This window comes from Sphingopyxis sp., assembly GCF_050725655.1.
Lineage (GTDB): Bacteria > Pseudomonadota > Alphaproteobacteria > Sphingomonadales > Sphingomonadaceae > Sphingopyxis.
In genome coordinates this window covers 55682-113352 of sequence record NZ_JBOHHT010000119.1, presented here as the reverse complement: position 1 = coordinate 113352, position 57671 = coordinate 55682, and the positions used below count along the sequence as shown (strand labels likewise).

Below are 57671 nucleotides of genomic sequence, written 5' to 3'. Positions count from 1 at the left end.
TCTGCCAGAAGGTCGAAGTGACCGGCAGCACGGTGCCGAAACGCGTGTGCCGCACGGTTGTCGAACCCGCCAAGCCGGCCGCCGAAGCGGTGCGCGCCGACGCCGCGCAGCCCGCGGGCGGCAGCACCAACTAAGCCCGGCGGTCAGCTATCGGCGCGCAGGCGATCCCACTGGGTCGCCTCATAGGCGATCGATTGTTCGACCAACTCGTTCCACACGGCCCGCAAGCGATCGGGCTGGAGCCCGGCGGCGTCGGCTTCGCGTGCAACATTGTCGAGCACCTGGGCCTTGCGGGCTTCGTCGCGGACGGTGCCGCGGTCGGTCTTGATGCGCGCCGCGGCGTCCATATAACCGAACCGGCGAACGAGCAGCGCGACCAGTTCGCGGTCGACCTGATCGACCCCGGCGCGGACATCGATCATGGTTTCGCAGTCTTCAGGAAGTTTGGGTTCGGGAAGTTTGGCGGACGTCATGCGCGCTGCCTTTAGCGGCTTTTTTCGCGCTGTCGAGGCATGCCGTCAACTTGCGCCGCAACGCTTGACTTTACGCCCCTCGCCGTCTAACCGCGCGCCTTCGCAATGGACCCCGCACCCCGGTGAAGCGGCGGTCGCATATGGTATCGAGCCTGTCGAGATACCCATATGGTGCGACCCGGGAACCGCCGAAATCCTTCGGCACACAGCAAGTTGGAGACGACATATGTCGAAGCGCCATAGCGCCAAGTATAAACTCGACCGCCGGATGGGTGAAAACATCTGGGGTCGCCCGAAGAGCCCGGTCAACCGCCGCGAATATGGCCCCGGCCAGCATGGTCAGCGCCGCAAGAGCAAGGTGTCGGATTTCGGCATCCAGCTGCGCGCGAAGCAGAAGCTGAAGGGCTATTACGGCGACATCACCGAGAAACAGTTCAAGAAGAACTATTTCGAAGCGTCGCGCATGAAGGGCGACACCGGCCAGAACCTGATCGGCCTGCTCGAGCGCCGCCTCGACGCCGTCGTCTACCGCTCGAAGTTCACCCCGACGATCTTCTCGGCGCGCCAGCTCGTCAGCCATGGTCACGTCTATGTGAACGGCGTGAAGTGCAACGTCGCGAGCCGCCTCGTGAAGCCGGGCGACGAAGTCACCCTCGGCAAGAAGGCGCAGGAAATGGCGCTGGTCGCCGAAGCGCAGAGCCTGCCCGAGCGCGACCTGCCCGAATATCTGTCGGTTGACGGCACCAAGGCGACCTACGTCCGCGTTCCGACGCTCGACGAAGTGCCTTATCCGGTGAAGATGGAACCGAACCTGGTCGTCGAATTCTATTCGCGCTGATCGGGCGATTCACTCGCACGAAATCAAGGGGCGGTCCGGCAACGGGCCGCCCCTTTTTTACGCAGCACTATTTCGGCAAAAACGCGGCAACCCGGTTCAGCATATCGCTGCGCACGTCGCTGTCGTTCAGGCTGTGCGCAAGACCCGGATATTCAATCAGTTCGGCTGTTTTGCCCGCATCTTCGATCGCGCGTTTCATCAATCTCGACTGTTCTATATCGACATTCTGGTCGAGCGTGCCGTGAAACATCAATACCGGCGCCTTGATCGCGGCGGCATTTTTCGCGGGCGAACCTTCCCGGACGTGAGGCCCGCTGCCGATAAAATCGCGGACCAATGCGCCCGACGTATATTTTTCAGCCTCCTGCTTCATTTTGGCAAGATCGGACACAGGCGCTATCGCGACGATCTTTTTGAACAGGTCGGGGGCCAGCGCCCCCGATTGCAACGCCGCATAACCGCCATAGGACCAGCCGACGATGGAGAGCCTGGCCGGGTCGGCGCCTTCGTTCGCCAGCCAGCGCCCGGCATCGGTCACGTCGCCAATCGCGGTACGCCATGATTTGAAGCCATTGTTTTGATACCATTGGTCGCCATAACCCGAAGATCCGCGAAAATTCGGCTGGACAATGGCATAGCCCTTTTGCGCGAAAAATTGCGCGATCCAGTCAAAACCCCATTCGTCGCGCGCCGAAGGACCGCCGTGCGGCATCACAATAGCGGGCAACCCTTTCGCATCGGTACGTCCGGGCGGCAGGGTCAGATAGCCTGGAATCTTCGTCCCGTCGGCGGCGGCATAGCTGATCGGCTTAACCGGCGACAGCACCCGCCCGGTCAAAAGGGGCCGATCATCGAGCAGCGGGCGAAGCTTCTTTTCCGCCGGGGTGAAGCGATAATAGCGACCGGGATCGATGTCAGATCCCGTCCATACCAACCACTGACTCTCATCCGCCGACGCATCGACGAAATAGACATCTTTCCCGCCCAGGGCACGTGACAGCGCCTTTGCCATCGCTTCCACCTTGGGGTCGGTCGTCACCATGTGCCGTCGTTCGGTGACATAGGTCGCGCCCACCACCCGCTTGTCGCGGCCTACGCGCACCAGACGGTCGACGTCGACCTCGGGATGCTGAAACAATATCGACCCCTTGCCAGTGCCGTCGAGTTGCACCGCGCTGACGGCATAGCGACCGCTCACCTTGGCAAAACCGATGGCGCGGTCGGTCGCGGCATCAACCGTCACCGGATCGAAACCCTCCTCGGTCGACATATCGACAGCCGACAGGGGTTGCCATGCACCGCCCGCGCGCGGGCGGAAGAAATAACGCCGGGTGTTGCCAAGATACCCGGTCTGGCCGGCCGCGGCATGAACGCCCATCACCCGCACCGCACCTTTGCCGTCGGTGATATATTCGGTCGCATCGCGCCGCGGTTTTTCAACGACCCTCGTCGCGCCCGTGGTGGCATCGACCAGGTCGACGCCCATCCCGTCGGTGTCTTTGGTTATCAACGAGGGGCCGCGGCGGTTGGCCTCGGGAACATAGCTGCGCATCATCAGGACGCTGCCCGGCGTTCCCGACTGCCAATCGATGACATCGCCGCCGCGAAAGTCATAACCGAGGGCATTCGACCCACGCCGCTTGCTCAGCACTTTGGTATTGCCACCCGCGGCATCGACGCCGACCAATGTGGTGTAGCCATATATTTGCCCGCCATATTCCTCTCGCCCGCCAACCTGACAGATCAGTCGCGCATCGCTGGCCCAGCTGCACCAAAGCAATATCTCGGGATCGCCGCTCGCGCGCAAAATACGAAGCGGCGCCGCGTCCTCGCCGATATTGACCACGAACAGGTCGTTCGCCTGGCCCTTGCCCGGCGCGAGAAATGCCAATTTCTGGCCATCGGGCGACAGGCTGGCCTGACTGACGCCAGGCAGCGTCCCGAACATGCGCGCCGCATCACCCTCCTGCGCCTGCGCGGTGCCGATGCCGAGCAAGAACCCCGACAAACAAAGAAAGCGCCCTCGCATCCGATATCCCCCTGTTATTCTGTCCCGTTCTTTTTTCGCTAGAGCGTCCGCCGCCAGTTTCCAAGCAGGATTAGTTGCGGGATGGCGGCGATGCTTGCACCCGCGGCATCCGGCTGGCACAAGCCCGCTCGTCGCAAATGAAACTTTCCGAGGAATTTCCATGCTTCGTTTCCCCCGAACCACCGCAGCCGTTGCGGTTCTCTTGACCGTTGCCGCGTGCAACACGTCCGAAAAGGCCGCGACTTCGGCCACCGCCATTCCCGACGTCCAGATCCCCGAACTGTCGCTCGCGACCTTGCAGGAAGTGACGAAGGAACTGTCGTCGGACGCCTATGAAGGCCGCGCGCCCGGCACGCCGGGCGAGGAAAAGACCGTCGCCTATATCATCAAGAAATATGAGGAAGCGGGGCTGAAGCCCGGCAACAACGGCAAGTGGACGCAGGACGTGCCGCTGGTCGAGATCACCGCGAACAATGCGACGCCGCTGAGCTTCACCGGCGGCAAGGCGCCGGTCACCGCGCAATATGCGAAGGATTATGTCGCGTTCAGCTATCGCGTGCAGCCGAAGACCGCGATCAAGGACAGCGACGTCGTCTTTGTCGGTTACGGCATCAACGCCCCCGAAAAGGGTTGGAACGACTATGCCGGGCTCGACGTGAAGGGGAAGACCGTCGTCGTCCTCGTCAACGATCCCGACTGGCAGACCAAGGAAGCCAAGGGCGAATTCAACGGCCGCGCGATGACCTATTACGGCCGCTGGTCGTATAAATATGAAGAAGCCGCACGCCAGGGCGCCGCGGCGGTGCTGATCGTCCACGACACCGAGCCCGCCGCTTACGGCTGGAACGTCGTCGAATCGAGCAACACCGGCACCAATTACCTTGCCGAAACCAAGGACGGCGGGGCGAAGGAAACGCTCGCCAACGGCTGGATCCAGCTTCCGAAAGCGAAGGAACTCTTCGCGAGCGCCGGGCAGGATTTCGACAAGCTGCGTGCGGACGCGGGCAAGAAGGGCTTCAAGCCCGTCGCGCTGACCGGCGTGAAGGCGTCGTTCGGCTTTGACAACGAAATTTCGAAGAAGATGTCGCGCAACGTCATCGGCGTGCTGCCGGGCGCGAAGCGTCCCGACGAATATGTGCTTTACACCGGCCACTGGGATCACCTCGGCCGCTGCACCCCCGTTGCCGGCGACGACATCTGCAACGGCGCGGTCGACAATGCGAGCGGCATCGCGGGCCTTGTGACGCTGGCGCAGGCGTTCCACAAGGCGGGCGCGCCCGACCGCAGCATCGTCTTCCTGTCGGTCACCGCCGAGGAATCGGGCCTGCTCGGTTCGAAGTTCTACGCCGAAAACCCTGTCTTCCCGCTCGCGCAGACCGTCGGCGGCGTGAACATGGACGCATTGAACGCGATCGGCCCGGCGAAGGACATCGTCGTCGTCGGCCGCGGCAAGTCCGAACTCGACGCCTATGTCGCGAAGCTCGCCGAGATGGAAAAGCGCGTGATCAAGGACGAGCCGACCCCCGAGAAGGGGTTCTACTATCGTTCGGATCACTTCAGCTTCGCCAAGCTCGGCGTGCCGATGTTCAACTTCGGCAGCGGCGACGACCTGGTCGAGGGCGGCGTCGAAGCCGGCAAGAAGGCGGCCGAGGACTATGAAAAGAACCGCTACCACGCACCCGGCGACGAATATGAGGCGATCACCAACTGGGGCGGCATGATGTCCGACCTGCGCCTCTATTACGCCGCCGGCCGCATGCTCGCGATGACCGACGCATGGCCGAACTGGAACGAGGGCGACGAATTCCGCGCCGCCCGCGACAAGTCGCGTTCGGCGAAATAGTTAGCTTCGTCATTGCGAGCGAAGCGAAGCAATCCAGAGTGGTGTAAGCCCACTCTGGATTGCCGCGTCCCCCGGATCAAGTCCGGGGTCCTCGCAATGACGTCGGTTGAGTAAAAGGCCAAGGACTGCATGACTCTCAAAATGCCCGCCGAATGGGCGCCGCACGAGGCGGTGTGGATTGGTTTTCCTCACCTTGCCGAAGAATGGGCCGGGCAGATCGATGCCGCCCGGCGCGACGTCGCCGCCTTCGCCAACGCCGTCCATGACGGCGGCCGCGGCGAAGAGGTGCGACTGGTCGTCAACGACGCGCGGCAGGCGGACATCGCCGCCGCGCTCGTCGATCCGGGCGTGCGCATCCTGATCCAGAACTTGGGCGACATCTGGCTGCGCGATACCGGCCCGATCATCGCCGGAACGGGCGCGGCACGGCGCGCGCGCAACTTCGAATTCAACTGGTGGGGCGAGAAGTTCGTCATGCCGGGCGATCAGGAAGTCGGCGCCGCGCTGGCCGCCGGATCGGGCCTGCCGGTCGACGATCAGGACTGGGTGCTCGAGGGCGGCGCGATCGACGTCGACGGCACCGGCCTCTGCGTCACCACCGAGGAATGCCTGCTCAACACCAACCGAAATCCGACGCTCACGCGTGAAGACATCGCAGTGCGGCTCCACCAGTCGCTCGGGATCGACCGGCTGTTGTGGCTCGGCAACGGGCTCGCTGGCGATCACACCGACGGCCATGTCGATAATCTCGCGCGCTTCGTTGGCGAAGGCCGGCTCGCGCTGCCCGTCGCGGCGGGCAAGGACGACCCCAACGCGCATATCTACGCCGACGCGCGCGCGCGCGCAGCAGCTTTCGGCGGGGTCGAGATCGTCGACCTGCCCTCACCCGGCCGGGTGGAGATCGACGGCGAAATCGCCGCGGCGAGCTATATGAACTTCTATATCGGCAACAGCGTCGTGGTCGTCCCGACCTATGGCGTCGCAAACGATATCGCAGCAGTCGACACGCTGGCGGCGCTCTTCCCGGATCGCCGCGCGGTCGGCGTTTCCGCGCGCGGCATCATCGTCGGCGGGGGCAGCTTCCATTGCTCGAGCCAGCAGCTTCCGGCCTAGCATCGGGCGCGAAGCCCCCTATATTCCGGCTCGATTCTGAGCTCATCACGGACCCGCCCATGACCCGCACCATCACCGTCGCCGCGTTGCAGCTTCCCCTGCCCGGCCCTGTCGAGCCCAATATCGACGCCGTCACCGCGCTCGTCGAGGAAGCGGCCGCGAAAGGCGCGCAGGTCATCATGCCGCCCGAACTCTTCGAAGGCCCCTATTTCTGCCAGGTCGAGGATGAAGAATTGTTCGCCTCCGCCCGCCCGACCGCCGAGCATCCGAGCGTCCTCGCAATGCAGACGCTCGCCGCGAAGCTGAAGGTCGCGATCCCGACGAGCTATTTCGAAAAGGATGGGCCGCACTATTATAATACGCTCGCGATGATCGGCCCGGATGGCAACGTCATGGGGACGTACCGCAAGAGCCACATTCCCGACGGCCCGGGATATGAAGAGAAATATTATTTCCGTCCCGGCAACACCGGATTCAAGGTGTGGGACGTCTTCGGGACGCGCATCGGCGTCGGCGTCTGCTGGGACCAATGGTATCCCGAATGCGCGCGCGCGATGGCGCTGATGGGCGCCGAACTGCTCTTTTATCCGACCGCGATCGGCAGCGAGCCCTATGACGCCGACCTCGACACCAGCCGCATGTGGCGCCGCGCAATGCAGGGGCATGCGGTGTCGAACTGCATGCCGGTGATCGCGTCGAACCGCATCGGGACCGAAGGCAACGCCAATTTCTATGGTCACAGCTTCATCAGCGACGAATGGGGCGACTTGACGCAGGAATATGGCGCCATCGAAACGGGCGTGCTGATCGAGACGATCGACCTCGACCGCGCGGCGAAACATCGCGCCGGCATGGGCTTCTTCCGCGACCGCCGGCCGCAGCTCTATGGGCGGTTGGTCGAGGATACCTGACAAAAAAATGGGGCGAAGCATGGAATTACCCGACGACATTTTCACCGAGCCTGAGGACGTCGATCCCGAGACGCTCGCCAACCTCGGCCCGCTCCGCCGCCTCGCGGGCGTCTGGGAAGGCCAGCGTGGCGTCGACATCAACCCCAAGGCCGACGGCCCCGAGACGCGCCAATATTATGAGCGGATCGAGATGCAGCCGATCGACCCGCAGGCGAATGGCCCGCAGCTTTTCTATGGCCTGCGCTATCATTTGCACGTCAACACGCGCGAAGAGGACATCGCCTTTCATGACCAGGTCGGTTACTGGCTCTATGAAGCCGCTACCGGCCTGATCCTTCAAACGCTGGCGATCCCGCGCGGGCAGATCGCGATTGCGTCGGGCCATGCCGAGCCCAATGCCAAACGATTGGTTGTGAAAGCCGCACGCGGCGAAACCGAATATGGAATCTGCTCGACGAGCTTCCTCGATCTCGCCTTTCGGACCGACGCTTATCAGCTGACGGTCGACTTTCACGACGACGGGTCGTGGAGCTATGTGTCCGACACGACGCTGATGGTGAAAGGTCGCGACGAACCCTTCCTCCATCGCGACCGCAACACGCTGGTGAAGATCGCCGAACCCGACCTCAACCCTTGGGCGAAAATCGCCCGCGGCGCCTGAGGTCAGCTTTCGAAGCGGCGGATGCTTTCGAGGTCGGCGCGGTCGAGCGGCTGCGTCAGCCACAGGCCGCCGCGCCCGGCGCGCGACCAGCGGACGATCGCGCGGCGCTTTACCCCGCCCGCGAGCACAAGGTCGAATTCCTTGCCGACCTCCAGATGGCCGTCGTGGATGAAACCGGCACCATTCTGCGACAAATCGACCAGTTCGATGCTCGTCGTGCTTTCGTCGGTGACCGCCTGCGCCTGTGTGCTCACGGGCAGGCGCGGCTGCCGATAGCCGGTAGCGCGCTGTTCGGCCGCCAATTGCTTGAGCACATCGGCGACATCGACTTCCTTGTCGAACGACACGCCGCACCGTCCGTCGTCGGACCAGACGACTTCGCCGCGGATCACAACGGTATCCGAAAGCGCGATCTCCAGCTTTTCGCCGACCCCGATCGGAACGTCGGCCGCCAGCATCATGCCCTTGTCGGAAATATTACGCACCCGCCACAAACCCGCATCGCCATTGCGCATCACCTTGGCGATCCGCCAGACCGTGCGATAGCGGTCGCCACCACGACGATCTGTGTCGGCCGTTTTTCCTTGCTCCTCTACCGGATCGGAGAGGCGACGTTGGTTCATGTCATCTACCTTATCGAAACAGCATCGAACGGAAGCACAACTTCCTGCCAATACTGCAAAATACTCAAAACCACTTTGCCGCAATAGTGGAATTAGGGTTAAAATTCAATCATATTGCGGATCATAGTTAACGTCACGTCCGTCAGAAAATTCGAAAGCGCGGCCGGGCGGGTCGTCGATAGCGGCGTTTTCGCATTTTACACAATTTACGGTGCGAGCACGCCCGGATTAAGTACCAAAATGACAGGTTCGGCAAGCCATTCGCGCCAACGCGCCGGGCCGGTCGAACCGAGCGATGCTTTGCGGCATGAAAGCGAAACTACGCTTGACGCCGCCAACTCTACCGATCAAGTTGAGTTTCTGGCTTGATCCCGACCGGCTGAGGCGTTTTTCCCGGGATCCGCGGCTTTTGACCGGGAAGCAGCTTGCTCCGCGTTACCAACAGCTAAAGCGCGCGATGCTCAGGCGACAGCGCCAGGTATCGTGTTCCCCTCTGCAAGGCATGAGGCGATACGATGCACATCCTCCGAATGAACCCCAGACGTGCCCGAAGGCACCGCACCGAGCCGCCTGCCGCCCGCATAGGCGGCTGAACCCTTCCCCTTCGCCGGCGCCATTGTCGCCGCGCCCGTTCGTGTGCTGTTACCGCGGCTGCACACCCTTTCCTGCGCCGTTTCGGCCGCCATCCAAGGATTAGCCAGATGACCCTCCAGACCCTCGACCGCTCCACGGAAACCAAGCTGTTTGATGTAACCCCGCTGCAACCGAGCCTCGGCGCGCTGATCAGCAGCATCGACCTCGCGCAGCCCCTCGACCGGCCGACCTATGACGCGTTGCGCGCCGCGCTGCTCCAGTACAAGGTGCTCTTTTTCCGCGACCAGAATCTGACCCGCGAGCAGCATATCGCGCTCGGCGCGGCGTTCGGCGATCTCGAGGAGCATCCGGTCTTTTCGCTGCCCGACTATCCGCAGATTCTGCCGCTGATCTCGCAGGAGCTGAAAGGCAAATATCGCCAGTCGACCGACAGCAATTGGCACGCCGACACGACCTTCCGTACCGAGCCGTCGGCCGCGTCGATCCTGATCCAGCGCGTATCGCCCTCGCTGGGCGGCGACACCGTGTTCGCCAACGCCGTCGCAGCCTATGAAACGCTTGACGAAGAGACGAAGGCGCGGATCGACGGCCTCACCGCGATCCACGACCCGAGCGTCTTCATCCAGTTCCTCGACACCGAGGAAAAGAAGGACGCGCTGCGCGCCAGCTTCCCGCCGGTCGAGTATCCCGTCGTGCGCATCCATCCGGAGACGGGCGAGAAGGTGCTCTACGTCAATTCGGTGTTCACGCGGTACATCGTCGGGCTGCCCGAGGAGGAGAGCAAGGCGCTCCTCGCGCGCCTCTTCGACCAAGTGAAGCGCCCCGAATTCCAGGTGCGGTGGAGCTGGCAGCCCGGTTCGATCGCCTTCTGGGACAATCGCGCGACGCAGCATTATGCCGTCCCAGACTATAGCGAGGCGCGCCACATGGAGCGCGTGACAATCGTCGGCGACCGCCCCGTCGGCCCGAACGCCGCCTGACCTGAACCAGCAGATGAAACTCTCCCTCACGCCCCTTCGCACGCTCGTCGCCGGCGCCTTCCTGTCGCTCGCGGCGTGCGGCGGCGCGGCCGACAGCGACACGACGCTCAAGGTCGGCGACCAACTGCACGCGCTCAAATCCTCGCTCGACGTATCGGGCGAAGGCCAGCCCACCGACTACAAGATCGAATGGGCCAATTTCGTCGGCGGGCCGCCGATCATCGCGGCACAGACGGGCGGGTCGCTCGATGTCGGCTGGATGGCCGAAACCCCGCTGATCTTCGCGCAGGCTGCGGGCAGCCCGGTGAAGGTGGTCGCGGTCAGCAAGACAGTCGACGGCGGCGGATCGCCCTATGCGCTTGTCGTCAAACCCGGCTCCCCGATTCGCAGCGTCGCCGACCTCAAGGGCAAATCGGTGTCGTTCATGAAGGGCACGATGCTGCACTATTTCGTCGCGCGGCTGCTCGACAAGCAGGGGCTGTCGCTGAAGGACATCGAGCCAGTGCAGGCAACCGGCTTTGGCACCGGGCTGCTCGACAAGGGAGCGGCCGACGCGATCACGATCGGCGAGCCTTATCTGACGCAGGCGCTCGACGCGGGAAAGGTGCGCGTGCTCGCCAGCGGCGCGCCGCCGAACACGCCGGGCTTCTTCTATCTGGTGGCATCCGACGCGGCCCTCGCCGATCCGGCGAAAGCGAAGGCGATCGGCGACCTTGTCGCCCGCGCGGCGCGCGCGACACGCTGGCAGCGCGAAAACCCCGCCAAGGCTGCACCCGCGCTGGCCAAACGCTATAATGTCGACGCGGCGATCGCCGAAAAGATCATCACGCGCGCACCCGCCAGCTATGCGCCGATCGATGACGCCATCATCGCAGCGCATCAGGATGAGGCCGATCTGTTCTTCAAAGAAGGGCTGATCCGCAAGAAGCTAGACGCGGCGCAAATCTTCGACAAGCGTTACGACGGTATCGTTGCGGCGCAGGAGGTCGCGAAGTGAACGCGCTCACGCCAATTACCGCCTCGGGCGACCCCGGCCGGCTCGTCCAGCCGGTCGTCCGCCAGACCGGAAACCGGTCGGAGCGCTTCTCCTTCGCGCGCCGCGCGACGGGCCCGCTGATCATCGTCGCGCTCTGGGCGATCTCGACGAGCGCGGGGTGGATCGATCCGTCGATCCTCCCCTCGCCCGCCGGGCTCGTTGCGGGGTGGCAGCAATTGTGGACCGAGCAGGCACTCGCCTCGCAGATCGCCATCTCGCTCACGCGCGCGCTCGTCGGAGGCGCGATCGGCATCGTCTTCGGGCTGATCCTCGGCACGATCGCGGGGCTGTCCAAACTCGGCGAGGAACTGTTCGACGCCTTGCTCCAGATGCTGCGCACCATCCCCTTCCTCGCGCTCGTCCCGCTGTTCATCGTCTGGTTCGGGATCGGTGAGGCGCCGAAGCTGCTGCTCATCGCGCTCGCGACGATGTTCCCGATGTATCTCAACACCTATGCGGGGGTGCGCAACGTCGACCGCAAGGTGATCGAGGCGATGCGCAGCTTCGGGCTCGGCGGCCGCCGCCTGATCCTCGAGGTCGTGTTGCCGCTCGCGCTGCCGCAGATCTTTACCGGGCTGCGCTTTGCCCTCGGCGTATCGGTGCTCGTGCTGATCGCCGCCGAGCAGATCAACGCCTCGGCGGGGCTCGGTTACCTGCTGGGCAGCGCGCAAATGTACCAGCAGGTGGACGTCATCCTGATCTGCATCGCCATCTACGCCGTGCTCGGCCTCGGCGCCGACCTGATCGTCCGCTCGCTCGAACGGCTGTTCATGCCGTGGCGCGCGGGCGTCGCTATCCGATAGGAGACATTCGATGACCGCCGTCCTTTCGATCGACTTCGCCGCCGCCGAGCGCGTCGCCGCTCCCGATTTTTCGCACCAACCGGTCGCGGTCGAAGTCAGCAACGTCAGCCGCAATTTCACCGGCACAAATGTCCTCGACAGCCTGAACCTCACGATCCACAGCGGCGAATTCGTCGCGCTGCTCGGCGCCTCGGGCAGCGGCAAGACGACCCTGCTGCGCATTCTCGCCGGGCTCGACGCCCCCGACGGCGGCGAAGCCTGGGTTCCCGAAGCACGCACCGTGGTGTTTCAGGAACCCCGCCTCGTCCAGTCGAAGAGCGTGTGGAAGAATGTCGTGATCGGCTTGCCCAGCAAAGACGCGTCGCGCGAACACGCCGAGGCGGCGCTCGCCGAGGTCGGGCTGGGTCATCGCACCGACGCCTGGCCCGCAACGCTGTCGGGCGGCGAAGCCCAGCGTGCAGCGCTCGCCCGCGCACTCGTGCGCGAACCGCGCCTGCTGCTCCTCGACGAGCCCTTCGCCGCGCTCGACGCGCTGACGCGGCTCAAGATGCAGCGGCTGATCGGCGAGCTCTGCCAGGCGCACGGCCCGGCGACCCTGCTCGTCACGCACGATGTCGAGGAGGCGATCCTGCTCGCCGATCGCATCCTCGTGCTCAAGGAGGGGCAGATCGGTTTCGACACGCGCGTCCGCCTGCCGCACCCGCGCCGCGCCGGCGGCGAGGAATTCGACGCACTGCGCGATACGCTGCTCGCCGAACTGGGCGTGCCGCAGGCGCACTAGCGCACCCGTTGGCCAACCACAGCAAAGGCTTTGACCACCCCGGCATGCATCGGCCATGCTCGGCGTCAGGGGGATTTCGACTCATGGTGATTTCGCGCGCACGGGCATGGGCCACGCGCATGCCCGGATCGGGCTGGATGATCGTCGCGCTTATCGTGGGCTTCGCCATCGGCACCTTCGTCGCGGCATCTTCACCCGTGGTCGAGGCGGCGCAGCTGGTCGGCGGCATCTGGCTCGACGGGCTGCGCATGACGATCGTGCCGCTGATCTTCGCGCTCGTCGCGACGGGCGTCGCCAGCCTCGGCATGGGCGATCATCACGAGGCCGCGCGGCTCGGCCGGCGATTGCCGCTCATACTGATCGGCCTGCTGGTCGTCTCGGCGGTGATCGGCGCCCTGCTCGTCCCGCCGATGCTCGGCGCGGTCACGATCGCGCCCGCCGATATAGCCGCGCTGCGCACCCTCTTTCCCGCGCCGCCAGCCCCAGCGGTTCCCGGTGCGGCCGAAACGCTGCGCGCGATGATCCCGACCAATGTCGTCGCATCGGCCGCCGAAGGCGCGGTGCTGCCATTGGTCATCTTCGCGCTGGTGCTTGGCCTTGCCGTCAGCAAGATCGACCGCGCCCGTGCCGAGGCGGTGCTCCAGCCGCTGCGCGGGCTTGCCGACGCGATGATCGTCGTCGTCGGCTGGGTGCTGCGCGTCGCGCCCGTCGGCATCTTCGCACTCGCACTGGCGATCGGCGCCACCGTCGGGACGGCGGTGCTCGCGATCCTCGCCCAGTATCTCGCGATCTCGATCGCCGTGACCTTGGTGCTGATCGTCCTTGGCTATGCCATTGCGCGCTTCGCGGGAGGCGTCCCGCTCGGGCGATTTGCGCGCGCGATGGCTCCGGCGCAGGCGATTGCAGCGAGCACCCAATCGTCGATCGCGACGTTGCCCGCGATGATGGTGAGCGCCGAGCGCATCGGTATCGAGGAACGCAATGCCGCGGCCATCCTGCCGATGGCGGTCGCGACCTTCAAGATCACCGCGCCGTCGAACACGGTGATGATGGCGCTGGCGCTCGCGTGGATGGCGGGGGTCGAAGTCTCGCCGCTGCAGCTCGCGGTCGCCTTGCCGCTCGCGGTGCTGTCCTCGCTGGCGATCCTCGGGATGCCGGGGCAGATCAGCTTTTATGCGTCGGTCGCGCCGACCGCGATCGCCATTGGCGCGCCGATCGAACTCTTACCGATCTTGCTCGCGATCGACGTCATTCCCGACATGTTCCGCACGGTCGCCAATGTGACGCATGATGTCGCGGCGGCGGCAGCGATTGCGCCGCCCGCCGCGGTCGATCAATAGCGGCCGGAAAGAAGCGCCCCGGCGCCCGGAACCTCGGTCGACAGCCCCAGGCGCGTGAGCATCTGATGCGCGGTGCAGATCGCCGCCGACACCACCGGAAGCCCGATAGCATCCTCGATCTTCTGCACCGACGGCAGCGACGGCATCTGGACGCACGCCGACAGGACGAGCGCGTCGATGCCGGTCAGGTCGAGCCTTTTGTAATGCTCGAGCAGGTTGGCCGGATCCTGCGCCGCAACCTCCAGATTGTCGGGAATTTCGAGTGCAAGCCAATCGCTTATCTCGATACCTTCATTCTGAATGTAAGAGACGACCATCTGCGTCAGCGGTTTCATATAGGGCGCGACGAGCGCGATGCGCCTTGCCTGAATGGTCTCCAGCCCCGCGATCAGCGCGCCCGCGCTGGTAACGACGGGGGCCGCATGGCGGTTCTCTACTGTCCTCTGGTGGAGGCGCGCTTCCGATACGCGATGATAGCCCTCGCCCATGCTCATGATCGCGACGAGACAAGCATAGCCGAGCACGTCGACTGCGGCGTCGGACAGTTCGAGCGCGCAGCGATCAGAGTCGGCGTCCATCGCCGCAAGTTCCTCCTTCGTCACCTTCTTCATCCGCATCCGCGACGAGTGGAAGGTGAAGCGTTCGGGCGCGATCGCCTCGCGGGCGCGGAGCAGCGCCGGAATCTCGGTTTCCATCGTGACGTTCGAGCTGGGCACGATCTGCCCGATGCGGATGGGGCGTGTCATCTTGAGCGCCTCAAACCGCGATGATCGGGTTGCGCAACGTGCCGATGCCCTCGACGGTGCATTCGACGACGTCGCCCGGCCACATGAACTCCTGCGGGTCACGCCCCGCGCCGACTCCCGCAGGCGTTCCGGTCGCGATGATGTCGCCGGGTTCGAGCGTCATCACGCTGGAGATGTCGGCGATGAGTTGGGGAATTTTGAACAACATGAAGCGCGTGTTGCTGTTCTGTTTTTCGACGCCGTTCACATGGGTCAGGATATTGAGATTGTGCGGATCGCCGATTTCGTCGGCGGTGACGATGCACGGCCCCATCGGCGCGAAGCTGTCCTGCCCCTTCGACACGATCCACTGCCCCGCGCGGCGACAGTCGCGCGCCGACACATCGTTGATGACGGTATAACCGAACACATGGTCCAGCGCGTCGGCCTCGGCGACGCGGCGCGCGGTGCTGCCGATGATCACCGCAAGCTCGGTTTCCCAGTCGAGTTGCTGCGTCACCTTCGCATTGTGGCGGATCGGGTCGTTCCACGCGACGACCGCGGTCGGCGGTTTCGAGAAGATCACCGGCTGCTGCGGCAGTTCATGTGAAGTATCGAGCGAACGCGCAGATTCAGCGACATGCTCGGTATAGTTAAGACCGATGCCGAAGATGTTCTTGCGCGGCCGCGGGATTGGCGCGAGCAAGGTGGCATTGCCCTGGGGAAGCGAGGTGCCGATCAGGTCGGCGGTGGTCGCCGCCGCCACGGCTTCCTGGAGGAAACGGAGCGCAATTGGCCCGAGATCGATAAAATCGAGCATCGTCGAGGGCAGGTCGTGGCCGATCGCGTCGCCGAAATATTCGACATCGATCACAAGGCCGTCGTGAAGAAGGCCAAGCCGCGGTTCGGTCTCGACCGTGCGATATGTCACGAAGCGCATTTATCTGTCCTGTCTGCTTAGACGGGCTGGTAGCCGCCATTTTCGGAATAAGGTTCCTCGATCCGGACGCCGAGCGCCTCCATCACGGGGAAATCGTTGAACGAGAAAAGGAACGCCTCTTCGGACGCGTCGAGATTGACATGCTCGTGCCAGGTCCATGCCGGCACGCAGAAAATGTCGTGCGTGCCCCAGTCGAACCGCTCGCCGCCGATGATCGAACAACCGCGGCCGCTCGCGACATTATAGACGACGTTACCGGTGTGACGGTGCGCCTTCCCGCGGAAACCGGGCTTCAGCATCTGCATATGCGCGCCCATCGTCTGGAGCGCCCAGCCGCCCGTCAGCGGGTTCGAGTAACGCACCATATGGCCGTCGAACGGCGACCCGTCGGACACTTTGGCGAGGTTCCACAGCGCGTCGCGCGTCGCGTCCCAACGATAGACCATCACCGGCGAATAAGGTTTCTCCCACGCCGGCAGGCCCTCGGGCCGCAACCCCGCGCCGCCATAGCTCAACGGCAAATCGTCGGCGGGGAACGCCGCCGTCTGCGCGGGCTGGTCGTAAACCGCGTAGAAATTCGTCTCGAGGCTGTTCATCAGCGGGATGTCGAGGCCATCCTGCCAGATCGACACCTCGCCCTCGGCGACGACGCCGTGGTCGTGCCAGGCGCCGTTCGGGGTCAACACATAATCGTTGGCACCCAGGGTGATGTGGTGCCCGTCGACGACGGTGTACGCGCCCTTCCCCTCCATGATGAAGCGGTGCGCCGAGGCGGTGTGGCGGTGCGCGGGGGTAATCTCGCCGGGGCGCATCGCCTGCATCCCGCTGAACAGCCAGCCGCAGACCGCGACATTTTCGCGCCCTGCGTCGCTGTCGTTGAGCAGGGTCACGACGCGGCGCCCGGCTTCTTCGGGCTTCACGAGGTCGAGCGCGCGCAGGCACATTGCGCGCATGTCGGCGTAGCGCCAGAGCGTCGGGCGATAGCGCGTTTCGGGCTCCCACGGCTCGATCGCATTGGCGCGCTTCCAGAAGGCACCTGCGTTGCGGCCCGCAAGTTCCTGATAAAAGGCTTCAAGTTCGGGGGTGTCGGTAACGCGCGCGCGCCCAAGCACATCGTCGCGGGGGTCGATGATCATATTATTGCCTGCCATCATGGCGTCTCCTCGTCGGGCTCGGCGGCCTGCGGCTCGTCGATGAAAGCAGCCGACGCGCGGGGAGTCCGGTCGACCGTCAAGTTGAAGATGTCGAAGCGGTTATAGCCGCCGATGATGTCGTGCATCAGCTTGGGGCGGATGCAATCGCCAAGGTCGATGTCGGCATAGACGATGCCTTCGTCGTCGATCAGCGCCTCGCCCACCAGATTGCCGTGCGGATCTATCACACCGGAAAAGGCGCTGTTCGGCCGCGAGAGCAGCTCGCGGTTTTGGGGCCGGTCGGCAGACATCGCCGCGATCATTTCCTCGCTCACCGCCGAGCAGGCGACGATGGTGAAAACCTTGCCCTCGAAGCTGTGCGCAATCGCGCGAATCTTGATCGCGTCGGCCATATTGTAGGACGCGGGCGCGACGGGCAGCGCGATATAGTTGGCGACGTGGACCAGTTCGCCCTGCGACAGCAAGGCGAAGCGCGCGAGCGTGTTGGTGTTCTCGCCGCACGCGAGCGTACCGAGCGGCCCGACCGGGGTGTCGTAGACGCGGATCGAACTGCCGTCGCCGCCTGCCCAAGTGAGCTTCTCAGCCCAGGTCGGGACGAGCTTGCGGTGGCGCCCGAGCAAGGTGCCGTCGGCGCCGATGATGAGGTTGGTGTTATAAAGCGTTCCGACGCTCACCGGGTCGCGCTCGTTGATTCCGATCACGACGGTACAGCCATGATCGCGCGCCGCGGCGCAGAGTGCGGCGACTTCGGGGCCGTCGATCGATACCGACGCCCGGTAAAGGCGCTCGTGCCATTCCGCGCCTTCGATCGGCGTCATCAGCCAGTTCCAATAGGGATAGGCGGAGACGTACACCTCGGGGAATGCCACGAGCTGTGCGCCATTGCCCGCCGCCTCGGCGATCAGCGCGCACGCCTTGTCGACGGTGCGCGCGGTATCGAGAAAGACCGGAGCGGCCTGCACCGCGGCAACGCGCGACTTGGGCAGGAAGGGTGGCGAAACCTCGCTCATGTCACCGCCGCCCGCTCATGATATTGCGGCTTGTCCCACGCTCGCGTCGCGCAGACTGCTTCCAGCCGCTCGACGGTTTCGACGATGTCCTGATAACGCAGGTAAAGCGGCGTCAGCCCGAAGCGCAATATGTCGGGCGCGCGGAAATCGGCGATGACGTCATATTCCTTCAGAGCCTGCACGATCTGATAGCCCTGCGGGTGCGCATAGGCGACCTGGCTCCCGCGCTCCGCATGGTCCTGCGTGCTCACCAGTTCGAAACCATAAGCGTCGCAAAGCGGCTGCATATGCTCGATGAACAGGTCACCGAGCGCGAGCGACTTGCGGCGCACCTCGGCCATGTCGGCTTCGAGCATCAGGTCGACGCCGACTTCGAGCGCCGCGAGCCCGAGCACCGGCGGCGTCCCGCACTGGAAGCGTTCGATCCCGACGGCGGGATCATAATCCTCTTCGAAGGCGAAGGGCCGCGCGTGCCCGAACCAGCCCGACAGCACCGGCGTTGCCGCATGGTGCCGCGCCGCCGCGAACAGATAGGCCGGCGCGCCGGGCCCGCCATTGAGGAACTTGTATCCGCAGCCGATTGCGAAATCGGCGTTCGCGCCATCGAGGTCGACCGGGATCGCGCCGGCACTGTGGCTCAAATCCCAGACGACGAGCGCGCCGGCTTCGTGCGCGCGCTTTGTGATCGCCGCCATGTCGCGGACGCGGCCCGACTTGTAGTGGACCTGCGTCAACAGCAGCACCGCGACGTCCTCGTTCAGCGCGTCGACGACATCATCGGGCGCCACGGTGACCGCCTTGACGCGTCCGCCCGAAAAAGCCTCGATGCCCTGCATCATATAGACATCGGTCGGGAAGTTCGTCGCCTCCGACAGAATCACCGTTCGCTCACGTCGCAACGAAAGGGCGGCCGTCAACGCCTTGAAGATATTCACCGAAGTCGAATCGGTCGCGACGATCTCGCCCGGGTTCGCGCCGATCAGTCGTCCGATCTTGTCGCCGATGCGCCGCGGTGCGGTCGACCATTCGGCGCCGAGCCAAGAGGTAATCAGCCCCTCGCCCCATTCGCTGCCGACAACCTCGGCGAGCCGGTTGCCCGTCGCCTTCGGCAGCGCGCCGAGCGAATTGCCGTCGAGATAGATGAGCCCGTCGCGCAGGTGAAAGCGCTCGCGGAAAGGCGCCAACGGATCGGCGGCGTCGAGCGCCGACACATCGGTGACAAACATCGTGTCGGTCATGTGATTTCCCTCAAGATGGCGCGCACCGGGCTGGCGTCGGCGCCGACGATAGGGAGCGGCAGCGCGACGAGCTCGTACCGCCCGGGCGGCACATCATCGAGCACGAGACCTTCCAATATCCGCATGTCGGCTGCCTTGACCGCGTGATGCGCGTCGAGCGTTTTCGACTGTTCGGGATCGAGCGAGGCGGCGTCGGTGCCGATCAGCCGCACGCCCATCGAACCTAGCCGCGCAACCACGTCGCTGGCGATGGCGGTGAAATCGCTATCCCATTGCTCGTGCGGGAATTGCTCATAGGTGCGCAGAAGCACGCGCTCGGCGCCTTCGATCGCATCCCAATCAATGTCGGCGATCTCGACGCGGCCGCGGGCATGACGCATGTCGAGCAGCACGCACGGCCCGATATAGGCATCGAGATCGCAGTCGGCCGACGAAGCACCGTCATTGGCGTAGTGCAACGGCGCGTCGCCATGCGTCCCGGCGTGCAATGGCGTGAACATGCCGCCGACATTGACCGGGCAGCCGTCGCCGATCACCGCATGGCTGTGGAGCGCGAAGGCCGGCTCGCCCGGCCACACCGGCACCGCGGCGTGCAGCGGCTGCGAAATGTCCCAGATCCGGCTCATGCGCCCTTCCCCTCGGCATAATCGCCGCCCCCATAATCACCACCTTGCCGCGGTGCCGCCATCCGCGTGCGCATCGACCAGAGTTCGGGAAAGAAGCTGAGGTCCAGCGCCTTCACCAGATAATTGACCCCCGACGAGCCGCCGGTCCCCGGCTTGTGCCCGATCACGCGCGCGACGGTTTTCATGTGCTTGAAGCGCCATTCCTGGAAATAATATTCGAGCGCGGTGATCTTCTCGGCCAGCGTGTAGAGATCCCAATGCGCATCGACGTCGGTGTAGATTTTCAGCCACGCGTCCTCGACCGCCTCCGACGCCGCATAAGGCTTCGTCCAATCGCGATCGAGATGATCGGCGGGAATATCGAAACCGCGCCGCGCGAGCAGCCGCAGCAGTTCGTCGTAAAGCGACGGCGCCTCGAACGCCGCGCGCAGCCGCGCCGTCCCCGCCACGTCATCCTTATGGACGATCATCATATCCTCGCGCTTGTTGCCGAGCAGATATTCGAGCTCGCGATATTGCTGCGACTGGAACCCCGATGCGCGGCGCAGGAAACCGCGGAAAGTCAGGAAATCGTGCGGGGTCAGCGTCGCGAGCACTTCCCAGCTGTGGATCATGTGCCGCTGGATCGTCGCGATCCGGTCGAGCCCCTTGCCCGCGATCTCGAGCCGGTCGGCCTTGATTGCATCAAGGACCAGCCGCCCCTCGTGCAGCACCAGCTTGATCCACAGCTCCATCGTCTGGTGCATGATGATGAACAGCATCTCGTCGGGCTTGTCCGACACCGGCACCTGCGCCGACAGCAATTGGGCGGTCTGCAAATGCCGCGCATAGGTCAGGCCATTGTCCCACTGGATCGTCTCGCCGTCGATCTCGGTCTCGAAGATATCGGTGCCGCCTTCGCTCGTCTTCCTGATCATCTGGACGCCTCTCCGTTTGCCGGAACGGCCGGCCGGCGTCCTTCATAAGCCAAGTCGCCCCGATAGGCATCTCCGGGTTCGAGCGCCGGTTCGCCCGCGATTTTCCCGTAGACGCTCGCGAAATCGGTTTCCTCGGTCGCGCGCAGCAAGTCCCCGAATCCCGCGACGACGAAATAGGTCTGCTGCAATTGGTCGAAATGATATTTGGTCCGCATCACGCGCTCGATATCGAGCCAGATGCGCTTCGGTTCGGGCGCGGTCAGCGCCGACAGCGTTTCGGCGAAGCTCGACATCAGCCCGCCGCCAAAGGCGCGGAGTTCGCCATCCTCGACCACCAGCCCGAATTCGACCGTATAGAGCCAGAGCCGCCCGAGAAAGTCCGACGCCCCGAGCTTTTCGGCGCGCAGCCCTGCTTTGCCATAAGCGACAAGAAAGTCCGAAAAGGCCGGATCGGTCAGCATCGGGATATGGCCGAATATGTCATGAAACATATCGGGCTCTTCGCTGTACGCGATCTGCTCGGGCGGGCGGACGAAATTGGCGGCGGGAAAGCGCTTGTTGGCGAGATGCTCGAAAAAGGGCTGGTTCGGAATCCAGCCGGGCACCGCAACGACCTCCCAGCCCGACGCCGGCTTCAGCAACGCATTGAGTTCGGCGAAATCGGGGACGCCGGGTTTCAGCTGTCGAAGAATGTCGAGGCCATCGAGGAACGACCGGCAGGCATAGCCGCCCAGCGCCGCCGACTGCCGATCGAACAAGGTCCGCCACGTCGCGTGTTGCTCGGCGGTGAAGGCCGCCCAGTTCTGCGGCATCGTCCAATTGGCCGCGACACCTTCGGGTGGTGCGTCGAATATATGTGTCGCGGCCATTGGTCTCTCTCCAAACCTTCGGCGCAAGTGATAGCGCGGGGCCGCGCGAACATTGTGCGGATTTCGCGTCAACTGGCTACAGAAAATCGCTGATCGTTCTGCATTCTGTCATATTTGCAGGAATTTGTTCTTACGTTTAGAATAAGGCGGCTACATTCTCGCATAAACCCGATTCAGGACGGAACGCATGGACAAGTTCGACTGGAAAATCGTTGCCGCGCTTGAACGCGATGGCCGGCAATCCTATGCCGAACTCGGAGAGCAGGTCGGCCTGTCCAAATCGCCCTGCTGGTCGCGGGTGAAAAACCTGGAGGAAAGTGGCGTGATCGAGGGCTATGCGGCGCGGGTCGACCCGATCGCGATCGGCCTCGCGGTGCAGAGTTTCGTCGAGGTCCAGATCCGCTTCGATGCGCACACCGATTTCGAGGCCGCGGTGCTCGCGCACCCCGCCGTCGTCGAATGCCACACCACCGCGGGCGAAAGCGACTATCTGCTCAAGATCTTCGCGCGGTCGGCCGATCACCTCGACGAGCTGCTCCGCCACAATCTGTCGAAACTGCCCGGTGTCCAGCGGCTCAAGACCGTCGTGTGCCTCAAGACAATCAAGCGCCACGGCGACCTCGCCGAATGGGCGCGGACGACCGAGGGGCGTGCGTCTCCGCTCGCCTGACGCGGTTGCCGTCCCTGCCCTCTGGTCGTAGCTTCACGCCATGACCGACATCCTCCTCCACGGCTTCTGGCGATCGAGCGCCGCGTACCGCGTCCGCATCGCGCTCGCGCTCAAGGGGCTTGCCTATCGCCAGCAGCCGCACGATCTGATCGTCGGCGAACAGCACAGCGATGCCTATGCGGGGATCGCGCCGCACCACCTTGTCCCCGCTCTCGAATATGACGGGCGGGTCCTGATCGAAAGCCCCGCGATCCTCGAATGGATCGACGCCAAATGGCCCGAACCGCCCTTGCTCCCGGCTGATATAGATGAAGCCGCGATCGTTCGCGGCATGGCGGCGCTGATCGCCTGCGACATTCACCCGCTCAACAATCTCCGCGTGCTCAATGCGATCCGCGGCGACTTCGACGCGACCAACCCGCAGGTGAAAGTGTGGATCGCGCGCTGGATCACGCAGGGCTTCGCCGCGCTCGAGATACTCGTCGCGCGCCATGGCGGACGCTTCGCCTATGGCGACGCGCCGACGCTCGCCGACTGCTATCTCGTCCCGCAACTCGACAGCGCCGAACGGTACAAGGTCGATCTGACGCCCTTCCCGCGGATTTGTGCGGTCGGCGAAACCGCGCGGGCGTTGCCCGAAGTCGCCGCCGCGCGGCCCGAATTGCAGGATGGCGCTCCCGACCTGCCTGCCTGACCCGCGGCGTCAGTGCTTCAGATACTGGCTCGGGGGCACACCAAAGGCGCGGCGGAACATCGCGGCGAAGCCGCTGGGGCTGTCGTAACCGACGTCATAGGTGACCTGTGTGATCGACGCGCCCGCGGCGAGCATCGAAAGCGCCTCCATCAACCGGACCTGCTGCCGCCAGACGGCGAGCCCCATTCCCGTTTCCTGCTTGAAACTGCGCGTGAAGGTGCGCCGCCCCATCGCCGCGAGCGCCGCCCAGTCATCGATGTCGCGCGGGTCCGACGGATCGGCGATGATCGCGTTGCAGACGCGGAGCAGGCGCGGGTTCGATGGCATCGATACCTGATAGGGCGCGTTGGGCATGCGTCCGATCTCGTCGAGCAGCAGCGTGATGATCCGCCCCTCGCGCCCGTCGACGTCGTAAAGCGCGGGGAAATCGACGACTTCGAGGATCAGCGATTTGACGAGGTTCGACACTTCGAAAACGCGGCACTCGTGCCCGGTCTCGCCGCTGCATGGCAGGTAGAGCGTGCGGAGCGACACCGGGCCCCGGCACGCAACCTCATGCCGTGTCCCCGCGGGCAACCATACGGCGCGTTGCGGCGGGATCACGAAGCTGGTCTCGGGCGTGCGGACCGACATGACCCCCGACGAGGCGTAGAGGATCTGGATATGGTCGTGACTGTGCATCGGATCGATGAAGCCGGCAGGATATTCATCCTGCAGCGCAATGACCGGGCGGTCGTTCGTCAGAACATCGGCACTATGCTTCATGGCCCAATTCTCGCAAATTTTAGACAAATACACAATATAGGCCGCGCGTGCCGCTGGCCAGCGATGATGCACCCACTGGCCTGTCCGCTGCGGTGATTGGCCCAAATGGGCGATAGATGCAGGCGCGCAAAAGCTATCAGGCGATCAAGGATCGTTTCGAGAAGGATAAGCGAAATATGTCAAAGGGCTTAAGCGTCATGCAGAACGACATGGCCGACCCCGATATCCGGCGCTTTGTCGACGCGATCAACACCGCTTATGCGCTGCATGGCGCGCCGGCGGGGGCGAGCATGGCGACGCGCCGCGCCGTCGCCGAACGCGTTCGGGGGCCGTGGCGCGAGGGTGGCCCGATAATGGCGGAGAGCCACGAAATGGACATGGGCGGCATCCGCCTGCGGCTCCACCGCCCGGTCGCCGACGCGAAGCTGCCGGTCATGCTCTATATCCATGGCGGCGGCTGGACGCTCTTCAGTATCGACACGCACGACCGGCTGATGCGCGAATATGCCGCGCGTGCGGGCATCGCGGTGCTCGGCATCGATTACAGCCTGTCGCCCGAAAGCAAGTTCCCGGTCGCGCTGGAAGAGTGCGCGGCGGCGCTCGACTGGATCGCAGCTCAGGCGGACGCGCTGAACCTCGATGCCGACCGCGTGCTGATCGGCGGCGATTCCGCGGGGGCCAACCTGTCAGTCGCGGCGTGCCTGTTGCAGCGTCAGCGCGGCCGTCCGCTGCCAGCCGCGATGCTGCTCAATTACGGCGCCTTCGCGCCCGAACGGACGCCAAGCTATGCCCGCTTCGGCGCCGGCGACTATTCGCTCGAAGCCGACGAGATGGACGCCTTCTGGGCATCCTATGTCGATGGCCCCGAGCAGCTTGCCGACCCGTTGGTCGCGCCGCTGAATGCGGACCTGACCGGCCTGCCGCCCGCTTTCCTCGCCATTGCCGAGTGCGATATATTGGCCGATTGCAACGACAGCTTTGCAAGCAAGCTCGACGAGGCCGGCGTACCGACGCGCGCGGTCACCTATCGGGGGGCGACACACAGTTTTCTGGAGGCGGTATCGATCGCTCCGCTCGCCGGCCGCGCGCTCGACGAGCAGGCGGCGTGGATCCGCGGCATCGTGCAGGCATGAGCTCACGGTTCGAGCCGCGCGGCGCCGCCGAGATCGCGCAGTTGATCGCCGACTATCCGCTCGCCTGGCTGGTGTCGCGCGCGTTCCACGCCAGCCCGCTGCCGCTGCTCGCCGAAACCGACGAGTGCGGCGCGGTCGTCGCGCTGTTCGGCCATTGCGCGCTGCGCAATGCGCTGGTCGCCGATTTCCGGGCGGACCCGCACGGCCTGATCCTGTTCAACGGACCCGCGGGCTATGTCCCGACGGCGCTGCTGTCGCGGCCCGACTGGGCGCCGACGTGGAACTACGCGGTGCTGCGTTTCACCGTCGAGGTCGAGTTTATCGGCGACGAAACGCGCGATGCGATCGAACAGCTCGTCGCGAAGATGGAAGGCGGCACCTGGTCGACAGCGAGCCTCGGCCCGCGCTATGAAAAGATGCTCGATCAGATCATCGCCTTTCGCGCCCACGTCCGCTCGGCCGAACATAGCTTCAAGCTCGGGCAGGATGAGAGCGCAGAGGGCTTTGCCGAGATCGTCGCGGGCCACAGCGACCGGACGCTCGCGAAATGGATGGAAGGACAGAGGTGAAGCTTTTCTTCGACAATCGCCAGACCGCCCACGCCCCCTTGCGCGAACTGCATAATGGCGACTGGGTGCCTTATGCCGAGAATATCGAGCGGCCGCGTTCGATCGTCGAACAATTCAGCGATTGGCAGCCCGTGCGCGACTTTGGCATGGCACCGCTGCTTGGCGTCCATGACGCCGACTATCTGACCTTCCTCGAACGCGCGCACCGCGACTGGGTGGCGGCAGGGCGCAGCGGCGATGCGATCGGCTACACCTTCCCGGTCAGGCGCCGCCGGCCACTCAGCTTTGGCCGCATCGACGCCGATCTCGGTGCGTACAGCTATGACGCCGGAACGCCGGTCGCGGCGGGCACCTGGGAATCGGCCTATTGGTCGGCGCAGGGCGCGCTGACCGCGGTCGACCATTTGGCGACGAGCGGCGAGGCGCATGCCTTCGCGCTGTGCCGCCCGCCGGGTCATCATGCCGGGCGCGACTATATGGGCGGCTATTGCTACCTCAACAACGCCGCGATCGCGGCGCGCGAGGCGCATGACCGCCGCCTCGGGCCGGTCGCAGTGCTCGACATCGACTATCATCACGGCAACGGGACGCAGGACATCTTTTACGAAGATCCCGACATCTTCTTCGCCTCGATCCACGCCGACCCGCGCACCGATTATCCCTTTTACTGGGGGCATGCCGATGAGACCGGCGAAGGCGCAGGCGAAGGCAGCACGCTCAACCTCCCCCTGCCGCGCGGCACCGACGGGCAAAGCTATGCCCCCGCACTCGACATCGCGCTGGCGGCCATTTCGGATTGGGGCGCGAAGTTCCTCGTCGTCTCGTTCGGCGCCGATACGCACAGCAGCGACCCGATTTCGAGCTTTGCGCTCGAGCGCGAGGATTATGTCGTGCTGGCGGGTCGCATAGCCGCGCTCGGCGTCCCGACGCTGATCGTGATGGAGGGCGGCTATGCCGTCGGCGATCTCGGCAAGAATGTCGCCGCGTTTCTCTCGGGCTTCTGAAACAAAAAAAAGGCCGCCCCGCTCAACGAGCAGGGCGGCCCCTTTCTCTTTGTCAGTTCAGGCTGAAACGGACGCTCGCGCCCAGCGTGCGCGGCCGCGCGACCGAACCCGCAAAAGCGAAGGGCGCGTTCAAAATGCCATATTGGTTGAACAGATTCTTCGCGAAGAGGCTAAGCTCGATCCGGTCGCTCACCGTCACCGACGCGTTGAGATCGACGAGGTGGAAGTCGCCCTTGTCGAGCGCTCCCGCAAAATCGACGGGTGCGCTCGACAGATAGCGGTGCGCGATCCCGAAGCGCGGTTTTAGCGACATATCGGGGAAGCTCAGGTCGAGCGAGTTCGACAGCGTCCATTCGGACGCGCCCGGCAGGCGAGTTCCCTTGGCATAGCCGCCCCCCGGCGCGAAGCTGTCGGGCAATAGCGACGACAGCCGCGCATCGTTATACGCGATGTTCGAGGTGAAGCTGAGATTGCGCGTCGGGCGCAGGTTGAGGCTGATTTCGATGCCGTCGATGTCGGCGCCGCCGCCATTCACAGTATAGGCGCGGAAATCGCCGGGCGTGAACAGGCGGGCCTGAATATTGCCCCAATCGATGTGATAGGCGGTGAGGTCGACGCTCAGCGTCCGGTCGATCAGGTCGAAGCGCGTCCCGATTTCATAATTCTTCGTCGTGTCGCTTTCGAAAGTCAGCGGCAGCCCCGCCGTCGCGAGCGAATAGACGTTGAGGCCGCCGATGCGGAACCCTTCGGAATAGAGCCCATAGATCATGAAGTCCTTCGACGGCTTCCACGTCAGCGACGCCTTCGGGATGAAATCCGAATCCTTGCTCGTCTCCGGCGCATAGTCGAAGGGCGGGATCAGGTCGGCGTTCGGCAGATATTGCAGCCGCGGCGCCGTGCGATATTCGAACAATCGCCCGCCGAGCGTCAACGTCAGCGTATCGACGATGTCGAACGATGCTTCGCCGAAAACCGCTTTCTCGGTGACGCGGTTGCTGCTGACCGTCCGCGATGCCAAATCGTCGGGAGCAAGTTCGCTCCCCGGCCGTCCGCCGAACTCGCCCGGATTGGCGTCGATATAGTCGGAGATGCCCTCGATAAAGGTGCCGTCGGTGTTGTTCGAACGCAGCCGCGTATAGTTGACGCCGAGCAGCCAGCGGAGGCGCCCGCCGTCGGGCGACGCGAGCCTGAGCTCGCCATATTCGGTCTTCGATTTGCCGTTACCGCTCGCGAGTTCGGGGGTATCGGTCCGCGGATCGTTTCCGCCAAAGATCGAATTGTCGAACGCCAGGTCGGCCTTTTTCTCGGTATAGCTGCCGACCGCGGTCAGCGTCGCAAACCCCAGGTCCTGCTCGATCCGCAGGCTGTGCATCATGAACTGCGTGTCCTGATATTCGGCAACATTGGTCGCGCGTTCGAAGGTCTTGGGCGGACCGAAGATCACATAGGTCTGATCGTCGAGATCATATTCCTGGTACATGCTGAGCGCCGAGACGCGCGTCGTTTCGGTCGGAGTGAAGACGATCGAACCGCGCAGGCCGCGGACGCGCAGGTCGTTGCTGCCCTTCTTGCCGAGCAGCGTGTTGTCGAGATAGCCGGCATCATAGCGCTGGAGCGCGACGAGACGGACGGCGAGCTTGTCGGTCGCGATCGGCACATTGACCATCGCCTTGACCGCATAGCTCGCTTCCCCCGCACGCTTGGTGGTCGCAAGGCTGCCTTCGAAACCCGCGTCGAAACGCGCGGGATCCGCCTCGTTCACGACATAGTTGATCGCGCCGCCGAGCGACGAGGAGCCGAAGAGGGTGCCCTGCGGTCCGCGCAGCACCTCGACCCGGCTGACGTCGAAACTGTCGACATCGGGGATCACGAGCGGAAAGCCAGGTTCGATCAGCGGCACTTCGTTGAGATAATAGCCCGTCGTCGCCTGGTTCGCCTCATGATAGGTCGACGAGGCGACGCCGCGGATCACGACTTCGGAGACGCCCGGCTGATAGTCGTTGAAGATGACGCCGGGGACGCGCGTGATGTAATCGGAGAGGCTCTGGGCATTGAGCTTTTGCAGCGTCGCCTCGCTGACCGCCGACACCGAGCCGCTGACATCGCGAACCGACTGTTCGCGCTTGGCGGCGGTAACGACGATTTCATTGTCGTCGACCGCCTGTGCCAGCGCGCCCGATGCCTGTCCCAGCGCCAGGATCGAGATGCCACATGCGGCGATCCGCCTGATCGATGCAAAGCCCATTTTTGCCTCCCTTATTGATATTGCCCATTGGTAAGAAAATCCGATGCTCAAGCTATCATGCGAAATTGGCGTGTCGGCGATGGTCGGGCCAGTTTCCAGCGGGATCGGGCCAGCGCGTTTGCTGAGGAAAGCGCGGCTTCATGAGGGCTTGCGGCCAATTTGCCCGATCGATGGATTGGGCGGCCTGATCGGTGCAGTAAGCCAATCCGGGCGACATACACTGGACGCGACATCCCCACCGGGCGAGAGAGGGTCGCATGCAGAACATCGAGAACAAGGGTCGGCGCGCGTTTATGAGCAGCGCTGCGATGGCAGCGCTTCTGCTGGGAAATCGCGCGGCGTGGGCGCTCGACCAGGGCGGCACCGGGCGGTGGCCCAAAATCGCGCCGCCGCAATCGCCGCGTATCTCGCATGTGATCAATCAATTGGGCCGCCAGCGCGACGATGCCTATAGCTGGATGAAGTTCATCCCGGCGACGGGCGAGCGCACGCGGGGCAACCTGCCCGAAGCCGTCGGCGCGATGCTGAAGGCCGAGAACGACTACGCCGACGCGATCCTTGCGCCGCTCGCGGGCGAACGCGCGAAGCTGCTCGACGCGATGCTCGCGCGGGCGTCCGGCGACGTGGCGGCGCCCGCGCTCGAAAAGGACGGCTGGGACTATGGATCGGCGCGGCCCGCCGGCGCCGCACATGCGATCTACACACGGAGCAAGAAGGGCGAAAAGCCCGAACAGCTCGTCGACGAGGCGGCGCGCGCCAAGGGCCAGCCCTATTTCCGCAGCACCGGGCACCAGCCGAGCCCCGACCACCGCTATTTCGCCTGGGCCGAGGATGTCATCGGCAACGACCGCCACCGCATCTGCATTCGCGACAATCAGAGCGGCGACATTCGCACGATCGTCGACAAGGATGCCTATGGCTATGGCGGGCTCGTCTTCGCGCCGTCGTCGCGCTGGCTGTTCTGGATCTGGCGCGACGCGCGCAACCGGCCGACACGGCTCTATCGCACCTCGGTCGACGGCAAGGTCACCGACCTCGTCTATGAGGAAATGGACCCGGCGATCTTCATGCAGGTGAAGCGCACGGCCGCCAACGGCTTCATCGCGCTCACGCTCGCCGGCCCGGAGACCGCCGAAGTGCGGCTGGTATCCGCGGCCGACGAAACCGCCGCCCCCGCCATCGTCTGGCCGCGCAAGGTCGGGGTGCTCTATGAAATCGACGAATGGAACGGCAGCCTGATCGCGCTCACCGATGCCGACGATGCGTTCGACATGGCGGTGCTGCGCCTCGACCCCAGGAGCTTTCGCACCCTCGGAACGCTCGTCCCGCACCGCGCGGGCACGCCGATCCTCCAGGTCCTGCCCTTCGCAGCCGCGCTGGTGCGGCTCGAACGCGTCGACGGCCTCCACCGGCTCGTTATTCTGCGCCCCGACGGGTCGGAGCGGACGGTAGCCTTCGACGATCCCGCCTATGCGATCGAACTGCCGGCCGAGCAAAGCTATGGCGCTTCATCGGTGATGATCGTCCACCAGTCGCCCAAATCGCCACGCCGCTGGATCCGCATCGATCTGGTCAGCGGCCAGCAGAGCATCGTCCAGCAACAGGCGGTCGCCAACTTCGACCCCGACGATTATGAGGTCGAACGCCTGCTCGCCCCCGCCCCCGACGGCGAGATGGTGCCGATCACCCTGCTCTCACGCCGCAGGGCGCCGCAGGACGGCAAGGCGCCGCTGCTCCAATATGGCTATGGCTCCTACGGCGTGCCGAGCGATCCCGAATTTTCGATACCCGCGCTCGCGCTGGTCGATCGCGGCTGGCGCTACGCGATCGCGCATGTGCGCGGCGGGTCGGAGAAGGGGCGCCGCTGGTTCCTTGGCGGGCGTAAATTCACCAAGCGCAACAGCTTCACCGATTTCATCGCCTGCGCCGAACATCTCGCTGCCGAAGATTATACCGCGAAGGGCAAGGTCGTCGCTTATGGTCTGTCGGCGGGCGGGCTGCTTGTGGGCGCCAGCATGAATATCGCCCCGACCCTGTGGGGCGGCGTGATCGCGCAGGTGCCGTTCGTCGACATGCTCAATACGATGAGCGACGGCGCGCACCCGCTGGTGCCGCTGTTTCGCCCCGACTGGGGCGACCCGCTCGCCGATCCGAAAGCCTATGACTATATCGCCTCGATCTCACCCTATGAGAATGTCCGGGCGGCCGCCTATCCGCCCCTGCTTTGCACGGCGGGGCTCAAGGACGACCGCGTGGCCTATTGGGAGCCCGCCAAGCTGGTCGCCGAAGTGCGGCGCCGCTCGACGAGCGGCAACCCCGCGCTTCTTCACACCGATATGGACAGCGGCCACCAAGGCAGCGCCGATCCGACAAGCGAGTATCGGCAGAAGGCGCTATTCTGGGCCTTTGCGATGCGCTGCGTCTAGAAGCCGCGGAACGACGGCACCGGCGCGAACATCAGCGCGATGAAGCCGTAAGCGCTCGCGACCAGCAGCAGCACGCCCGCTGCACCGACCAGCCAGTCGGCGCGCAGGCGGCGGACCAGATACGCCCCGATCGGCGCGGCGATCACGCCGCCGATAAGCAGGCCGATCGCCGCGGTGCTGAAGCTTTGCCAGCCCATCGCGCCGATGAACCCGGCCGCGATCGTCACGGTGACGAAGAATTCGGACGCGTTCACCGTGCCGATCACGGTCCGCGGTTCGGCGCCCTGCGCGAGCAGATTGGCGCTGACGATCGGCCCCCACCCGCCGCCGCCCGATCCGTCGGCGATCCCGCCGATCAGCCCGAGCGGCCCGACGAACTTGATGCTGCGATAGGTTTGCGGGCGCCGCGCGCCGCGCCACAGCAGATAGATGCCAACCGCGCCAAGATAGGCGAGCACGACCGGCCGCGCGATGCTGTTGTCGATATTGGTCAATATCCACACGCCGATCAGCCCGCCGACGATGCCCGGAACGACGAGGCGGCGGAACAGCCGCCAGTCGACGTTGCGCTGCATCGCATGCGCCAGTCCCGACACGCCGCCGGTAAAGCTTTCGGCGACATGCACCGCCGCCGATGCCGATACCGGCGGCAATCCCAGCACGAGCAGCAGCGCGGTGCCAATGACGCCGAACGCCATGCCAAGCGCGCTGTCGATCAACTGCGCCGCAAATCCGACGACGATGAAGGGCAGCAGCGCCCAAAGCGTCAGCCCGTCGAATATCGTCATCGGGCAGCGGGCCGGGAGCGTCTGGTTTTCGGGGTCCGGCGCGTGAAGAGGAACACCGCGGGGAAGCAGAGCGCAATCAACGACAGCGCACCCGCGAAGATCGGCTCGCCGCCCGCGAGCCACGGCAGCACCGCGGCCCAGATCGACACGCCGAGCACGGTCAGAAAAATCTGTTCCTGATCGATATCGGTGGCCACCGCGAGCGGCACGCCGCGCGCATCGGCGCGGAGCGCTTCGAGGCGGCGCGCGACCGGACTGTGCGGCGCCGCGCGCGGTCCCGGGGTCAGTGAAGACAGCACCGACCCCAGCCCCGCGCCGACCAGCCGGACACCGACCGCGCGGGCAAAGGCGCGCGGTTCTTCGAGCCGGTCGCCGATCGCGCGCAGGCTGAGCCGGCCGCCGAACACCAGGTCGATCAGCGCCTCGCCGGTCACCGCCTTGATCGGCCGATCCTGCACCTCATGGCTTGCCTCGATCCAGTCGAAGATCGCGCCCGGCACATCGATGCTGCACGCGCGCTCCAGCCCTTGGAACCCCGGGGCGCTATTCGCCTCGCAGATCCGGTAGCCCTCATTGTCGAACAAGATGTCGATCCCGGCGACTTCCAGTCCCAGCGTATCGGCGGCGCGCGCGGCAAGGTCGGCCATTTCGCCCGTGGGCGTATAAGCGATGCCGACGCCGCCGAGCGAAACATTGGATTTGAAATGGCCTGCGGGCGAGCGCCGCTCCATCGCGGCGATCACCCGGCCACCGATCACGAGCACGCGCACGTCGCGTCCATGGCTCGACCGCACATAATGCTGAAACAGGAAATCGGCCTTGGCATCGGCGCTTTCGAGCAAGCCGGCGAGATCCTCGAACTGGCTGCGATCCTCGCATTTGAGGACGCCGGTGCCGCGCGTCCCGCGCAGCGTCTTGACGATCAGCGGAAAGCCCAGCTCTTCCTCGACGATGTCGACCCCGATCGGGAATTTGCCGAGGATCGTCGCCGGGATCGGCAATCCGGCGCGCGCGAGCCGCTGCATCGTGTGGAGCTTGTCGGCGACAAGGTCGATGGCTTCGGGGCCGTTGATAAGGCGGACGCCGCGGCGCTCGAAATGGCGGAGCACCGCGAGCGTGAAATAGTCGGTCTCGGCGCCGGTCCGGCACAGGATGAAGTCGGGGCGGGCCAGCGAATGGCCCTCATAATGCACCGACCAGCCATCGACCGGCGCCGCGACGATGTCGAAATTATGCGGTTTCAGGACGTGCAGTTCGATCCCGCGCGCCGCCGCGGTCTCCTGAAACCGCAGGATTTCGGGAACCTCCGGCAGGGCCGGATCGAGATCGCGTTGGAAGAATATCCAGCCCAGCACCGATCGGCTCCTTCACCATCTGGTCGAACGCATAGGCTCAGTGCCAGAAAACGGCCCGCCTGCGCAATCGTTCAAGCGGCAAGTCGGCCTAAGTTCCTGTTTTACCGTTTCGATTGCGACGATCACTCCGATCTGGACCAGACAGGATCGAAAATTACCGCTCTCCGGCGCGAATCCGGCTTAAACCTGCCCTGCGCGACACGTTAAATGTCGCATGACCACCAAAGCGACACAATCGAACGAGCCGGTAGGACGGTTCCTGGGTTGGCTGGGGCTTCGCCAATCGCGCGGCGCCCCCCCCGAAGACGGGCATGCGCCGCCCGACGAAGGCGGGACGCGCAACCTTGCACGGCAGGCGCGATACGAACTCGCCGCCTCGATCACCTCCTTCCTCGTCGACAATGACCTCGAAGTCTCGCCCGCCAATCTGCTGCTCGCGCATGGCGCCTTCTCGGGCCGCAATCCCCGGCTCGCGCGGCAGATCGTCGCGCAGGCGCAATCGGCGGCCGGCATCAGTCAGAATTGGCTCGACGGGCTCGGCGAACAGGATAGCGGCCAGCCCGATCGCGCCGACCTCGACCGCCTGATGACCCGGCTCGAAACCAATCTCGAATCCTTCCACGCGAACACCAAAGAAGCCCGCACCGTCACCAGCGACTACGGCAGCGAACTCGAACAGCATGTCATCGACCTCGAGCAATTGCAGAAAACCGGGCGTATCGTCTCGAACCTCGCCGACCTCGCCAAGGTCATGCTCGACCGCACGCGCAAGGCCGAGGACGACATGCGCAAGAGCGAGGACGAGGCGAAGGCGCTTCGCCGCAGCCTCGAGCGCGCCAAACGCGACGCCGAGGTCGACTATCTGACCGGCCTGCCCAACCGCCGCGCGTTCGAAGTGCTGCTCGACCGGCATCATAAGGAAGCGCGCGCGGCGTGCGAACCGCTCAGCGTCGCCTTTTGCGACATCGACGAATTCAAGAAGGTCAACGACATCCACGGCCATGACGCGGGCGACCGCGTCATCAAGGCGATTGCCGACACGCTGGCGCGGATTTCGAACGATCATTGCCATGTCGCGCGCCACGGCGGCGAAGAGTTCGTCATGCTGTTCCGCGGCCTGACCCCGACGCAGGCGGCCGAAAAGCTCGACGACGCGCGCGAGGCGTTGGCCGACCGGCGATTGATCAATCGCAAGACCGACGAACCCTTTGGCCAGATCACCTTTTCGGGCGGGGTGGCGGACGTCTTTGGCTATGGCGACACGCGCGCCGCGCTCAAGGCGGCCGACGCCGCACTCTACAAGGCCAAGGCCGGCGGACGAAACCGGATCGAAATCGCCGATCCGGCCTGAATTACGTAGATTCCCGCGAGGGGGCGGGGGGCCGCGGGCGATTGCGCACCAGAGTGCGATCGCCCGCGGTTTTATTCGTCACACGGCGGGTAGCGCCGACGCGATTGCAAGCTTGCCACTACTCGACCGTTATGCCGTCGCGGGACGCGCCGCCCACAGCCCGAAACTCGCGATGATCGCATAGCAGATCAGCGGCACCGCCAGCGCCAGCCGGATGTCGCCGCTCAGATCGGCCACCGTTCCGAACAGGAACGGGACGATCGCCCCGCCGATGATCGCGGTGCACATGATGCCCGACCCCTGCGGCGTCCGTTCGCCGAGCCCCTCGGTTGCGAGGCTGAAGATCGTCGGGAACATCAGCGAATTGCAGAAGCCGACCAGGATCAGCGCCCAACCCGACAGCGCGCCCGTCGTTACCGCCGACAGGATGATCAGCGAAATCGCGCCCGCTGCAAAGGTCGCGAGCACGCGTCCGGGCTTGGCCAGTCGCAGGATGAAGCCGCCTAGTAACCGGCCGACCAGTGCGCCCAGCCAGTACATCGCAACCAGCTTGCCTGCCGCCTGGAGCCCCAGCCCCATCACGCTCGGTTCGGCAAGATAGGCCATCAGGTTCGAACCGATCGCCACTTCGGCGCCGACATAGACGAAGATGCACAGCGCGCCGAACTGGACGCGGCGGTTGTGGGTCAGCAGGCCCCAGGTGCCCGCGAGCTTTACATCGTCGGCTTTGGCGTGATCGATCGCCGACCGATACATCCAGAACACCGCCGCGATCACCAGCATCAGCACCCCGAGCCACATATAGGCGGTGCCGATCGACGCGCCCTCGGCGACGCGATATGCCTGAATTTGCGCCTCGCTCGCGGTCTCGGCGTCGATCGGCTGCGCATCGCCGAGCAGGAAGGCCGCGCCGCCATAGACCATCAGGAACACGCCGATCGAATTGAACGCCTGTGCAAAGGTCAGCCGGCTGTGCGAGGTTTCGACCGGTCCCAGCGTGGTGATCACCGGATTCATGGCGACCTGCAGAACCGTGATCCCCGCACCGATGCAAAAGAGCGCGGCGAGGAATCCGGGGTAGGATGCCGCAGCCGACGCCGGGATGAAGAGGAAAGCGGCGGCCGCCACGATGATGAAACCGAGCACGAAAGTGCGGATATAACCGAGCTTCGACATGATGATCCCGGCAGGGATCGAAAAGGCACCATAGGCGATGAAGAACGCCATCTGCACCAGGTTCGCCTGCGCATGCGTCAGGTGAAACATCGGCTTGAACTTGCCAACCAGCAGGTCGTTGATGTTGGTCACCCCGCCCAGCAGGAAAAACACCGCAAAGGCGAGGATCAGTATCACTCGCGTACTGTGACCGCCCTTGCCTGGCTGTTCGACCGCGTTCGTCGCGACGTTCGGCGCTAATGCCATTATCTCTCTCCCCTTGCCTTGTCTCAGGCTAACCCGGATACCGGTCTTGTCATTTTACCGCCGGCGGGCAAGGCAGATTCTCCCCGACCGCCTCGACATTCGTATTCAGCAGCGTCGCGGCGAAGCCCTTGTCGCTCTGGATCGAGACGGCATAGTCGACCTGCCGCAGATTGGCGCCCGCATCGGCGAAACAGCGGAGCGGCACCTTGATGGTCGACACCTGACCCTTTGGCGCCGCCTTGACCGCAGCCGAGATGTCGAACGCCTTGCCGCCGAGCGCGAGAGTGACCGGGGCGCTGTCGATCGCATCGACCCGCCAGTCGATGCGGAGCGCGAAGCTGTTGTTGAGCTGGCGCGACAGGTCGGCATAGGGGCCGCTGAGGTGCAGCGCGGCAGGCCCCGTCCAGACGAACGACTTGCCATCCTCCTGCGCGCGAACGTCGACCGAGCGCGCGGCGATCAGGCCACCGGGGCTCGATACCGGGGCGGACTCGACCGGACGCGCACCACCCGCGTCGGTGATCGTCAGCACCCACGGCGCGCGCGCGCGGCCGCCCGAGAAGAAATTCTCGACGTTCAGCGCCGCGGTGATGTCGACGCCCAATTCTTCCGACAGCTGCGGCACGGTGGTCGTCGCACCATATTTCAGACCATAGCCGACAGCGAACTGCGGCTTTTCGACGGGTGATCGCGCGTCGGCGGGCCAGGCGAAAGGCAGCGTGCCGGTGAAGGCGCGCGGGGTCTTGCCGTCCTTGCCCGCGACGAGCACATCGGCGACGCCAGCCCCTTGCGAGCCCGGCAGCCAGCCCGCGACGAACGCATCGGCGGCGTTGATTTCGGGATTGGTGAACATCGGCCGCCCCGACAGGAACAGCGCGACCACGGGAATACCCGCGGCTTTCAGCTTCTTGAGCGTCGCGAGATCGGTCGCCTCCGAAGGCTGATAGTCGAGCGTCGCGACGTCGCCCTGGAATTCGGCATAGGGCGCCTCGCCGAACACGACGATCGCGACGTCGGGCTTCTCCTTGAAGGCACCGCCATCGGACAGCGTCGCGACGCCGCCCGCATCGCGCACAGATTTGTTCAGCGCCTCCCATATCGTCTGGCCGTTCGGGAAGTCGGACCGCACGACATCGGTCCCCTGCCAGCTGATCGTCCAGCCGCCCGACTGGATCGCCATGCTGTCGGCCGCGGGACCGGTGACGAGCACGCGCGCGCCGGACTTGATCGGCAGCACACCGTCGTTGTTTTTCAGCAGAACCAGCGACTTGGCGACCGCTTCGCGCGCAACCGCCAGATGCTCCGGCGTGCCGACTGGCTTCACCGCGCTGCGGTCGACATGGCCTTCGGGGAACAGCCCGAGCTTGTATTTGACACGCAAGATACGCCGCACCGCATCGTCGAGCCGCGCCGCCGGGATCGTGCCATCCTTCGCATGCTTCAGCGTGCTGTCGTAAAGCCCCTTCCAGCTATCGGGCGCCATGAACATGTCGAGCCCGGCGTTGATCGACTGCGCGCAATCGGTCACGCTGCATCCCGCAACCTGCCCTTGCCCGTTCCAGTCGCCGACGACGAAGCCCGCAAAGCCCATCTTGTCCTTGAGCGCGTCGGTCAGCAGCCCCTTGTTGCCGTGGTGCTTGATCCCCTGCCAGCTCGAGAAGCTGGCCATCACGGTCAGCGCCCCGGCGTCGATCGCGGCGGGATAGCCCTGCGCGTGCTTGGCGATCAGTTCCTTTTCATCGACCTTGGCATCGCCCTGGTCCTTGCCCTCGAACGTGCCGCCATCGGCGAGGAAATGCTTCGCGGTCGCAGCGACATGCTGCGCGTCGACCGTCTTGCCAGCGACCAGCGGCCCCTGCAGCCCTAGCACCATCGCCTTGGCATATTCGGCGATCAGCCTGGTATCGGAGGTATAGCCTTCATAGCTCCGCCCCCAGCGCAGATCCTGCGGCACCGCCAGCGTCGGCGCAAAGGTCCACTCGATCCCGCTTCCCGCGATTTCGGCGGCGGTGACCGCGCCGATACGCTGGATCAGTTCGGGATCGCGCGCGGCGCCGAGCCCGATATTGTGCGGGAACAGCGTCGCGCCGGGTATATTGTTATGGCCATGGACAGCATCGACGCCGAAGATGATCGGGATCGCCACGCCGTTCGCCTGCGGGCGCAGGGAAACCGCGCGGAAATCGCCGACCAGCTTCGCCCAGTCACCTGCGGTCGAGCGTTCATTGCCGTTCGGGCCGCTGTTACCCCCCGCGAGGATCGAGCCGAGCGGATAGGTTTCGAGATCCTTGGGCGTGATCGTGCTGATGTCGGCCTGGACCAGCTGGCCGACCTTTTGCTCGATCGTCATTTTCCTGATCAGCGCATCGATCCGCGCTTCGGTTTTGGGGTCGGAGATCGCGGCGGGGCTTTTAGCAGCCGGCCATAGTTCGGAATGGACCGCCGCGGCGTCCGCCCCGGTCGTTTCGGATGCCGCCATAGCGGTTCCTGCCAAAAGCAGCGCGGTCGCCATGACCATTGCCTGTCGGCGCATCGTCTCTCCCATCCCTCTAATGTGAACGTTATCAAAATTCCATGTCGCATAGTGACCGGACGAAATCAAGGGCCCTGTTTTCGGCTTGGATCAGCGCAGACGCGGCATCGTCGCGAGTAGCAACACCGCGATCGCAGAGAGCGCCGCGAGCAGCAGGAAAAGCGCATCGAAACCGAAACCCGGGACGAGCGAGATCGTCAGCCACGGCATGATCAGCGACGGCACGGTATTGGTCAGGTTGAAGATGCCAAGGTCGCGCCCGCGCCGGTCCGACCGCGGCAGGATACGCAGCGTCTGGCTGGAATGGAGCGACAGGAACACCGTCGAGGCGATGCCGAAGACGAGATAGCTCGCCTTCGCCGCGTCGAGCCCGGTCGCCAGCGCCATGCCGACCATTCCGAGGCTCGACACCGCCGCCGCGGCGACAAGCGGCACGAAGGGCCGGTTGGTGCGGTCGGCCCAGCGGCCGCTTGCCAATGCGATCGGAATCGCGATCGTCAGCGCCATGCCGAACAATCGCGCCTTTTCATTGTCGTGCATGCCGGGATCGATCGAGCGGAACCAGAAATAGAGATAGGCGAACAGCGCCGCCTCGGCGATCTGGACGAGCAGGCGCGCAAGCCACATCCGCACCGCCGGGCCGGTCGGCCGCCGTGGCCGCTCGCCAATCGCGCGCGCAGGCGGCGGCGCGGTGAGATCCGGGAACGCGCGCGGACGGCCGAGCAGCAGCACCGGCAGGACGGCGCTGGCCACCAGCAGCGCAATGACCACGAGCCGCTGCTCCGCCGACACCAGCCCCGGCCAGGTGACGAGCCATCCTGACCAGCCGCCGAGCGCGGGCGAAAAGGCGAGCAGCCCGCCGAGCAGCCCCTTTTGCTCGTCGGGAACGCAGTCGCCCGCCCATGCCGCGAGCGGCCCGAGCATCATGTTGAGTGTGAGCTGCCAGGCGACGATGATCGCAACCAGCGACCAGATATTGTGCGCCAGCGGAACGACCAGCAGCAAGGCGATCGTCAGGATCAGCCCCGTCAATATCCAGCCGCGCCGGTTGTGCGTCAGATCGCTGAGCCAGCCGAAACCGATACCGCCGGCGCTCGCCGCGATCGCACCGAAAAAGGTGACATATCCCAGCGTCTGCACATCGGCGGCCCCGGCCAGCTGGGTCATGCGCCCGGGCAGCCAGATGGTCAGGAAGGGAACATAGGCTATCGCCCCTCCCGCCGACGCGAGCGCATAAAGCAGAAGGAAAGGGAGAGACTGGCGGCGCGGAACGTCAGCGTCAGCCATGGACGGCGACAGGCGGCGCTGCGGTCGATCCGCGCTGGACGAGGCCCCCCTGCACGCGCGTCGGTTCAGTTGGACGCGGCGCCCCGCGCTGCGCCGCGATGATCAGTTCGACCGCGCGCGACGCGGTTTCGGCCACCGGCTGGTCGACCGCGGTCAGCGCCGGCTGGGTGAAGCGGACGACCGGGGTGTTGTCGAAACTGACGATCGACAATTGTCCAGGCACATCGATACCCAGGTCGCGCGCGACCTCCAGCGTCGCGAGCGCCATCTGGTCGCTGCTCGCGATGATCGCCGTGGGCGGATTGGCGCCGCCCAGCAAGTGCCGCGCCGCGGCGGCGCCCGACGCATAAGTGAAATCGCCCTCGGCAAGCAGCCCGTCGGTGGCAAAGCCGGCCACCGCCATTTCGCCTTCCCAGCCATCGACGCGCCAGCGGCTGAGGCTATATTCGGGCGAGCCCGGAATGAAGCCGATGCGCCGGTGGCCAAGGTCGATCAGGTGCCGCGTCGCGCGCCGTGCCGACCCTTCGTCGTCCATCGTGAGCGCAATGCCCGCCGCGCCGCCGCGCGATCCGATGCGCGCGAACGGAATCTTCTGCTGGTCGAGCAGGCCGACGATCAGCGGATTGTCCGAATGCGGCGGGGTCAGGATCACCCCGTCGGGCTGCAGCGCCGCGATCGCCGCGCGCAGTTCGCGTTCGACATGATCATTATGCGTGTCGACGAGCTCGAAGATCATGCGGTAGCCATATTCGGCGCATTTCAGCATCCCGCCGAGCAGCATCTGGTCGACCCAGTCGACCCCCTGCCGCCCGCGCCAGTCGGCGATCGTGCGCTCGCGGTCGTTGATCGCGAGGATCAGATACGACCGCGACCCGCTCATCCGCTGCGCCGCGATCGAGGGGACGTAGCCGAGCTTGTCGATCGACGCCTGGACGCGCTCCTTCATCTCGGGGCGGACGTTGGGCTCGTTGTTGATGACGCGGCTCACCGTCTGCAGCGACACGCCCGCGTCGGCCGCAACATGCTTGATCGTAACCGACTGCCGCCGACGCCCCATTACCGTTCTTGATCCCCCGTACTGCCGCATGCGCTAACGCCATCGTCCCCGCATTGCCATACGCGAACCCAATCTATTTCCATAATTTTCGGGTAGCCGCTTTCATCCACTCCCTTTAACCCCCGGTCTTCAGCAAGCCCGCCGCCGACCGCAAGGTTCAGGATCAGGTGAAAGGGACGGTCGAACGGCGCCGCGGGATCGGTCGACCCGCTCGTCGACCACTCGCTCGCGACACGCGTTGCATAGGGCTTGCCGTCGACCGTCCAGACGATCTTGCCCTTTTGCCAGACGATGCCGAAGACGTGGAAACCATCGAGCGGCGCCGGGAGCGCAGTCTCGTCGCCCTTATGCTTGTTGTCGGGCCACTGACCGCCGAAATGCAGCGTGCCGAGAATGCGGTTCTCGATACCGCCCGCACAGGTTTCGCAGCGCACGCCGAGGTTCACCGCCTCCAATATGTCGATCTCGCCCGAAGCGGCCCAGGTGCCATAGCGGCTGTCTTCGGGCAGCATCCAGATCGCGGGCCATGTCCCCTGCCCCTGCGGCAGCCGCGCGCGCACTTCGATCTTGCCATAGGTCCACGCCGCCCTGCCGCGCGTGACGAGGCGGGCCGATGAGAATTCGCGGCTTGCCTGCGCCTCCGCCTTGCCCGCTTCGCCGCGCTGCGCGAGCGGGAAGGCCGGCCCGGTCGCTTTCTCCTTGCGCGCCGTGATGACCAGCTTGCCGCCCTCGGTCGCCGCATTGCGGCGCCTGTCGGTGTAGCATTGCCGCTCGTTGTTGCCACCGCCCCAGCAATCGACGTCGAAGTCCCATTTGCCGCGGTCGATCGCGGGGCCGTCGAACTCATCCGACCATATGAGCCGCCAGCCGCCATCGGCAGGCTCGTGCGCCGCCGCGCCACCGCCGAACGCGCCCGCCAGCATCAGGATCGCCGCAATACGGATCATGCGGGCTGCGGCACGTCCGCCCCGCAATAACGCGCGACATAGGCATGATGCTCGGGCAGCGTCGCGACCGTCTGGGCAATATTGTCGCGGATCGACTGGAACAGCCGTTCGACCTCATCGTCGCGCAGCTTTTCGGCGATCGGGTGGTAGCTTTGCGGCTCGATCCCCTGCCCCATCATCACCTGCACCCAGCTATTCTCGGCAAACAATTCCTCATATTTGCGGAACACGCGCCCGGTTTCGCGGAACAGTTCGATCTTTTGCTGCAGCGAGTCCGGGACCGGCATGTTGGCGACGTGGCGCCAGAACGGGCTGTCGCGGCGGTTCGTCGCCTTGTAGTGCAGCACCACAAAGTCGCGGATCTGCTCGATGTCGACGCGCTGCTGGTCGTTGAATTCGGCGGCGTCGCGCTCGCTGACGCGCCCGTTCGGCATCATGCGGATGAAACGCAGCACCGCGCGCTGGATCAGGTGGACCGTCGTCGCCTCGAGCGGTTCGACAAAACCGCCCGCGAGCCCGACGGCGACGCAGTTGCGGAACCATTGTTTCCGCCGCACGCCGCCCTTGAACTTGATGTCGAAGGGTTCGATCAGCGGCTCGCCGACGCTGCTCATCAGGCGGTCATAAGCTTCGTCGCGCGACAGATAGCCGCTCGAATAAACGATGCCGGCGCCCATGCGATGTTGCAGCGGGATGCGCCATTGCCAGCCGGCGTCGTGCGCGATCGCCTGTGTGTAGGGTTGCGGCGGCCCTAGGTGCTTCGACTGCACCGCGATCGCGCTGTCGTTCGGCAGCCAGTGGCTCCAGTCCTCGAACCCTGCATGCAACGCGCCGTCGATCAGCAGCCCGCGAAAGCCAGTACAGTCGACGAACATGTCGCCCTCGATCCTCCGGTCGCCGTCGAGATGCAGCGCCGTGATGTCACCGCTTTCGCTGTCGAGTTCGACGCGCGCGATCTTGCCCTCGACGCGCTTGCAGCCATCGGCCTCGGCCAGCTTGCGCAGGAAGCGTCCGTAAAGCGTCGCATCGACATGATAGGCATAGTTCATCCGCTCTTCGGGCAGATGCGCGAACTTGCCCTCCATTCCGGCAACAAGTTCGAGGCAATAATCGCTGTACGGCTGTTCGTGCCCGCGTTCGCGCGCGTTGAGCCAGAAATGCTGGAACCCCGCCGACCAATGATCCTTTCCCGACAGGCCGAAGCTGTGGAAATAGCTGTCGCCGTCGTGCTTCCAATTGTCGAACAATATGCCGAGTTTGAAGGTCGCCTGCGTCGCGCGCATGAATTCGGGCTCGGGAATGCCGAGGATGCGGTTGAAATTGACGAGCGGCGGGATGGTCGACTCGCCGACGCCGATCGTCCCGATCTGTTCGGATTCGACGAGCGTCAGGTCGACGGTCTTTCCCATCGTGCGTGCAATCGCCGCCGCCATCATCCAGCCGGCGGTGCCGCCCCCCGCGATAACGACGCGCTGGACAGGTTTCTTGTCGCTCATTTACTCAAAGCCCTCAGCAAGAAGGCACGCAGTCGGCCCGCCGTCTCGGATGTGAGCGGGGCGAGGATGCTGCGCGCGGTTTCGGGAATATGGTCAGTGACGCGGTCGTCGAAGACATAATGGTCGAATTGCTCGCGCCAGATCGCCTTGTCCTCGGGCGGCAGGTCGCGGATCGCGAGGATTGCATGGTTCAGTGCCGCCTGCGGCTGGCCGAGCCAGGCCGGGGTGCGGCGCCACCAGTAATTGACCAATATGTTGAAATCCGAGAGCCCTTCGACATGGTGCCACCACATCGACGGGATGAAGATCGCGTCACCGGGTTCCAGCTCGGCCGTCTGCGCCTCGGCCATCGCATCGACGAAGCGCGGATGGGCGGAAAGGTCGGGCGCGTCGAAATCGACCATGCTGACCACGCGGCCCGCCGGCGTGTTGTCGATCGGCCCCAGATAGAGGTTGCGGAACTGGTGCGGCGGGAACAGCGTGAAGCGGCGGCGGCCTACGGCGCAGCAGGCGAGATTATCGGGAAAATCATTATGCGCGGCGATCTTGGTCCGCGTGCCGATCCAGATGCTCTTGAGCGGATCGCGCGTGCCAAGATCGACCGAATTCGCTTCGTCCAGCCCGTCGAAATGCGACGGAATATCGATCGACGCGAGATAGACGGTGCGGCTTTCACCCCGTTCCTCGGCCGTATCGATGCCGCCGAAGATGTCGGCGAGCTTGCCCGTCCCGATGCGGAAATTCATTTCCATCCCGGCGTCGTAGAACAGCCGGCCATCGTGTCCAGGCGCGCCGATCGACACCTTGAACGGACGGTCGCGCGTGCGATCGAGCAGGTAGCGCCGCGCATCGCGCGCCGACCTTTTGCCCGCCTCGACCAGCGGCCAGTCGGCGACGAACCCGCGAAGGACAAAGGGCTCGCGCGCGCCTTCCAGCAACGCGTCGAGCCCTGCCCCCTTATCCCATTCGCGCTCGGGCACCGGCGCGAGGCGATCGTATATGGCGCGGTCGCGCTCAGTCACCGGCCAGCCTGCGGTTCTTGCGCGCGACGAGCACCGACAGTTGCGACAACGAGGCGAGCGCCATGAACATCGGCATCAGGTGCCCCGCTGCGTGGAGCGCGCCGAGCGCCTCGCCATCGAGCGCGCGCAGTTTGGCTTCGTCGATGATGTGGAATCCGACCAGCGAATGAATCGATCCGTCATCGAGCGTGACTTCGAGACTGAAAGGTTCGAGCAGGTCATAGGCAAGCAGCGCGTCATAGAAAGCCGCGCTCTCGCGATAACCCTCGTCGAGATCGCCGAGCCGCTCGGCGATCTCGTCAAGATAGGGCGTCGCCATGCCGTCGGCATCGAACAGCCGGATACCCTCGCCGGTCGCGGCGATGCGCGGGTGGTCCATATCGATGTGAATTTGCCCCGGACCGTCACCACCCGCTGGCCGCCCGATCAGAAACGGCTGGATCGCGGCCGACAGCGGGCGATAGCGCGCATCCCAGCGGTCACCGTCGAGGAACAGATTCTCGCCATTCTCGAAACCGAACATCGCCAGCGCGGTAAACGCCTCGCGCCCGGTTTCGCGGCGGAAGAGGATCGGGAAATGCGCCTGCACGCGCCGGAATTCGCTCGGCACCGTCAGCGTCGCCATGATGTCGTCGCCCCGCTCAGCCCCCGCGTCGGTCATTATGCGCAGGTCGCGGTGGGTCTTGTTGTCGAGGACGGCGTGACGGGTCATCAAATTCCTTTCCTATCGCGCGGCGGCGCTATGGGCACCGGGCGCGAGGGCGTCGAGATAGTCGCGATTGGCGGGCAGCGCCGCGGCGAGCGCGCGGGCGCGCTGCCGGTTCTCGGCGAGCAAGGCGGCCGCCCGCTCGCTCGATGGCAGATCGGCGGGCACCGGATAGCCCATGCCATAGAGAATATATTGGTGGCTTTCGGCCGGGAATATCTCGTCGACGCGCGGAAAGTCCCACGCCGACGGCGGCTGGTCGCGCCACAGCCGCAGCATCCCGGCAAGGCGCGGCGGCATATGCGCGGGGTCGCGCTGCGCGAGCCAATAGGGCTCTTCGCGCCGGCTGAGCGCATAATGGAGCTTGAGGAACTCGACGATGCGATCCCAGCGATAGCGGAACAGGTCGTTGAAGCGGTCGGCGTGGATCGGCATGACGCTGCGGCATGCCGGGAAATTGTCGATGAGCGCCTTCAGCGACAATTCGATCATCACGATCGCCGACGCCTCCAGCGGTTCGATGAACCCTGCCGACAGGCCGACGGCAATGCAATTGCCCTCCCAGAACCGTGCCCGATGCCCGGTCGGGAAGGTCAGGCGGCGAACCGGGACCTCGGGTGCATCGGGCAGCGCGCGGACGATATAGGCGCGCAGCGTCGCCTCGGCCGCATCGTCGTCCATGAAGCGGCTGGCATAGACGCAGCCGATACCGCGGCGTCCCGGCAGGCCGATGTCCCAGATCCAGCCGGCGGCATGCGCGGTCGACACCGTCTGCGACGCGATCGGGCTGCCGGGCGCAACGGGGACCTGCGCCGCGAGCGCGCGATCGTTGAACAAGGTATCGCCGCGATCGATCCACTCGACACCGAGTTCGCTGCCGATCAGCAGCGACGCATGCCCGCTGCAGTCGATGAACAGGTCGCCCGCAATATCGCCGTTCTGGCGCGTCGCGACCGATGCGATGCCGCCCTCATCGTCGCGCGCCACATCGACGACATGGTCCGATATATGGCGCACCCCGAGCCGCTGGACCGCATGCATCGCGAGCAGCGCCGCAAACTTTCCGGCATCGAGGTGATAGGCGTAATTCGCCGCCCCCTGATAGTCGGGCATCGCGCGTTGGCGCGGCGCAAGGTCGGACGCGCAGACATGCGCCTGCGCGGTCATCGCCGCCGCGAACGGCAGGTCGGGCGCGCCCGCCTGCCAAGCCGCGAGCAACTCGGCGGTCGGTGCGGCGGGAGGCGGCGTAAACGGGTGCAGATAGCGGTCGCCCTTGGCGCCGGTCACCCAGCCGTCGAACCGCGATCCCTGTTTGAACGATCCGTCGCACGCGGCGAGAAACTCCGCCTCGCCGATCCCGATCGCCGACAGCGTCGCGCGCATCGTCGGCCAGGTTCCCTCGCCGACGCCGATCGTCGGGATGTCGGGCGCCTCGATCAGCGTGACGTCGAGCTTTGCGGCGCGGCGCGCGCTGGCAAGGAGGCAAGCCGCGAGCCAGCCGGCGGTCCCGCCGCCCACGATGACAACCCTCTCGATCGCGCTATTCATTGCTGTCGATCCTAAGCCAGCTTGCTGCCATCGTCACGCAAAAGAGCCGCGCCCGAAAAAAGGCGCGACCCTCTTGCCTGCGACCCGGCGGACGTGGCCCACCCGCCTTAGAAGCTGAACCTGACCCCTGCCGAGTATCGCGCAAAACCGGGCTGGACGAAGGTGACATTGTTCTTGTGACGAAGGTGCCCGCGCCGACCTTCGCCGGTCAGGTTGATCGCCTCGACAAATCCGGTGAGGCCCGGGATGAACTCGTAACTCGCGCTGGCGTCGATCTGCCAATATGCCTCGGTATAGGAGGGATTGGGCCCCGTTCCCGCGAGGAATTTGTCGCGCCAGTTCCAAGCAACGCGCGCCTGGAGGCCATTCTTGTCATAATAGGCAACCGCGTTGGCGCTATCGCTAAGGCCGGGCAGCGCGAACTGCGGCACCGACGACGGCTGCGTGTTGTCATAGACCGCGTCGCCGTTGACGATCGTATAGTTCAGGATCACGCCGAAGCCGGTATCCCAGAAACTGTGCTGGATCGCGAACTCCCAGCCGTTGAGCGCAGCCGTCTGATCGCTGTTGATCGGTGTCGTGATCTCGAAATTGACCAGCGGATCGCCCGGCGCGGCATTGATGATATTGCCCGTGACCGTGCTGGGGAAATTCGTAATAATATACTGCCGGATCTGGCCGACGGTGGCACTGGCGCCGAGCGCCGCAACCGCAGCATTCCACCGCGGCCCGTTCACCGGGGTAGTCAATCCGAACGCGCTGGAGTCGATCCGCGTCGTGGATATGAAATTGCTCACATCCTTGTGGAAATAGCCGACCGAGACATAACTGTCGGGCGCATAATACCATTCGGCCGACAGGTCGATGTTCTTCGACTTGAAGGGGATCAAACCGGGATTGCCTTGCGCGCCCGTGCCGCCGCCGACACGGAACAGCGTATCGATCGTGCGCCCGCCCTGCAGATTGGCAAAGTTGGAGCGTGTAATCGTGTGGCTATAGGATGCACGCAATTTGACATTTTCCATTGGCGAGATGTCGAAATCGAACGCCGGCAGCCAATTGTCGTACGACCCTTTGAACTTAGTAAAAGCGCTGTCCCCCGAAAAGACGACATTGAGTTCATTGTCGCCCACCCATCGGGTGGTCGTCGGCACCGGCACCAGCGCAGCCGACGCAATATCGGTCGTCTCGTAGCGCAAGCCCGCCACAAAATGCGCCGGATTTTCGAACAGGTCGAACACGGTCGCGACCTGCAGATAGGGCGCCAGCGTTTTTTCGTTGATGCGCCGGTCGGTATTGAAATTGGCAAGGCATGTGCCCGGCTGGGCCGACCCCGTCGCGGGGTTGCTGCACACCTGATATTTCTGCTCGATCAGGTCGGCCATCCGCTCGAAATCAAAGCTGTAGAAGCTCTGGATCATACCCGGTTGCGCAAGGCCCGGGAATTTGTCCGGAAGCGTCACCAGCTTGAAGATGTCGTCGGGAATATCCGCCGCCGGCCCCGCCCCGCCCCAGGTATCGTCATTCTGGATCGTGCCGAAGGCCGAGCGCACCTTGCTATCGACATAGGATACGCCGAAATCGATGCTGTCGAGGAAGCCGCCATCGTGGTCATATTGACCGCGCAACTGGACCTGATCGATCCGGTTCCGGAAATAGGCATTGCGGAAGGCGTTGCCCGTCGAGGCGATAAGCGCCGGATTCAGCGGGTCGATTCCGGGGAACATGTCATAGGAAATGACCGGCAGGTCATTCTCGAAATTCACCGTCTGGTTGCGCACGCCAAAGACAGCATTGCCCAGCGACATGCTCGATCCAAAGCGGTTGACCGGCTTCACTTCGGCGGTCGAATGATGCGCGTCGAGTTCGAACGTGACGCCGCCCGGACCTTTCCATTCCAGGTTGAAACCGAGCGAGTTATTCTCGGCGCGGTTTTCCGTAAGCGCACCGCTGTACGACAAATCCTTGCCGCCATAGAGCGCGTTCGGTCCGGGGACTCCGGTCGGCGCTGCAAATCGTTCGGTGTAGAAGAGCGGTCCCGCGACCGGGCCGTCGGTCCACGCGCTCGACGTATCTTCGTGGTTGAACCACACGCCGACGTTGCTGTTCCGCGTTTCGACGGTGTTGCGCGAATAGATATAGTCGACCGTTGCCGTGAGATCGTCGCTGGGACGGAATTGCAGCACGGCCTGGCCGTTGATGCGCTCACGGTTGATGTCTTCTAGGGCATAGGAGGCGCTCTGCGGAACGTGGTAAACGTCGGTTGGATCGGGCCGATTTGTGATGTTCGCCGCCCGCGGCGTGCCCGGCTGCGCCAGCGAGCCCCAATTATTCTCGTTGCCGAGATAGCCGTCGCGCCAGCCTGCGCTGGCGGTGTTCGTGCTCGATCTGCGCTTCTGGTACGAGCCGGCGATCATGATGCCGATCCGGTCGTCGGCAAAGGTGGTGCTGACGATGCCCGATATTTCAGGCGTGATCGGATTGCCTTCGTTGCGCGACGTGTCGTACACACCCTTGACCGACAGACTGCCGCGCAGCCCCGGATTGTCGAGCGGGCGCGGGGTGCGAATGTTGATCGTCGAGCCGATACCGCCCGATTCGACCGTGGCGCGGCCGCTCTTATACACTTCGACCGCCGCGATGCCTTCGGAAGCGAGGTTCGCGAAGTCGAACGAACGTGACGACGGCGGACCGCCGCCATCGCCGATAACCGCGGTCGGCACCTGGCGGCCGTTGACCGTCACCAGGTTGAATTCGGGACCGAAACCGCGGACCGTCACCAGCGAGCCTTCGCCATTCTGGCGGTCGATCGACACGCCGGTGATGCGCTGCAGCGATTCGGCGAGGTTGGTATCGGGGAATTTGCCGATGTCTTCGGCGGAAATCGCGTCGACGACGCCCTGCGCCTCGCGCTTGATGTCGGCCGATGCGGCAAGGCTGGCGCGGATGCCGGTGACGACGATCTCGTCGCCGTTCACTTCGCCCTCGGCCGGCGCTTCCTGTGCGGTGGCCGCTTGCGCCACGCCCATCAAGGACAGCGCCGACGTGCCGACCAGAAATTTGCCAAGCCACTGCTTTTGAGACGCCCGCATCCCCATTCCTCCCAAATAGCCGCTCTTTTTGGCGGCATTCCCGTTATGTGAACGTTATCTAAATGGGAACGTTCTCATTGTCAACGCATGGGCTGTGGCATTTCGGTCACAATATTACAGATTCTGTGCCGCAAACGTATGCAACATAATAACGGCGAAGTCCGCGATCAGCGGCTCCAGCGCGCGAAAATCGCGGTCGGAAGCAGCAATCCCCGCGCCTCTTCGCGCACCGCCAGTTCGCCGCACTCGACCTTGCCGGGCAGGTCGGCGAACAATTGCGCGAGGAGTTCGCCGATCGCGAGCGCCGACATGCGCACCGCATAGACGGTGAGAAACAGCGCGCGGCTGTCTTCATCGAGAAGCTGGCGGCAATCGGCGAGCAGCGGCGCAAGCCCCTCCTCGATCTGCCAGCGCTCGCCGCCGGGTCCGCGGCCGAACTTCGGCGGATCGAGCAGGATCGCATCGTAACGCCGTTCGCGCCGCACTTCGCGCGACGTGAACTTGCCCGCGTCGTCGACGATCCAGCGCACGGGCTTGTCGGCCATGCCGGCCAGCTCGGCGTTCTCGCGCGCCTGTCCGACCGACTTCTTCGATGCGTCGACGTGCGTCACCGACGCGCCCGCGGCGGCGAGCGCCTGGCTGCCGACGCCGGTATAGCCGAACAGGTTGAGGAAAGCGGGATCGGCCTTGTCGGCGACGCGGTCGCGCAGCCAGTCCCACACCGGGGCCATGTCGGGGAAAAAGCCGAGATGACGAAACGGCGTGCACTGCGCGGTGAAACGCGTTTCGCGCCAAGCGAGCGGCCAGCCTTCGGCAGGCACGGACTTGTTGTAATACCAGCGGCCGCCGCCATCATCGTCGGAGGCGGGAACGAATTCGCCGTCCGCCGCTTCCCATTCGCTCGGCGGCAGAGCGGGCGCCCACATCGCCTGCGGTTCGGGCCGAATGAAGCGATAGCGGCCATAGCGTTCGAGCTTGCGCCCGCCCCCGCTGTCGACCAGCCCATAATCGTCCCACGCTTCGCCAATGAGCGTGACGAGGGGCAGAAGATCAGCCACGCGCCGCTTCCGCGAGGACGAAAGCCTTCACCGCGTCATAGTCGCCGGGCAGGCGCGTATAGCGTTCCTCGCGGTCGAACAGATTGCCGAGCCGTGCGGGGAGCGGCGGGCGCACGCCGGTCGCGCGCTCGACGGCTTCGCGGAACTTTGCCGGGTGTGCGGTGGCGAGGGTGACAACGGGAATGTCGGCATCGATCTCAAGCGCGCGCGCGGCGGCGAGGCCGACCGCGCTATGCGGATCGATGATCTGCCCGCCATGTTCCTGCGCCCAGCGCAGCGCGAGCGCCATCGCATCGCCGTCGATGCTCGCGCTGGAGAAGAGCCCTTGCGCGCCGGCGAGCATGTCAGCGGGAATCGTCATCGCGCGTTTAGTGTCGAATTCGCCCATCATGCCGGTGATCGCCGCGCCGTCGCGGCCCGACAGGTCGAACAGCAGCCGTTCGAAATTGCTGCTGACCTGAATGTCCATGCTGGGGGTCGCGGTCGCGGTGACCGTCCCGGCGCTATAGTCGCCCCGGGTCAGCGCGCGGTGGAGGATGTCGTTGACGTTGGTCGCGACGATCAGCTTTGCGATCGGCAGGCCCATCTGCGCCGCGACATAACCCGCGAAGACATCGCCGAAATTGCCCGTCGGCACGCTGAACGCGACCGGGCGGTCGGGACCGCCGAGCCGGACCGCGGCGTAGAAATAATAGACGACCTGCGCCATCAGCCGCGCCCAGTTGATGCTGTTCACCGCCGACAGCGTGAGCTGGCTGCGCGCCTCTTCATCGCCGAACAGCCGCTTCACCATCGCCTGCGCATCGTCGAAACTGCCATTGATCGCGATGTTGTGGACGTTCGGCGCCAGCACCGTCGTCATCTGACGCCGCTGGACATCGCTGACGCGGCCTTCGGGATGGAGCATGAAGATCTGGATATGCTCGCGCCCCGCGACCGCCTCGATCGCCGCCGATCCGGTATCGCCCGACGTCGCGCCGACGATCGTGATGTTCGTATCGCCGCCGGCGAGGAATTTCTCGAACAACTGACCGAGCAGTTGCAGCGCAACGTCCTTGAACGCGAGCGTCGGGCCGTGGAACAGTTCGAGCAGCCAGTGGCGATGGTCGAGCTGAACCATCGGCGTCACCGCATCATGGCTGAAGCGGCCATAGGCGGCACGGCAAAGCCCGCGCAGTTCGTCCTCGCTCAGCACGCCCTCGACGAAGGGCCGCATGACGCGGACCGCGGTCTCCGCATAATCGAGCCCCGCGAGCGCGCGGATTTCGTCGGCCGACATCTGCGGCCACTTTGCCGGCAGATAAAGTCCGCCGTCGCTGGCAAGGCCGGCGAGCGTCGCGGCACGAAAGTCGAGGGTCGGCGCAGAGCCGCGGGTGCTGATATAGTCCATCACGGCACAGCGCCTAGCGGCGCGCCGTCACGGCTGCAAGCGGCGGCGGACCGCGAGGATGTAGATAATCAGCGCGACGATCGCGAAGAAGAACCATTGGAAGGCATAAGCGAGGTGGTTGTTGGGCGTATCGTCGGCCGACGGCACCGCGCTGGCGCGCAGGCCAGCCACCGGCGTATCGGCGATCAGCATCGCGCGCGCAGGCGTCGAGTTACCTATGACGCGTTGCATGACCGTCGGCTGCTCGGGACCGGGGACGATCGTACCCTGCACCGTTCCGCCACTCCATTTGGGCGGAGCAAAATCGTCGCCGATGCCAACATCGACAAGCACACCCGGCCCCTCGGCGCCGGTGCGGCAATCGGCGATCATTCGGATGCCCGACGTGCCCTTGCTGTCGTTGCCGCTGCGCGGATCCCAGCGCACGGGTTCGAGGCAGACGACGCTGCTCTTGCGATAGAGGAATGCGTCGGGAACGGGCGGCAGTTCGGGATAAGCCACGGTCGAGGACATCGCCACATTGCGCTGATAGAGCGCGATCAGCGCTTCCTTCTCGCTCTTGCGCTGAAGCTGCCAGACGCCGAGCGCGATCATCACTGCGATCGCGGCGAGCACAAGGATCGTCGGGATCAGCGGCCAGCGCCGCGCGGGCTGTTCGACGGGTTCAGTCATTCTTGTCCACCTTACGGCCCTCGGCTGCCTGACGCTGATGCTCGCTTGCCAACAGCGCGCCTTTGCCGACGCGCAAGCCATAAACGACCGCGGCGGCGGTGAGCGGTATCCACAGGACGATATGCACCCACAATGGCGGGCGCAGGGCGGCGTCGAGCGTTAACGCGACCCCAATCAGCAGCGCGCCGATGATCAGCGTGAGGAACGCCGCGGGACCATCGCCGACATTGTAGCGACCGGTATCGAGGCCGCAGCTTTCGCATTTCGCGCGGAACTTCACCGGCCCGTCGAACAGCGTCGGCGCGCCGCATTCGGGGCAGAGACCAAAAAGGGCAGCGCGCCAGACCGGCGGCTGCCCCTTTTGAAATTTGTCGCCAGCGGGCAATTTAGTGCGCGGCGATCGGCGCGCCCCAGCCGCCCCAGACATAGACGATGATGAACAGGAACAGCCACACGACGTCGACGAAGTGCCAGTACCAGGCGGCGGCTTCGAATCCGAAATGCTGGGTCGGGGTGAAGTGACCCTTGTAGGTCCGCACGAGGCAGACGATCAGGAAGATCGTGCCGACGAGCACGTGGAAGCCGTGGAAGCCGGTCGCCATATAGAAGGCCGAGCTGTAGTTGCTCTGCCCGAAGCCCCACGGCGCGTGCATATATTCATACGCCTGGATCGACGAGAAGACCGCGCCGAGGATGATCGTCAGCCACAGGCCCTTCTTGAGACCCTCGCGGTCGCCGTGGATCAGCGCATGGTGCGCCCAGGTGATCGTCGTGCCCGAGCAGAGCAGGATCAGCGTGTTGAGCAGGGGCAGCGAGAACGGATCGATGACTTCGATGCCCTTCGGCGGCCACATGGTGATCGCGGCGGCGCCGTCCTGGCCGAACAGCGAGGTGACCGCGCCTTCGGCATATTCGATCGGCACCGGGAAGAGCGAGAAGTCGAACCACGCCCAGAACCAGCCGACGAAGAACATGACTTCGGACGCGATGAACAGGATCATGCCATAACGCAGGTGCAACTGGACGACCGGGGTATGGTCGCCGGCGTGGGCTTCGTTGATGACGTCCGACCACCAGCTGAAGAAGGTCGCGATCACGCCCATGAAACCGAGGCCGAGAACCCATTTGCCGATGCCGCCGAAATAATCGGCGTGCATCGCCATGACGAGCCCGAAGAACATCACGAGCGCAGCGACCGAACCGATGAGCGGCCAGACGCTGGGATTTACGAGGTGGTAGTCATGATGTTTCGCACCGGACATGGCGTTTTTCCCGTTTTTAGCAGCCCCAGCATGATGATTCCCCATCATCTGCCGGTCTTGTTAGACTCTTGTTCGCGGCCTTAGCTCGCCTTTTTACCCCCGTCTACCGCATCTACAGGGTGGAAGGTGTAGCTGAGAGTGATTTCCTGCACGTCGCGCGCGTCGGGGTCGTCCATGATCTTGGGATCGACGAAGAACAACACCGGCATGCGCATCTGCTGCCCCGGCTCCAGTCGTTGCTGGGTGAAGCAGAAGCACTGGATCTTGGTAAAATATTTGCCCGCCTGGTCGGGCGTGACGTTGAAGCTGGCGGTCCCGACGACGGGATGCGCCGAATTATTCTCGGCGATAAAGATCGCCATGTCGCGCGCGCCGACGCTGACCGTATCGGTCGGATGCTCGGGATAGAATTTCCACGGCAGGTTCGGCGAGACATTGGCGTCGAAGCGGATCGAGATCGTATCCGACAGGATTTTGGGCTCGGCCGCCGCGGCGACCGGGTCGTAACGCTGGGTCGTACCGCCGAACCCCGTGACGCGGCAGAACAGATCGTAGAGCGGCACCGCCGCGAACCCGAGAGCGGTCATCGCGAGCGCCATCAACGCGGCCAGGCTTGCGGTCTTCGCGTTCGGGGACATGCGCCCGATCATGAGAATATCTGCATCTTTGCGATAGTGATGAAGAAGAAGAGGATCGCCAGCCCGCCGAGCATCCATGCCATCAGGTTCGCACGGCTGCGCTGACGGCGGCGATATTCGGCCTCGTCGAAGGGTTCCAGATTCGGTTCGTCGGTCATAGCGGCCACCAATGGTCGGCGACGACAGCGCCGAACAGAATGAAAAGATAGGCGATTGAATAAGCGAACAGGCGCTTTTCGGGTTGCATCAGGTCGCCCTCGCCCGTCGTCCGGGTGCCGACCTGGATCGACAGCAGGACGAACACGGCCGAGAGCGCTACTGCGGTCCAGCCATAAAGCGCGCCGGTGTAGCCGAGCGGCCACGGCGCGATCGCGGCGACCGCCATGATCAACGCATAAAAGAGAATCTGGCGCCGCGTCGATTTCTCGCCCGCGACGACCGGCATCATCGGGATGCCGGCGGCGGCATAGTCCGAGCGCATGAAGAGCGCGAGCGCCCAGAAATGCGGCGGCGTCCACAGGAAGATCAGCAGGAACAGCATCACCGGCAGCGGCGCGACCGACCCCGTGGCCGCGACCCAGCCGATCAGCGGCGGGAATGCCCCGGCCGCGCCGCCGATGACGATGTTCTGCGGCGTCCGCGGCTTCAGCCACATCGTATAGACGAAGACGTAGAAGAGGATCGAGACGGCGAGCAGCAGCGTCGCCTGCCAGTTCGACGCGAACAGCATCAGGAACAGCGAAAAGGCCGCGAGGCCGACGCCGAACTGCAATGCGGTCTGCGGGTCAAGGCGACCGGCGGGAAGCGGCCGGCCCGCGGTCCGCTTCATCTTGGCGTCGAGCCCTGCCTCATACCATTGGTTGAGAGCGCCCGAAGCCCCTGCCCCCAGCGCGATCGCGAGGATCGACGAGAAAGCGAGGATGGGAGGCACGTTGCCCGGCGCCGCGAGCAGGCCGCACAAGGCGGTGAACACCACCAGCGACATGACGCGCGGCTTCGTCAGCGCGAACAGGTCGCGCCAGTCGGCGGGTAGCGCCGTGTCGGCTTGAGTCAGGCTCTGCATCATATTCAAAGAAGAACCGTCTTTATCGCTGCGTCATTGCGAGCGCAGCGAAGCAATCCAGAGTGCGCGTAAACCGCTCTGGATTGCTTCGCTGCGCTCGCAATGACGACTTCGATATGGTTGCACATAATATAAGCTGGCCTTGAAGGAAAACGCCCCCCGCCGAAATCCAGCAGGGGGCGAATGCTATCAGGCGATACGCGGCAGTTCGTTGAACTGGTGGAACGGCGGCGGGCTCGACAGCGTCCATTCGAGCGTCGTCGCGCCTTCGCCCCACGGATTGTCGGCCGCCTTCTTGCCCGCGAACAGCGAGTAAAGGATGTTCGCGAAGAAGAAGAGCATGCCCACGCCCATGATCACATAGCCATAGGACGAGATCAGGTGCCAATAGGCATAGGCTTCCGCATAGTCGGGGTAACGGCGCGGCATGCCCTGCTGGCCCAGGAAGTGCTGGGGGAAGAACATGACGTTCACGCCGATGAAGAAGACCCAGAAGTGCAGCTGGCCAAGGACCTCGTTGTACATCCGGCCCGACATCTTCGGGAACCAGTAATAGAAGCCGGCGAAGAGCGAGAAGACCGCGCCCAGCGACAGCACATAGTGGAAGTGCGCGACGACATAATAGGTGTCGTGCAAATTGGTATCGACGCCGCCATTGGCGAGCACGACGCCGGTCACGCCGCCGACGGTGAACATGAAAATGAAGCCGAGCGACCACATCATCGGCGTCTTGAAGCTCAGCGTGCCGCCCCACATGGTGGCGATCCAGCTGAAGATCTTGATGCCCGTCGGGACCGCGATGACCATCGTCGCGGCGGTGAAGTACATCTTGAGGTTCACGCTCATGCCCACCGTGAACATGTGGTGCGCCCACACGATGAAGCCGACGACGCCGATCGCGACCATGGCGTAAGCCATGCCGAGATAGCCGAAGACCGGCTTCTTGCTGAAGGTCGAGATGATCTGGCTGACCATGCCGAAGCCCGGCAGGATCATGATGTACACTTCGGGGTGGCCGAAGAACCAGAAGAGATGCTGGTAGAGGACGGGATCGCCGCCGCCTGCCGCATCATAGAAGGTGGTGCCGAAGTTGCGGTCGGTCAGCAGCATCGTGATCGCGGCGGCGAGAACCGGCAGCGCGAGCAGCAGAAGGAAGGCGGTAACGAGCACCGACCATACGAACAACGGCATCTTGTGCAGCGTCATGCCCGGCGCGCGCATGTTGAAGATGGTGGTGATGAAGTTGATCGCGCCAAGGATCGACGCCGCGCCAGCCAGGTGGAGCGAGAAAATCGCCATGTCGACCGCGGGTCCGACCGAACCGCTGGTCGACAGCGGGGCATAGACCGTCCAGCCGGTGCCGGCGCCATTGCCGCTGCCGCCGGGAACGAACATCGAGCCGAAGAGCATCACAAAGGCCACCGCGGTCAGCCAGAAGGACACGTTGTTCATGCGCGGGAACGCCATGTCGGGCGCACCGATCATCAGCGGCACGAACCAGTTGCCGAAGCCGCCGATCATCGCGGGCATGACCATGAAGAACACCATGATCAGGCCGTGCGCGGTGATCATCACGTTCCAGAAATGCTTGCCCGCAACCTCGTCGCCCGCGCCGCCCAGCATATGCGCCCAGCCCGAAAGATACTGGACGCCGGGTTCGGCGAGTTCGAGGCGCATCATGCCCGAAAGCCCACCGCCGACGATGCCGGCGACGATCGCGAAGATCAGGTAGAGGGTGCCGATGTCCTTGTGGTTCGTCGACATGAACCAGCGGACGAAAAAGCCCGGCGTGTCGTGATCATGGTCGTCATGCGCATGGCCGTGGCCGTGCGCGGGTGCAGTCGCTGCGATATCGGTCATCTGTCGGACCCCTTATTAATTCTTGGTGGCCGGCGCGGCGGCGGGCGCCGCTGCCGGTGCAGCTTCGGTCGTGACGGCAGCCGGCGTCGCGGCGGGCGCCGCAGCCGGAGCGGC

At 64.6% G+C, this 57671-nt stretch carries 53 protein-coding genes (2 of these 53 running past the window's edge); 18 read left to right on the top strand and 35 right to left on the bottom strand.

All coding sequences use genetic code 11. From position 1 onward, the window contains the following. Positions 1–134: the 3' portion of a hypothetical protein gene (locus tag ACREBX_RS19230; protein WP_431563340.1), read on the top strand. Its footprint begins 112 nt before the window's first position; only the last 134 of its 246 coding nucleotides appear in the window; the start codon falls outside the window, past its left edge; its stop codon occupies positions 132–134. 9 nt (positions 135–143) lie between these two features. Here the strand turns inward: ACREBX_RS19230 and ACREBX_RS19225 are convergent, their stop codons facing one another. Further along, complete coding sequence (locus ACREBX_RS19225) at positions 144–473, bottom strand: chorismate mutase (protein ID WP_431563339.1); 330 nt, start codon at positions 471–473, stop codon at positions 144–146. Between the two features lie 226 nt (positions 474–699). Here ACREBX_RS19225 and rpsD point away from each other — a divergent pair, with 226 nt between their 5' ends. Then, positions 700–1311, top strand: coding sequence for a 30S ribosomal protein S4 (rpsD, locus tag ACREBX_RS19220; RefSeq protein WP_431563338.1), 612 nt, complete (start codon positions 700–702; stop codon positions 1309–1311). Between the two features lie 67 nt (positions 1312–1378). Here rpsD and ACREBX_RS19215 read toward each other — a convergent pair whose 3' ends face one another. Next, entirely contained in the window at positions 1379–3319 is a 1941-nt protein-coding gene (locus ACREBX_RS19215) for an alpha/beta hydrolase family protein (RefSeq protein WP_431563337.1), read from the bottom strand. Between the two features lie 181 nt (positions 3320–3500). Here ACREBX_RS19215 and ACREBX_RS19210 point away from each other — a divergent pair, with 181 nt between their 5' ends. From ACREBX_RS19210 to ACREBX_RS19195, 4 genes are all read left to right on the top strand, one after another. Then, positions 3501–5183 (top strand): M28 family metallopeptidase, encoded by a 1683-nt coding sequence (locus tag ACREBX_RS19210; protein ID WP_431563336.1) that lies wholly within the window; start codon positions 3501–3503, stop codon positions 5181–5183. A gap of 129 nt (positions 5184–5312) precedes the next feature. After that, positions 5313–6296, top strand: coding sequence for an agmatine deiminase family protein (locus ACREBX_RS19205; RefSeq protein WP_431563335.1), 984 nt, complete (start codon positions 5313–5315; stop codon positions 6294–6296). A gap of 59 nt (positions 6297–6355) precedes the next feature. Continuing rightward, a complete protein-coding gene (gene aguB / locus ACREBX_RS19200) occupies positions 6356–7207 on the top strand; it encodes an N-carbamoylputrescine amidase (RefSeq protein WP_431563334.1) in 852 nt (283 codons plus the stop codon). A gap of 19 nt (positions 7208–7226) precedes the next feature. Beyond that, complete coding sequence (locus ACREBX_RS19195) at positions 7227–7868, top strand: FABP family protein (RefSeq protein WP_431563333.1); 642 nt, start codon at positions 7227–7229, stop codon at positions 7866–7868. A gap of 2 nt (positions 7869–7870) precedes the next feature. On the opposite strand, the gene ACREBX_RS19190 is transcribed toward ACREBX_RS19195, so the two are convergent. After that, positions 7871–8491, bottom strand: a complete 621-nt coding sequence (locus tag ACREBX_RS19190; RefSeq protein ID WP_431563332.1) for a PilZ domain-containing protein — start codon at positions 8489–8491, stop codon at positions 7871–7873. Positions 8492–9192: 701 nt separating this feature from the next. Here ACREBX_RS19190 and ACREBX_RS19185 point away from each other — a divergent pair. From ACREBX_RS19185 to ACREBX_RS19165, 5 genes are all read left to right on the top strand, one after another. After that, positions 9193–10065 carry a TauD/TfdA dioxygenase family protein gene (locus ACREBX_RS19185; RefSeq protein ID WP_431563331.1) on the top strand — a complete coding sequence of 291 codons (873 nt, stop codon included), beginning with the start codon at positions 9193–9195 and terminating at the stop codon, positions 10063–10065. 13 nt (positions 10066–10078) lie between these two features. Further along, positions 10079–11062: an aliphatic sulfonate ABC transporter substrate-binding protein gene (locus tag ACREBX_RS19180; protein WP_431563330.1), complete on the top strand. Its 984-nt coding sequence runs from the start codon at positions 10079–10081 to the stop codon at positions 11060–11062. After that, positions 11059–11904: an ABC transporter permease gene (locus ACREBX_RS19175; protein WP_431563329.1), complete on the top strand. Its 846-nt coding sequence runs from the start codon at positions 11059–11061 to the stop codon at positions 11902–11904. Before ACREBX_RS19180 ends, ACREBX_RS19175 begins: the two co-directional genes overlap by 4 nt. Positions 11905–11914: 10 nt before the next feature. Further along, entirely contained in the window at positions 11915–12685 is a 771-nt protein-coding gene (locus ACREBX_RS19170; RefSeq protein WP_431563328.1) for an ABC transporter ATP-binding protein, read from the top strand. Positions 12686–12768: 83 nt separating this feature from the next. Further along, positions 12769–14025, top strand: a complete 1257-nt coding sequence (locus tag ACREBX_RS19165; RefSeq protein WP_431563327.1) for a dicarboxylate/amino acid:cation symporter — start codon at positions 12769–12771, stop codon at positions 14023–14025. Here ACREBX_RS19165 and ACREBX_RS19160 read toward each other — a convergent pair. From ACREBX_RS19160 to phhA, 8 genes are read right to left on the bottom strand one after another with little or no spacing between them, the layout of a single operon-like run. Beyond that, positions 14019–14771: a maleate cis-trans isomerase family protein gene (locus ACREBX_RS19160; RefSeq protein ID WP_431563326.1), complete on the bottom strand. Its 753-nt coding sequence runs from the start codon at positions 14769–14771 to the stop codon at positions 14019–14021. The two genes, ACREBX_RS19165 and ACREBX_RS19160, sit on opposite strands and share 7 nt — an antisense overlap. Before the next feature lie 10 nt (positions 14772–14781). Further along, positions 14782–15690, bottom strand: coding sequence for a fumarylacetoacetate hydrolase family protein (locus ACREBX_RS19155; protein ID WP_431563325.1), 909 nt, complete (start codon positions 15688–15690; stop codon positions 14782–14784). Between the two features lie 17 nt (positions 15691–15707). Then, positions 15708–16844 carry a cupin domain-containing protein gene (locus ACREBX_RS19150; RefSeq protein ID WP_431563324.1) on the bottom strand — a complete coding sequence of 379 codons (1137 nt, stop codon included), beginning with the start codon at positions 16842–16844 and terminating at the stop codon, positions 15708–15710. After that, positions 16841–17854 (bottom strand): carbon-nitrogen hydrolase family protein, encoded by a 1014-nt coding sequence (locus ACREBX_RS19145; protein WP_431563323.1) that lies wholly within the window; start codon positions 17852–17854, stop codon positions 16841–16843. Before ACREBX_RS19145 ends, ACREBX_RS19150 begins: the two co-directional genes overlap by 4 nt. Beyond that, a complete protein-coding gene (gene kynU / locus ACREBX_RS19140) occupies positions 17851–19092 on the bottom strand; it encodes a kynureninase (RefSeq protein ID WP_431563322.1) in 1242 nt (413 codons plus the stop codon). Before kynU ends, ACREBX_RS19145 begins: the two co-directional genes overlap by 4 nt. Then, entirely contained in the window at positions 19089–19718 is a 630-nt protein-coding gene (kynB, locus tag ACREBX_RS19135) for an arylformamidase (protein ID WP_431563321.1), read from the bottom strand. Before kynB ends, kynU begins: the two co-directional genes overlap by 4 nt. Then, a complete protein-coding gene (locus ACREBX_RS19130) occupies positions 19715–20635 on the bottom strand; it encodes a tryptophan 2,3-dioxygenase (RefSeq protein WP_431563320.1) in 921 nt (306 codons plus the stop codon). The genes kynB and ACREBX_RS19130 overlap by 4 nt, the downstream gene beginning before the upstream one ends. Beyond that, entirely contained in the window at positions 20632–21504 is an 873-nt protein-coding gene (gene phhA / locus ACREBX_RS19125; RefSeq protein WP_431563319.1) for a phenylalanine 4-monooxygenase, read from the bottom strand. Before phhA ends, ACREBX_RS19130 begins: the two co-directional genes overlap by 4 nt. Positions 21505–21691: 187 nt before the next feature. Between phhA and ACREBX_RS19120 the strand changes: the two genes are divergently transcribed. Continuing rightward, entirely contained in the window at positions 21692–22174 is a 483-nt protein-coding gene (locus ACREBX_RS19120; RefSeq protein ID WP_431563318.1) for an Lrp/AsnC family transcriptional regulator, read from the top strand. 40 nt (positions 22175–22214) lie between these two features. Beyond that, positions 22215–22868: a maleylacetoacetate isomerase gene (gene maiA, locus ACREBX_RS19115; RefSeq protein WP_431563317.1), complete on the top strand. Its 654-nt coding sequence runs from the start codon at positions 22215–22217 to the stop codon at positions 22866–22868. A 9-nt stretch (positions 22869–22877) separates the two neighbouring features. Here the strand turns inward: maiA and ACREBX_RS19110 are convergent, their stop codons facing one another. Then, positions 22878–23633, bottom strand: coding sequence for an AraC family transcriptional regulator (locus tag ACREBX_RS19110; RefSeq protein ID WP_431563316.1), 756 nt, complete (start codon positions 23631–23633; stop codon positions 22878–22880). 176 nt (positions 23634–23809) lie between these two features. On the opposite strand from ACREBX_RS19110, the gene ACREBX_RS19105 reads away from it, so the two are divergent. The 3 genes from ACREBX_RS19105 to ACREBX_RS19095 are packed head-to-tail and all read left to right on the top strand — an operon-like array spanning position 23810 to position 26339. Continuing rightward, on the top strand, positions 23810–24766 hold the full coding sequence (locus ACREBX_RS19105; RefSeq protein WP_431563315.1) for an alpha/beta hydrolase: 957 nt from the start codon (positions 23810–23812) through the stop codon (positions 24764–24766). Continuing rightward, a complete protein-coding gene (locus ACREBX_RS19100) occupies positions 24763–25335 on the top strand; it encodes an FMN-binding negative transcriptional regulator (protein ID WP_431563314.1) in 573 nt (190 codons plus the stop codon). The genes ACREBX_RS19105 and ACREBX_RS19100 overlap by 4 nt, the downstream gene beginning before the upstream one ends. Continuing rightward, a complete protein-coding gene (locus ACREBX_RS19095) occupies positions 25332–26339 on the top strand; it encodes a histone deacetylase family protein (RefSeq protein ID WP_431563313.1) in 1008 nt (335 codons plus the stop codon). Before ACREBX_RS19100 ends, ACREBX_RS19095 begins: the two co-directional genes overlap by 4 nt. 52 nt (positions 26340–26391) lie before the next feature. Here ACREBX_RS19095 and ACREBX_RS19090 read toward each other — a convergent pair whose 3' ends face one another. Next, positions 26392–28584, bottom strand: coding sequence for a TonB-dependent receptor (locus tag ACREBX_RS19090; RefSeq protein WP_431563312.1), 2193 nt, complete (start codon positions 28582–28584; stop codon positions 26392–26394). Positions 28585–28841: 257 nt separating this feature from the next. Between ACREBX_RS19090 and ACREBX_RS19085 the strand changes: the two genes are divergently transcribed. Then, the gene (locus tag ACREBX_RS19085) at positions 28842–31010 is read left to right on the top strand and encodes a S9 family peptidase (RefSeq protein WP_431563311.1); all 2169 of its coding nucleotides are present in this window, start codon (positions 28842–28844) and stop codon (positions 31008–31010) included. Here ACREBX_RS19085 and ACREBX_RS19080 read toward each other — a convergent pair. After that, positions 31007–31798 carry a sulfite exporter TauE/SafE family protein gene (locus ACREBX_RS19080; protein ID WP_431563310.1) on the bottom strand — a complete coding sequence of 264 codons (792 nt, stop codon included), beginning with the start codon at positions 31796–31798 and terminating at the stop codon, positions 31007–31009. The two genes, ACREBX_RS19085 and ACREBX_RS19080, sit on opposite strands and share 4 nt — an antisense overlap. Next, positions 31795–33153, bottom strand: a complete 1359-nt coding sequence (locus ACREBX_RS19075; protein ID WP_431563309.1) for an ATP-grasp domain-containing protein — start codon at positions 33151–33153, stop codon at positions 31795–31797. Before ACREBX_RS19075 ends, ACREBX_RS19080 begins: the two co-directional genes overlap by 4 nt. Before the next feature lie 214 nt (positions 33154–33367). Here ACREBX_RS19075 and ACREBX_RS19070 point away from each other — a divergent pair, with 214 nt between their 5' ends. Further along, on the top strand, positions 33368–34504 hold the full coding sequence (locus ACREBX_RS19070) for a GGDEF domain-containing protein (RefSeq protein ID WP_431563308.1): 1137 nt from the start codon (positions 33368–33370) through the stop codon (positions 34502–34504). A gap of 129 nt (positions 34505–34633) precedes the next feature. Here the strand turns inward: ACREBX_RS19070 and ACREBX_RS19065 are convergent, their stop codons facing one another. From ACREBX_RS19065 to coxB, 20 genes are all read right to left on the bottom strand, one after another. Further along, positions 34634–35926 carry a sugar MFS transporter gene (locus ACREBX_RS19065; RefSeq protein ID WP_431563307.1) on the bottom strand — a complete coding sequence of 431 codons (1293 nt, stop codon included), beginning with the start codon at positions 35924–35926 and terminating at the stop codon, positions 34634–34636. Positions 35927–35975: 49 nt separating this feature from the next. Continuing rightward, entirely contained in the window at positions 35976–38459 is a 2484-nt protein-coding gene (locus ACREBX_RS19060; protein WP_431563306.1) for a glycoside hydrolase family 3 N-terminal domain-containing protein, read from the bottom strand. Positions 38460–38549: 90 nt separating this feature from the next. Further along, positions 38550–39746, bottom strand: a complete 1197-nt coding sequence (locus tag ACREBX_RS19055; RefSeq protein WP_431563305.1) for an MFS transporter — start codon at positions 39744–39746, stop codon at positions 38550–38552. Next, positions 39739–40803, bottom strand: coding sequence for a LacI family DNA-binding transcriptional regulator (locus tag ACREBX_RS19050; RefSeq protein ID WP_431563304.1), 1065 nt, complete (start codon positions 40801–40803; stop codon positions 39739–39741). The genes ACREBX_RS19055 and ACREBX_RS19050 overlap by 8 nt, the downstream gene beginning before the upstream one ends. Continuing rightward, complete coding sequence (locus ACREBX_RS19045; protein WP_431563303.1) at positions 40803–41750, bottom strand: glycoside hydrolase family 16 protein; 948 nt, start codon at positions 41748–41750, stop codon at positions 40803–40805. Before ACREBX_RS19045 ends, ACREBX_RS19050 begins: the two co-directional genes overlap by 1 nt. Continuing rightward, on the bottom strand, positions 41747–43246 hold the full coding sequence (locus ACREBX_RS19040) for a tryptophan halogenase family protein (RefSeq protein WP_431563302.1): 1500 nt from the start codon (positions 43244–43246) through the stop codon (positions 41747–41749). Before ACREBX_RS19040 ends, ACREBX_RS19045 begins: the two co-directional genes overlap by 4 nt. After that, complete coding sequence (locus ACREBX_RS19035) at positions 43243–44268, bottom strand: cupin-like domain-containing protein (RefSeq protein WP_431563301.1); 1026 nt, start codon at positions 44266–44268, stop codon at positions 43243–43245. The genes ACREBX_RS19040 and ACREBX_RS19035 overlap by 4 nt, the downstream gene beginning before the upstream one ends. Beyond that, positions 44261–44980, bottom strand: coding sequence for a SapC family protein (locus ACREBX_RS19030; RefSeq protein WP_431563300.1), 720 nt, complete (start codon positions 44978–44980; stop codon positions 44261–44263). Before ACREBX_RS19030 ends, ACREBX_RS19035 begins: the two co-directional genes overlap by 8 nt. Before the next feature lie 12 nt (positions 44981–44992). Next, a complete protein-coding gene (locus tag ACREBX_RS19025; RefSeq protein ID WP_431563299.1) occupies positions 44993–46522 on the bottom strand; it encodes a tryptophan halogenase family protein in 1530 nt (509 codons plus the stop codon). Positions 46523–46629: 107 nt separating this feature from the next. Further along, entirely contained in the window at positions 46630–49614 is a 2985-nt protein-coding gene (locus ACREBX_RS19020; protein ID WP_431563298.1) for a TonB-dependent receptor, read from the bottom strand. Positions 49615–49781: 167 nt separating this feature from the next. After that, on the bottom strand, positions 49782–50660 hold the full coding sequence (locus ACREBX_RS19015) for a class I SAM-dependent methyltransferase (RefSeq protein WP_431563357.1): 879 nt from the start codon (positions 50658–50660) through the stop codon (positions 49782–49784). Between the two features lie 4 nt (positions 50661–50664). Further along, on the bottom strand, positions 50665–52062 hold the full coding sequence (thrC, locus tag ACREBX_RS19010) for a threonine synthase (RefSeq protein WP_431563356.1): 1398 nt from the start codon (positions 52060–52062) through the stop codon (positions 50665–50667). A 27-nt stretch (positions 52063–52089) separates the two neighbouring features. Next, the gene (locus ACREBX_RS19005) at positions 52090–52734 is read right to left on the bottom strand and encodes an SURF1 family protein (RefSeq protein ID WP_431563297.1); all 645 of its coding nucleotides are present in this window, start codon (positions 52732–52734) and stop codon (positions 52090–52092) included. Beyond that, positions 52727–53119 (bottom strand): DUF983 domain-containing protein, encoded by a 393-nt coding sequence (locus tag ACREBX_RS19000; RefSeq protein WP_431563296.1) that lies wholly within the window; start codon positions 53117–53119, stop codon positions 52727–52729. Before ACREBX_RS19000 ends, ACREBX_RS19005 begins: the two co-directional genes overlap by 8 nt. A 1-nt stretch (position 53120) precedes the next feature. Then, on the bottom strand, positions 53121–53996 hold the full coding sequence (locus ACREBX_RS18995) for a cytochrome c oxidase subunit 3 (protein ID WP_431563295.1): 876 nt from the start codon (positions 53994–53996) through the stop codon (positions 53121–53123). 80 nt (positions 53997–54076) lie between these two features. Continuing rightward, a complete protein-coding gene (locus ACREBX_RS18990; protein ID WP_431563294.1) occupies positions 54077–54634 on the bottom strand; it encodes a cytochrome c oxidase assembly protein in 558 nt (185 codons plus the stop codon). Positions 54635–54642: 8 nt separating this feature from the next. Then, complete coding sequence (locus ACREBX_RS18985) at positions 54643–54792, bottom strand: hypothetical protein (protein WP_431563293.1); 150 nt, start codon at positions 54790–54792, stop codon at positions 54643–54645. Further along, on the bottom strand, positions 54789–55700 hold the full coding sequence (locus ACREBX_RS18980) for a heme o synthase (RefSeq protein WP_431563355.1): 912 nt from the start codon (positions 55698–55700) through the stop codon (positions 54789–54791). The genes ACREBX_RS18985 and ACREBX_RS18980 overlap by 4 nt, the downstream gene beginning before the upstream one ends. Positions 55701–55886: 186 nt before the next feature. Then, complete coding sequence (ctaD, locus tag ACREBX_RS18975; RefSeq protein ID WP_431563292.1) at positions 55887–57557, bottom strand: cytochrome c oxidase subunit I; 1671 nt, start codon at positions 57555–57557, stop codon at positions 55887–55889. A 15-nt stretch (positions 57558–57572) separates the two neighbouring features. Next, positions 57573–57671 carry the end of a cytochrome c oxidase subunit II gene (gene coxB / locus ACREBX_RS18970; protein ID WP_431563291.1) on the bottom strand. Its footprint extends 1023 nt past the window's final position, so only the last 99 of its 1122 coding nucleotides appear in the window; its start codon lies off the right edge, out of view — the gene reads right to left on this strand; its stop codon occupies positions 57573–57575.

What these genes read in the sequence shown, in the direction of transcription:
- ACREBX_RS19225 (WP_431563339.1), bottom strand. Translation starts at nt 473, where the DNA reads ATGACGTCCGCCAAACTTCCCGAACCCAAACTTCCTGAAGACTGCGAA.
- rpsD (WP_431563338.1), top strand. Translation starts at nt 700, where the DNA reads ATGTCGAAGCGCCATAGCGCCAAGTATAAACTCGACCGCCGGATGGGT.
- ACREBX_RS19210 (WP_431563336.1), top strand. Translation starts at nt 3,501, where the DNA reads ATGCTTCGTTTCCCCCGAACCACCGCAGCCGTTGCGGTTCTCTTGACC.
- ACREBX_RS19205 (WP_431563335.1), top strand. Translation starts at nt 5,313, where the DNA reads ATGACTCTCAAAATGCCCGCCGAATGGGCGCCGCACGAGGCGGTGTGG.
- aguB (WP_431563334.1), top strand. Translation starts at nt 6,356, where the DNA reads ATGACCCGCACCATCACCGTCGCCGCGTTGCAGCTTCCCCTGCCCGGC.
- ACREBX_RS19195 (WP_431563333.1), top strand. Translation starts at nt 7,227, where the DNA reads ATGGAATTACCCGACGACATTTTCACCGAGCCTGAGGACGTCGATCCC.
- ACREBX_RS19190 (WP_431563332.1), bottom strand. Translation starts at nt 8,491, where the DNA reads ATGAACCAACGTCGCCTCTCCGATCCGGTAGAGGAGCAAGGAAAAACG.
- ACREBX_RS19185 (WP_431563331.1), top strand. Translation starts at nt 9,193, where the DNA reads ATGACCCTCCAGACCCTCGACCGCTCCACGGAAACCAAGCTGTTTGAT.
- ACREBX_RS19180 (WP_431563330.1), top strand. Translation starts at nt 10,079, where the DNA reads ATGAAACTCTCCCTCACGCCCCTTCGCACGCTCGTCGCCGGCGCCTTC.
- ACREBX_RS19170 (WP_431563328.1), top strand. Translation starts at nt 11,915, where the DNA reads ATGACCGCCGTCCTTTCGATCGACTTCGCCGCCGCCGAGCGCGTCGCC.
- ACREBX_RS19165 (WP_431563327.1), top strand. Translation starts at nt 12,769, where the DNA reads ATGGTGATTTCGCGCGCACGGGCATGGGCCACGCGCATGCCCGGATCG.
- ACREBX_RS19160 (WP_431563326.1), bottom strand. Translation starts at nt 14,771, where the DNA reads ATGACACGCCCCATCCGCATCGGGCAGATCGTGCCCAGCTCGAACGTC.
- ACREBX_RS19155 (WP_431563325.1), bottom strand. Translation starts at nt 15,690, where the DNA reads ATGCGCTTCGTGACATATCGCACGGTCGAGACCGAACCGCGGCTTGGC.
- ACREBX_RS19150 (WP_431563324.1), bottom strand. Translation starts at nt 16,844, where the DNA reads ATGATGGCAGGCAATAATATGATCATCGACCCCCGCGACGATGTGCTT.
- ACREBX_RS19145 (WP_431563323.1), bottom strand. Translation starts at nt 17,854, where the DNA reads ATGAGCGAGGTTTCGCCACCCTTCCTGCCCAAGTCGCGCGTTGCCGCG.
- kynU (WP_431563322.1), bottom strand. Translation starts at nt 19,092, where the DNA reads ATGACCGACACGATGTTTGTCACCGATGTGTCGGCGCTCGACGCCGCC.
- kynB (WP_431563321.1), bottom strand. Translation starts at nt 19,718, where the DNA reads ATGAGCCGGATCTGGGACATTTCGCAGCCGCTGCACGCCGCGGTGCCG.
- ACREBX_RS19130 (WP_431563320.1), bottom strand. Translation starts at nt 20,635, where the DNA reads ATGATCAGGAAGACGAGCGAAGGCGGCACCGATATCTTCGAGACCGAG.
- phhA (WP_431563319.1), bottom strand. Translation starts at nt 21,504, where the DNA reads ATGGCCGCGACACATATATTCGACGCACCACCCGAAGGTGTCGCGGCC.
- ACREBX_RS19120 (WP_431563318.1), top strand. Translation starts at nt 21,692, where the DNA reads ATGGACAAGTTCGACTGGAAAATCGTTGCCGCGCTTGAACGCGATGGC.
- maiA (WP_431563317.1), top strand. Translation starts at nt 22,215, where the DNA reads ATGACCGACATCCTCCTCCACGGCTTCTGGCGATCGAGCGCCGCGTAC.
- ACREBX_RS19110 (WP_431563316.1), bottom strand. Translation starts at nt 23,633, where the DNA reads ATGAAGCATAGTGCCGATGTTCTGACGAACGACCGCCCGGTCATTGCG.
- ACREBX_RS19105 (WP_431563315.1), top strand. Translation starts at nt 23,810, where the DNA reads ATGTCAAAGGGCTTAAGCGTCATGCAGAACGACATGGCCGACCCCGAT.
- ACREBX_RS19100 (WP_431563314.1), top strand. Translation starts at nt 24,763, where the DNA reads ATGAGCTCACGGTTCGAGCCGCGCGGCGCCGCCGAGATCGCGCAGTTG.
- ACREBX_RS19090 (WP_431563312.1), bottom strand. Translation starts at nt 28,584, where the DNA reads ATGGGCTTTGCATCGATCAGGCGGATCGCCGCATGTGGCATCTCGATC.
- ACREBX_RS19085 (WP_431563311.1), top strand. Translation starts at nt 28,842, where the DNA reads ATGCAGAACATCGAGAACAAGGGTCGGCGCGCGTTTATGAGCAGCGCT.
- ACREBX_RS19080 (WP_431563310.1), bottom strand. Translation starts at nt 31,798, where the DNA reads ATGACGATATTCGACGGGCTGACGCTTTGGGCGCTGCTGCCCTTCATC.
- ACREBX_RS19070 (WP_431563308.1), top strand. Translation starts at nt 33,368, where the DNA reads ATGACCACCAAAGCGACACAATCGAACGAGCCGGTAGGACGGTTCCTG.
- ACREBX_RS19065 (WP_431563307.1), bottom strand. Translation starts at nt 35,926, where the DNA reads ATGGCATTAGCGCCGAACGTCGCGACGAACGCGGTCGAACAGCCAGGC.
- ACREBX_RS19060 (WP_431563306.1), bottom strand. Translation starts at nt 38,459, where the DNA reads ATGCGCCGACAGGCAATGGTCATGGCGACCGCGCTGCTTTTGGCAGGA.
- ACREBX_RS19055 (WP_431563305.1), bottom strand. Translation starts at nt 39,746, where the DNA reads ATGGCTGACGCTGACGTTCCGCGCCGCCAGTCTCTCCCTTTCCTTCTG.
- ACREBX_RS19050 (WP_431563304.1), bottom strand. Translation starts at nt 40,803, where the DNA reads ATGGGGCGTCGGCGGCAGTCGGTTACGATCAAGCATGTTGCGGCCGAC.
- ACREBX_RS19045 (WP_431563303.1), bottom strand. Translation starts at nt 41,750, where the DNA reads ATGATCCGTATTGCGGCGATCCTGATGCTGGCGGGCGCGTTCGGCGGT.
- ACREBX_RS19040 (WP_431563302.1), bottom strand. Translation starts at nt 43,246, where the DNA reads ATGAGCGACAAGAAACCTGTCCAGCGCGTCGTTATCGCGGGGGGCGGC.
- ACREBX_RS19030 (WP_431563300.1), bottom strand. Translation starts at nt 44,980, where the DNA reads ATGACCCGTCACGCCGTCCTCGACAACAAGACCCACCGCGACCTGCGC.
- ACREBX_RS19025 (WP_431563299.1), bottom strand. Translation starts at nt 46,522, where the DNA reads ATGAATAGCGCGATCGAGAGGGTTGTCATCGTGGGCGGCGGGACCGCC.
- ACREBX_RS19020 (WP_431563298.1), bottom strand. Translation starts at nt 49,614, where the DNA reads ATGCGGGCGTCTCAAAAGCAGTGGCTTGGCAAATTTCTGGTCGGCACG.
- thrC (WP_431563356.1), bottom strand. Translation starts at nt 52,062, where the DNA reads ATGGACTATATCAGCACCCGCGGCTCTGCGCCGACCCTCGACTTTCGT.
- ACREBX_RS19005 (WP_431563297.1), bottom strand. Translation starts at nt 52,734, where the DNA reads ATGACTGAACCCGTCGAACAGCCCGCGCGGCGCTGGCCGCTGATCCCG.
- ACREBX_RS18995 (WP_431563295.1), bottom strand. Translation starts at nt 53,996, where the DNA reads ATGTCCGGTGCGAAACATCATGACTACCACCTCGTAAATCCCAGCGTC.
- ACREBX_RS18990 (WP_431563294.1), bottom strand. Translation starts at nt 54,634, where the DNA reads ATGTCCCCGAACGCGAAGACCGCAAGCCTGGCCGCGTTGATGGCGCTC.
- ACREBX_RS18985 (WP_431563293.1), bottom strand. Translation starts at nt 54,792, where the DNA reads ATGACCGACGAACCGAATCTGGAACCCTTCGACGAGGCCGAATATCGC.
- ACREBX_RS18980 (WP_431563355.1), bottom strand. Translation starts at nt 55,700, where the DNA reads ATGATGCAGAGCCTGACTCAAGCCGACACGGCGCTACCCGCCGACTGG.
- ctaD (WP_431563292.1), bottom strand. Translation starts at nt 57,557, where the DNA reads ATGACCGATATCGCAGCGACTGCACCCGCGCACGGCCACGGCCATGCG.